The sequence below is a fragment of the Bordetella genomosp. 5 genome (genome assembly GCF_002261315.1).
GTDB lineage: Bacteria > Pseudomonadota > Gammaproteobacteria > Burkholderiales > Burkholderiaceae_B > Bordetella.
Genome location: NZ_NEVP01000001.1, coordinates 227,439 through 283,818 on the forward strand (window position 1 = coordinate 227,439; position 56,380 = coordinate 283,818).

General features: G+C 66.1%; 50 protein-coding genes, 1 pseudogene and 1 riboswitch (2 of these 52 only partly in view). Of the genes and pseudogenes, 22 read left to right on the plus strand and 29 right to left on the minus strand.

What is annotated here, in order from left to right:
* The 7 genes from CAL25_RS01040 to rpmH form a co-directional block, all read right to left on the minus strand.
* A protein-coding gene (locus tag CAL25_RS01040) for an acetate--CoA ligase family protein (RefSeq protein WP_094798089.1) crosses the window boundary here: on the minus strand, positions 1–409 show its start. Its footprint begins 1,679 nt before the window's first position; only the first 409 of its 2,088 coding nucleotides appear in the window; its start codon is at positions 407–409; the stop codon falls past the left edge of the window.
* An 11-nt stretch (positions 410–420) separates the two neighbouring features.
* Positions 421–1,776, minus strand: a complete 1,356-nt coding sequence (locus CAL25_RS01045; RefSeq protein ID WP_094798090.1) for an MmgE/PrpD family protein — start codon at positions 1,774–1,776, stop codon at positions 421–423.
* 127 nt (positions 1,777–1,903) lie between these two features.
* Positions 1,904–2,803, minus strand: coding sequence for a LysR family transcriptional regulator (locus CAL25_RS01050; RefSeq protein ID WP_094798091.1), 900 nt, complete (start codon positions 2,801–2,803; stop codon positions 1,904–1,906).
* Between the two features lie 25 nt (positions 2,804–2,828).
* Entirely contained in the window at positions 2,829–4,535 is a 1,707-nt protein-coding gene (gene yidC / locus CAL25_RS01055; RefSeq protein WP_094798092.1) for a membrane protein insertase YidC, read from the minus strand.
* Positions 4,536–4,581: 46 nt separating this feature from the next.
* Complete coding sequence (yidD, locus tag CAL25_RS01060) at positions 4,582–4,869, minus strand: membrane protein insertion efficiency factor YidD (RefSeq protein WP_094798093.1); 288 nt, start codon at positions 4,867–4,869, stop codon at positions 4,582–4,584.
* Entirely contained in the window at positions 4,866–5,252 is a 387-nt protein-coding gene (locus CAL25_RS01065) for a ribonuclease P protein component (protein WP_094798094.1), read from the minus strand. The genes yidD and CAL25_RS01065 overlap by 4 nt, the downstream gene beginning before the upstream one ends.
* Before the next feature lie 125 nt (positions 5,253–5,377).
* On the minus strand, positions 5,378–5,512 hold the full coding sequence (rpmH, locus tag CAL25_RS01070; RefSeq protein WP_005017166.1) for a 50S ribosomal protein L34: 135 nt from the start codon (positions 5,510–5,512) through the stop codon (positions 5,378–5,380).
* Positions 5,513–6,016: 504 nt separating this feature from the next.
* Between rpmH and dnaA the strand changes: the two genes are divergently transcribed.
* From dnaA to gyrB, 3 genes are all read left to right on the plus strand, one after another.
* Positions 6,017–7,540, plus strand: a complete 1,524-nt coding sequence (gene dnaA, locus CAL25_RS01075) for a chromosomal replication initiator protein DnaA (RefSeq protein WP_094798702.1) — start codon at positions 6,017–6,019, stop codon at positions 7,538–7,540.
* A gap of 2 nt (positions 7,541–7,542) precedes the next feature.
* The gene (gene dnaN / locus CAL25_RS01080) at positions 7,543–8,652 is read left to right on the plus strand and encodes a DNA polymerase III subunit beta (RefSeq protein WP_170948355.1); all 1,110 of its coding nucleotides are present in this window, start codon (positions 7,543–7,545) and stop codon (positions 8,650–8,652) included.
* Between the two features lie 97 nt (positions 8,653–8,749).
* On the plus strand, positions 8,750–11,197 hold the full coding sequence (gene gyrB / locus CAL25_RS01085) for a DNA topoisomerase (ATP-hydrolyzing) subunit B (RefSeq protein ID WP_094798096.1): 2,448 nt from the start codon (positions 8,750–8,752) through the stop codon (positions 11,195–11,197).
* Between the two features lie 59 nt (positions 11,198–11,256).
* On the opposite strand, the pseudogene CAL25_RS01090 reads toward gyrB, so the two are convergent.
* Together CAL25_RS01090 and CAL25_RS01095 are read right to left on the minus strand one after the other, a co-directional pair.
* Positions 11,257–12,477: pseudogene (locus CAL25_RS01090) on the minus strand (IS3 family transposase).
* Positions 12,478–12,534: 57 nt separating this feature from the next.
* Positions 12,535–12,822, minus strand: a complete 288-nt coding sequence (locus CAL25_RS01095) for a DUF4365 domain-containing protein (RefSeq protein WP_249278906.1) — start codon at positions 12,820–12,822, stop codon at positions 12,535–12,537.
* Positions 12,823–12,948: 126 nt separating this feature from the next.
* Here CAL25_RS01095 and CAL25_RS01100 point away from each other — a divergent pair, with 126 nt between their 5' ends.
* The 4 genes from CAL25_RS01100 (at position 12,949) to CAL25_RS23945 (ending at position 15,730) form a co-directional block, all read left to right on the plus strand.
* Positions 12,949–13,830: an SMODS domain-containing nucleotidyltransferase gene (locus CAL25_RS01100; protein WP_094798098.1), complete on the plus strand. Its 882-nt coding sequence runs from the start codon at positions 12,949–12,951 to the stop codon at positions 13,828–13,830.
* A 2-nt stretch (positions 13,831–13,832) separates the two neighbouring features.
* A complete protein-coding gene (locus tag CAL25_RS01105; protein WP_094798099.1) occupies positions 13,833–14,387 on the plus strand; it encodes an SLATT domain-containing protein in 555 nt (184 codons plus the stop codon).
* Between the two features lie 120 nt (positions 14,388–14,507).
* Complete coding sequence (locus CAL25_RS23940) at positions 14,508–14,753, plus strand: hypothetical protein (protein WP_141217868.1); 246 nt, start codon at positions 14,508–14,510, stop codon at positions 14,751–14,753.
* Positions 14,754–14,941: 188 nt separating this feature from the next.
* Complete coding sequence (locus CAL25_RS23945; RefSeq protein WP_141217869.1) at positions 14,942–15,730, plus strand: hypothetical protein; 789 nt, start codon at positions 14,942–14,944, stop codon at positions 15,728–15,730.
* A 638-nt stretch (positions 15,731–16,368) separates the two neighbouring features.
* On the opposite strand, the gene CAL25_RS01115 is transcribed toward CAL25_RS23945, so the two are convergent.
* From CAL25_RS01115 to CAL25_RS01130, 4 genes are all read right to left on the minus strand, one after another.
* A complete protein-coding gene (locus tag CAL25_RS01115) occupies positions 16,369–17,007 on the minus strand; it encodes a hypothetical protein (RefSeq protein ID WP_094798101.1) in 639 nt (212 codons plus the stop codon).
* On the minus strand, positions 17,004–17,309 hold the full coding sequence (locus CAL25_RS01120; RefSeq protein WP_212590862.1) for a hypothetical protein: 306 nt from the start codon (positions 17,307–17,309) through the stop codon (positions 17,004–17,006). The genes CAL25_RS01115 and CAL25_RS01120 overlap by 4 nt, the downstream gene beginning before the upstream one ends.
* 147 nt (positions 17,310–17,456) lie before the next feature.
* Positions 17,457–17,891 (minus strand): DUF3806 domain-containing protein, encoded by a 435-nt coding sequence (locus CAL25_RS01125; protein WP_170948356.1) that lies wholly within the window; start codon positions 17,889–17,891, stop codon positions 17,457–17,459.
* Between the two features lie 177 nt (positions 17,892–18,068).
* A complete protein-coding gene (locus CAL25_RS01130) occupies positions 18,069–18,854 on the minus strand; it encodes an IclR family transcriptional regulator (RefSeq protein ID WP_094798103.1) in 786 nt (261 codons plus the stop codon).
* A gap of 147 nt (positions 18,855–19,001) precedes the next feature.
* On the opposite strand from CAL25_RS01130, the gene CAL25_RS01135 reads away from it, so the two are divergent.
* Both CAL25_RS01135 and CAL25_RS01140 read left to right on the plus strand, forming a co-directional pair.
* Entirely contained in the window at positions 19,002–20,423 is a 1,422-nt protein-coding gene (locus CAL25_RS01135; RefSeq protein WP_094798104.1) for an amidase, read from the plus strand.
* Between the two features lie 60 nt (positions 20,424–20,483).
* Positions 20,484–21,473 carry a Bug family tripartite tricarboxylate transporter substrate binding protein gene (locus CAL25_RS01140; RefSeq protein WP_094798105.1) on the plus strand — a complete coding sequence of 330 codons (990 nt, stop codon included), beginning with the start codon at positions 20,484–20,486 and terminating at the stop codon, positions 21,471–21,473.
* 83 nt (positions 21,474–21,556) lie between these two features.
* On the opposite strand, the gene CAL25_RS01145 is transcribed toward CAL25_RS01140, so the two are convergent.
* Entirely contained in the window at positions 21,557–21,841 is a 285-nt protein-coding gene (locus tag CAL25_RS01145) for an acylphosphatase (protein WP_094798106.1), read from the minus strand.
* A 207-nt stretch (positions 21,842–22,048) separates the two neighbouring features.
* Between CAL25_RS01145 and CAL25_RS01150 the strand changes: the two genes are divergently transcribed.
* The 7 genes from CAL25_RS01150 (at position 22,049) to CAL25_RS01180 (ending at position 31,492) form a co-directional block, all read left to right on the plus strand.
* Entirely contained in the window at positions 22,049–23,212 is a 1,164-nt protein-coding gene (locus CAL25_RS01150) for an alpha-hydroxy acid oxidase (RefSeq protein WP_094798107.1), read from the plus strand.
* Positions 23,213–23,621: 409 nt separating this feature from the next.
* Positions 23,622–24,941, plus strand: coding sequence for an ArgE/DapE family deacylase (locus tag CAL25_RS01155; protein ID WP_094798108.1), 1,320 nt, complete (start codon positions 23,622–23,624; stop codon positions 24,939–24,941).
* Positions 24,942–25,005: 64 nt separating this feature from the next.
* Positions 25,006–26,604: an ABC transporter substrate-binding protein gene (locus CAL25_RS01160; protein WP_094798109.1), complete on the plus strand. Its 1,599-nt coding sequence runs from the start codon at positions 25,006–25,008 to the stop codon at positions 26,602–26,604.
* Entirely contained in the window at positions 26,601–27,578 is a 978-nt protein-coding gene (locus tag CAL25_RS01165) for an ABC transporter permease (RefSeq protein ID WP_094798110.1), read from the plus strand. The genes CAL25_RS01160 and CAL25_RS01165 overlap by 4 nt, the downstream gene beginning before the upstream one ends.
* Positions 27,575–28,414: an ABC transporter permease gene (locus CAL25_RS01170; RefSeq protein ID WP_094798111.1), complete on the plus strand. Its 840-nt coding sequence runs from the start codon at positions 27,575–27,577 to the stop codon at positions 28,412–28,414. The genes CAL25_RS01165 and CAL25_RS01170 overlap by 4 nt, the downstream gene beginning before the upstream one ends.
* Complete coding sequence (locus CAL25_RS01175) at positions 28,414–30,066, plus strand: ABC transporter ATP-binding protein (protein ID WP_094798112.1); 1,653 nt, start codon at positions 28,414–28,416, stop codon at positions 30,064–30,066. Before CAL25_RS01170 ends, CAL25_RS01175 begins: the two co-directional genes overlap by 1 nt.
* Entirely contained in the window at positions 30,059–31,492 is a 1,434-nt protein-coding gene (locus CAL25_RS01180; protein ID WP_094798113.1) for an amidase, read from the plus strand. The genes CAL25_RS01175 and CAL25_RS01180 overlap by 8 nt, the downstream gene beginning before the upstream one ends.
* 131 nt (positions 31,493–31,623) lie before the next feature.
* On the opposite strand, the gene CAL25_RS01185 is transcribed toward CAL25_RS01180, so the two are convergent.
* Genes CAL25_RS01185 through CAL25_RS01205 form a run of 5 tightly spaced genes read right to left on the minus strand, consistent with a single transcriptional unit; the run spans position 31,624 to position 37,503 of the window.
* Positions 31,624–32,901 (minus strand): amidohydrolase family protein, encoded by a 1,278-nt coding sequence (locus tag CAL25_RS01185; protein ID WP_094798114.1) that lies wholly within the window; start codon positions 32,899–32,901, stop codon positions 31,624–31,626.
* Positions 32,902–32,917: 16 nt separating this feature from the next.
* A complete protein-coding gene (locus tag CAL25_RS01190) occupies positions 32,918–33,868 on the minus strand; it encodes an ABC transporter permease (protein WP_094798115.1) in 951 nt (316 codons plus the stop codon).
* A 10-nt stretch (positions 33,869–33,878) separates the two neighbouring features.
* Positions 33,879–34,952, minus strand: a complete 1,074-nt coding sequence (locus CAL25_RS01195) for an ABC transporter permease (RefSeq protein ID WP_094798116.1) — start codon at positions 34,950–34,952, stop codon at positions 33,879–33,881.
* Positions 34,949–36,478 (minus strand): ABC transporter ATP-binding protein, encoded by a 1,530-nt coding sequence (locus tag CAL25_RS01200; RefSeq protein WP_094798117.1) that lies wholly within the window; start codon positions 36,476–36,478, stop codon positions 34,949–34,951. The genes CAL25_RS01195 and CAL25_RS01200 overlap by 4 nt, the downstream gene beginning before the upstream one ends.
* Positions 36,475–37,503: a BMP family protein gene (locus tag CAL25_RS01205; RefSeq protein WP_094798118.1), complete on the minus strand. Its 1,029-nt coding sequence runs from the start codon at positions 37,501–37,503 to the stop codon at positions 36,475–36,477. The genes CAL25_RS01200 and CAL25_RS01205 overlap by 4 nt, the downstream gene beginning before the upstream one ends.
* A gap of 299 nt (positions 37,504–37,802) precedes the next feature.
* Between CAL25_RS01205 and CAL25_RS01210 the strand changes: the two genes are divergently transcribed.
* The 5 genes from CAL25_RS01210 (at position 37,803) to CAL25_RS01230 (ending at position 41,682) form a co-directional block, all read left to right on the plus strand.
* Complete coding sequence (locus CAL25_RS01210) at positions 37,803–38,810, plus strand: DedA family protein/thiosulfate sulfurtransferase GlpE (RefSeq protein ID WP_094798119.1); 1,008 nt, start codon at positions 37,803–37,805, stop codon at positions 38,808–38,810.
* 66 nt (positions 38,811–38,876) lie between these two features.
* Complete coding sequence (gene panE / locus CAL25_RS01215; protein WP_094798120.1) at positions 38,877–39,803, plus strand: 2-dehydropantoate 2-reductase; 927 nt, start codon at positions 38,877–38,879, stop codon at positions 39,801–39,803.
* Between the two features lie 129 nt (positions 39,804–39,932).
* Positions 39,933–40,544, plus strand: coding sequence for an NAD(P)-dependent oxidoreductase (locus tag CAL25_RS01220; RefSeq protein ID WP_094798121.1), 612 nt, complete (start codon positions 39,933–39,935; stop codon positions 40,542–40,544).
* 95 nt (positions 40,545–40,639) lie between these two features.
* Positions 40,640–41,092, plus strand: coding sequence for a nuclear transport factor 2 family protein (locus tag CAL25_RS01225; RefSeq protein WP_094798122.1), 453 nt, complete (start codon positions 40,640–40,642; stop codon positions 41,090–41,092).
* Positions 41,093–41,190: 98 nt separating this feature from the next.
* Positions 41,191–41,682, plus strand: coding sequence for a nucleoside 2-deoxyribosyltransferase (locus CAL25_RS01230; RefSeq protein ID WP_094798705.1), 492 nt, complete (start codon positions 41,191–41,193; stop codon positions 41,680–41,682).
* Positions 41,683–41,730: 48 nt separating this feature from the next.
* Here the strand turns inward: CAL25_RS01230 and ribB are convergent, their stop codons facing one another.
* The 3 genes from ribB to CAL25_RS01245 form a co-directional block, all read right to left on the minus strand.
* Positions 41,731–42,423, minus strand: a complete 693-nt coding sequence (gene ribB, locus CAL25_RS01235) for a 3,4-dihydroxy-2-butanone-4-phosphate synthase (RefSeq protein WP_094798123.1) — start codon at positions 42,421–42,423, stop codon at positions 41,731–41,733.
* Positions 42,424–42,534: 111 nt separating this feature from the next.
* Positions 42,535–42,694, minus strand: a riboswitch (FMN riboswitch).
* A gap of 94 nt (positions 42,695–42,788) precedes the next feature.
* Positions 42,789–43,304: an SET domain-containing protein gene (locus CAL25_RS01240; RefSeq protein WP_094798124.1), complete on the minus strand. Its 516-nt coding sequence runs from the start codon at positions 43,302–43,304 to the stop codon at positions 42,789–42,791.
* A gap of 188 nt (positions 43,305–43,492) precedes the next feature.
* Complete coding sequence (locus CAL25_RS01245) at positions 43,493–43,975, minus strand: Lrp/AsnC family transcriptional regulator (RefSeq protein ID WP_094798125.1); 483 nt, start codon at positions 43,973–43,975, stop codon at positions 43,493–43,495.
* 94 nt (positions 43,976–44,069) lie between these two features.
* Between CAL25_RS01245 and ilvB the strand changes: the two genes are divergently transcribed.
* Positions 44,070–45,923: a biosynthetic-type acetolactate synthase large subunit gene (gene ilvB / locus CAL25_RS01250; RefSeq protein WP_094798126.1), complete on the plus strand. Its 1,854-nt coding sequence runs from the start codon at positions 44,070–44,072 to the stop codon at positions 45,921–45,923.
* Positions 45,924–46,070: 147 nt separating this feature from the next.
* On the opposite strand, the gene CAL25_RS01255 is transcribed toward ilvB, so the two are convergent.
* From CAL25_RS01255 to CAL25_RS01285, 7 genes are all read right to left on the minus strand, one after another.
* A complete protein-coding gene (locus tag CAL25_RS01255) occupies positions 46,071–48,623 on the minus strand; it encodes an ankyrin repeat domain-containing protein (protein WP_094798127.1) in 2,553 nt (850 codons plus the stop codon).
* Between the two features lie 79 nt (positions 48,624–48,702).
* Complete coding sequence (locus tag CAL25_RS01260) at positions 48,703–50,136, minus strand: aldehyde dehydrogenase family protein (protein ID WP_094798128.1); 1,434 nt, start codon at positions 50,134–50,136, stop codon at positions 48,703–48,705.
* A gap of 151 nt (positions 50,137–50,287) precedes the next feature.
* A complete protein-coding gene (locus CAL25_RS01265; RefSeq protein ID WP_094798129.1) occupies positions 50,288–51,079 on the minus strand; it encodes an SDR family oxidoreductase in 792 nt (263 codons plus the stop codon).
* A gap of 52 nt (positions 51,080–51,131) precedes the next feature.
* Positions 51,132–51,965 carry an ABC transporter permease gene (locus CAL25_RS01270; RefSeq protein WP_094798706.1) on the minus strand — a complete coding sequence of 278 codons (834 nt, stop codon included), beginning with the start codon at positions 51,963–51,965 and terminating at the stop codon, positions 51,132–51,134.
* Positions 51,966–52,003: 38 nt separating this feature from the next.
* A complete protein-coding gene (locus CAL25_RS01275; RefSeq protein ID WP_094798707.1) occupies positions 52,004–52,774 on the minus strand; it encodes an ABC transporter ATP-binding protein in 771 nt (256 codons plus the stop codon).
* A 13-nt stretch (positions 52,775–52,787) separates the two neighbouring features.
* Positions 52,788–53,846: an ABC transporter substrate-binding protein gene (locus CAL25_RS01280; RefSeq protein WP_094798130.1), complete on the minus strand. Its 1,059-nt coding sequence runs from the start codon at positions 53,844–53,846 to the stop codon at positions 52,788–52,790.
* Between the two features lie 379 nt (positions 53,847–54,225).
* Positions 54,226–56,380, minus strand: the 3' portion of a protein-coding gene (locus CAL25_RS01285; RefSeq protein ID WP_094798131.1) for a DNA topoisomerase III. 536 nt of this gene lie beyond the right edge of the window; only the last 2,155 of its 2,691 coding nucleotides appear in the window; the start codon falls outside the window, past its right edge; its stop codon occupies positions 54,226–54,228.

Sequence of the window (56,380 nt, forward strand, 5' to 3'; positions counted from 1 at the left end):
GGCCGAGCAGTCGCAGGCCGAGCGCCCTCGCCTGACGCACCAGCGCCTCCTGGCGCAGGCGCCCGGCTTCGTCGCTTTCGGCGAAGCCATCGGAATAGACGGTGACCACGCGTGCGCCGGCGCGCGCGCACGGCTCGAGCAGCGCTTCGACCTGCGCGCCGGGCACCATGATGAACACATGCTCCACCGCTTCGGGCAACGCGTCGAGCGTGGGCCAGGCGCGTTCACCCAGCACCGTGTCGCGTGCCGGGTTGATCGGATAGACGCGGCCGCCGTATCGGTGCTTGCGCATGAAGCGCAGCGGGCGGGCCGTGTTCTTGGCGGGATCGGCCGACGCGCCGACGAGCGCCACGCTCGCGGGCGCGAGCAGCGCCTGGGCACACAAGGTGCCCGGTTGTGAAGAAGTCATGGCGCGTGTCCTCAGACGGTGGCGGGGTCGGCGGCGAGCCGAAGGTCGGCCACGCTCAAGGTGTCGAGCCGCCAGATGGCGTCGCGCAGGGCCAGCATGCGGGCGCTGCCGAGCACGGGGCCGGCAAGCTCGGCGAACTTGTCGTCGAGTTCCGCATCCGACAGCGGCGACTCGGGATCGCCCTTGCGATACGGCGCCTCGTGGCGCAGCGTGCGGCCGTTCTTGAGCGTGATCTCGACGTGGGCGGCACGTTGCCGCGGAAACCCCGCCGTCAGCGCCGGATCCTCGCGTAGCGTGAGGCGGCGCATGAGCGCGCGCAACGCCGGGTCGTGCAGGCGCGCTTCATCGAACGCGGACAGGCGCACCGAGCCGTGCAGCAACGCGTGGCTGACCACATAAGCCAGGCTGAACTTGGCCTCGAATGCCGTCACCGGCTTGTCGTTGCCCGTTACGTCGATGGCCGTGCGATAGCTGCGCACGTCGATGTGCTCGATCTCGTCCGGCAGCACGCCCTGCGCGCGCAGCGCGAGCGCCGCGTCGATGGCGGCAAAGGTATGGCCGCAGCAACCATGGTTTTTCTGGGTGATGCGCGTGATGTTGTAGACCTGGCCCAGGCCTTCGGTGGCGCGCTGCCACTCGACCTGACCGGCCAGCGCCGCGCCGAATCCCACCTCGCCCTCGAGGATGTCGGGAACGCCGGTGATGCCGTTCGCGGCGCCCAGTGCGGCGCGCACGCCCACGTTGGCCGCATTGCCGGCGTGCAGCGCCTTGCTCATGGCGTCCGAGCGAAACGCCTGCTGCAGACCGGCCGCCAGCGTGGCGGCGGTGGCGATGGCATGACGCATCACATCGGCCGATCCGGGCGCGAGCATGGCGGCCCCCGCCGCGGCCGCGCCCAGGCTGCCCACCGTGCCGGTGGTGTGAAAGTAGCGGTAATGCGCCGGCTGCATCGCGGCGCCGATCCGTGTGGATATCTCGTAGCCGGCCACGACGGCGCGCAGCAGCGCGAGGCCGTCGGCCTGACGCGCTTCGGCCAGCGCCAACGCGGCGGAGATCGTCGGGCAGCCGGGGTGATAGACCGCATCGCGGAAGATGTCGTCGAACTCGACGGCGTGCGACACGCTGCCATTGATCCAGGCGGCCGTCGCCGGCAAGGCGGTGGTGCCGCAACCGGGCAGGCTGCTCGCGCCCAGGCCGAGTTCGTCGCGGTGGGCCGCCAGGAGCTGCGCGCAGGGTGCGGTGCGGGTACCCGGGTACAGCGCCGCCAGCCAATCGAGCACGGCCCGTTTGGCGTGGTGCATGACGTCCGGGGCCAGGGGGGCGCGCGCGTCATGCGCGCCGTAGTCGGCCAGCGTGTCCAACAGCATGGTGTCTCCCGTGGCGGTCGGAGTGCCGCCTCGAGATTCCAATCTACGCAAGCCGTGGGGGCCGAGGATTGAAAAAAAGGAAAGCCAGCGTTCGTGTCGTTCTGGCCGGGCCCTTGCCGCAACGGCGTCAGCCCGCGTCGGGCGGCGCCACCAGGGTATCGAGGAGGTCGGCGGCGGCGGCGTTGAGGCTGCCGATGTCGCGCACGCAGGTGTAGAACTGGCGTTCGGCCCAGGCGTCTTTCAGGCGCAGCAGCACGAGCCCCATGCTGCCGAGGTAGTTGGCGGCAATGCGCTCGGGCACGACGCCCACGCCCAGCCCCTCGCGGATCATGCGGCAGCGGGTCTCGAAATTGGCCACTTGCATGCGCACGGTGGGCGGACGCGAGAGCGACTGGCCGGCGTAAGCCAGGAACTGGTCGAGCGAATGGCGCGGAAAGTATCCCAGCAGGTCGTAATCGAGCGCTTCTTCGAGGTAGAGCTCGCCGCGCTGCGCGAGCGCATGGCCGACAGGCACCACGAGCCCGACGCGGTCGCGCCGGAACGGAAACGACGCCACGCCGGGCACGGGGTGCACCGCATGATAGATGCCGATATCCACCGTGCTCTCGGCCACCAGGCGGGCGATATCGAAGCTGTGCGCCTCGATCAGGTCCACGCTGACCTGCGGACGCGCGGCCAGAAACCGGCCCATGATGGACGGCAGGAACTGCAGACTGGTGGAGGGATTGGCGGCGAGCCGGATGCGCGCCTGACCTTCGGCCGAATACTGGTCGATGGCCTGTTCGGCGAGCTGCACGCTTTTGAGGATGGCCTTGGCACGCTGATAAAGCAGCATGCCCGCCGGGGTGGGCTCGACGCCGCGACCGTGGCGCACCAGCAGGGTGCGGTCGAGGTGGCGTTCGAGTTCGGCGACGCGTTTGCTGGCCGCCGAGGTGACGAGATTTTCGCGTTGTGCCGCGCGGGAGAGGCTTTTTTCCTCGATGGCAGCGACGAAAATCTCAAGCGCGGGCAGGTCCAGCTTTTTCATGAGCCAGCCCCGCCCGCGCCCGTCATCAGCTGTTGGCCGCCGACGCGGTCTGACGTTCCAGACGGCGCGTGATGGCCCACTGCTGAGCGATCGACAGCGCGTTGTTCACGCACCAGTACAGCACCAGACCGGCCGGGAAGAAGAACATCATCCCGCCGAAGACGAGCGGCATGACCATCATCACCTTGGCCTGGATGGGGTCCGGCGGCGTCGGGTTGAGTTTGATCTGCAGGAACATCGTGGCCATCATGATGGCGGGCAGGATGAAGTACGGATCACGCACGGACAGATCCTGCACCCACAGAATCCAGGGGGCGCCGCGCATCTCGACGCTGGCCAGCAGCACCCAGTACAGCGCGATGAACACCGGGATCTGCACCACCATGGGCAGGCAGCCGCCCAGCGGATTGATCTTTTCGGTGCGGTACATCTCCATCATGGCCTGGTTGAGCTTCTGGCGATCGTCGCCGTACTTCTCTTTCAGGGCCTGCAGACGGGGAGCGACCTGCTTCATGCGGGCCATCGAGGCGTAGCTCTTCGAGGCGAGCGGGAAGAACACGGCCTTGATGATCATCGTGAGGGCCACGATGGTCCAGCCCCAGTTGCCCAGCAGGCTGTGCAGCCAGGTCATCAGCGCGAACAAGGGCTTGGCGATGATGGTGAGCCAACCGTAGTCGACCACCAGCTCCAGGCCGGGGGCCACGGCTTCCATGGCCTTCTGGTCTTGCGGACCAACCCACAGTTGCGCATCGACGGCAGCCGTCGCGCCCGGGGCGATCTGGCCGACCGGCTCGATCGTGCGGGCGGCGTACAGGCCCGGCTGCAGTTGCAGCAGGTCGTTGGTGCGCTGCTTGCCTTGTTGCGGCACCCAGGCGGTCGCGAAGTAATGCTGCACCACGCCGATCCAGCCGTTGTCGGCCTGTTTGACGTAACGCGCCTTGCTCTTTTCGATGTCGCCGAAGGTGATCTTCTGGAACTTCTCCTGTTCGGAGTAGACCGCGACGCCGGTGAACGTGTGATAGAAGCTCGACGTGCCGGCGGGATCGTTGCCATCGCGCTCGAGCTGCAGATACACGGACGGCGTGATCGGCGCCTGACCGATGTTGGCGAGCTCGTGGCGCACCTTGACGTCGTAGCTGCCGCGGTTGAGCGTGTAGGTCTTGACGACGCGCACGCCACCCGATTCGCCTTCGAAGCGCACCACCAGGGTGTCCTGGCCATCCTTCAGCTCACGGTCCGTGGAGGTGAGGCGGAACGGCGTCAGGTGGGTCGGGAACGATTCGCCGGCCGGCGCGCCCACGACGCCCGTCTGGGCCACGTAGGTGAGCGCGGGCGAGCGATCGAGCAGCACCATCGGCTTGGGATCGTCGGTGCTGGTCGGGTACTTGAGCAGTTCGGCACGCACGAGCTGGGCGCCGACCGGATCGAAGGTCATGCGCAGCACGTCGGACGACACCACCACCTGCTCGGCGCGCACGGCGGCCGGGGTGTTGCTGCCGGGCACCGAGGTCGGCGCGGCGGCGCCGGTCGCGGCCGGCACCGAGGCGGCGGGGGCCGCGGCATTCGGAACCGAGCCGTTGGCCGCCGGGGTGTCGGCGGGCTTGGCCTGCTGTTCGCTCGCCGGGGCATTGCCAAACAGCGACGGCTTGCCGCTATGGACTTGCCAGTTGTTCCAGAGGAGCAACAGCGAGAAGGAGAAAATCATCCAGAGGACGGTTCGTCGGATATCCATGGTGCCTGGGGAGTGAATGCGGGCAGCAAAGCCCGGCAGTTTAGCGTCAATCGTGTCCGGTGCGGTGGTGATGCGTACAGCAGGGTTGGCCGGTCGGACCCGAGCTGGATGAATCCGAGCCAGGGGGAACCGGATCGTATCCGCCCGCCGTCCAGGGATGGCAGCGGCCGATACGACGCACGGCCAACCATAGACCACGGCCCGGGCCATGACGTTCAATGGCTTCGATGGCGTAGGCCGAGCAGGTCGGCGTAAAACGACACTGCCGGCCGATCCAGGGGCTCAGAAAAAACCGGTAAAACCGGATCGGCGCGATCAGCAGAGCCCGCATCATCGCCGTATCCGCCCGAAGTGAGCGTCTACTTCGGCGCGAGCGGCCAATTTCAGTTGGGTCAGCGTCGTGGGACTGACCTTGCTGTGGAGCCGGACCACGTAGTCTTGCGGCGGCAGCGCCAGGCGCTGATGCCGGAACGACTCGCGGATGACCCGCTTGAGCGCGTTGCGGGTGACGGCCAGCGCGGCGAAGCGCTTGGCGATCACCAGGCCCAGCCGGGCACAGGAAACCGGCGCACCGTCTTGGGGTGCGCTGGCCTGACCGGCGGGAGCGGCGCTCACAATGAACATCGCCCCTCGGGCCAACCGGCGGCCTTTGAGGGCTGCGGCAAACTCGGAGGGGCGATGCAAGCGCGCCTCCGCGGGAAGCGTGGCGCGCGACATGGCAGACAGCTTGGCCTGTTGCCGGGAATCAGCAGGTACTACGGGTGAAACAGTGGCGCTGGCTTGCGTGGGCCTGCCAGGCCGTGTGATTCCGGGCAACGTGGTGCAAGTCCGGGAAACCGGACTTAGACGGCCAGACGCTTGCGGCCCTTGGCGCGGCGAGCGTTCAGGATGGCGCGGCCGGCACGAGTCTTCATGCGCAGGCGAAAGCCGTGGGTACGCTTGCGACGGGTAACGGAAGGTTGGTAGGTGCGTTTCATGGACAGTCCACAAAAAGAACAAAAGTCAGAAGGGGAGACCCTGCCCGACGGGTTCAGCGAATCCGCTCCCGGGCGGGTATCCGGATATCCACATGCGAGAGCACGGGCCGGACGGGGCTCGGGGTGGACAACTCGACGACAAAACCCTAAAGCAACAATAGGCTTAATGCGGCTAGGGAGAGATCGTGCAGGTCATCCTGCGTGGCGTGGCGACATACTTGCCGTGGCAGTCCCAGGAGTATCCGACGTACCTTCCCGAGAAGCTCGGGGGCGGCACTTGGCTTACGCTGGCGTCACATTCGGCGTCGCACATGGATGTCGAGGACACCCATCGCCTGATTCCAAAGAACCTTCTGACAGACAGAATTCGGAAAAGCCCACCATTTCAGCAAGTTTTCCGTTCCTTGTCAAACAGTTAGGACGGCTGCGCGCAGGGCCGCGGACGGGGGCCTGTGGATAACCCATGCCCAGAAAGGGTAGAATCGAGGTTTGAACAAGAGCGACATGAAAGAATTCTGGCAGACCTGCGTCAGTCGTCTTGAGCAGGAACTCCCCCCCCAACAAATCAGCGCGTGGATCAGACCGCTGGTCCCGCTTGCCTTTGACGAAGCGCAGGCGGTGCTGCGCGTGGCTGCCCCCAATCGTTTCAAACTCGATTGGGTCCGCAAGAACTTTTCACATCAGATCGAGGCGCTTGCAACCGAATGGTTCAAGCGTCCGGTACAGGTGTTGTTCGAGTTGCCCAGCCACAGCGCCACTCCACGCATGCCCATCACGCCCCGCGCTCCGGTTGCGCCGCCGGCGCCTTCGGCCGCGCCCGCGCCGCAGTCGGCGGTCGCCGCCGTGACCGCGCTCGCGGCGGCAGCCACGGCCAATGCGGCGCACAACGAGGCGGCCCACATGGCCATCCCGTCGCCGCCGTTCTCGCCGGGTGCGCCTGCCGCGCCCGCGATGCACGCGCCTGGCGCGCCGGCGGCCGCCGATGCGGCCAACATCGTGTACGAGCGTTCGCGCCTGAACACCGACCTCACGTTCGAGAACTTCGTGACCGGTAAGGCCAACCAGCTCGCACGCGCCGCCGCGCTGCAGGTGGCCGAGAATCCCGGCATCTCGTACAACCCGCTGTTTCTGTACGGCGGCGTCGGCCTGGGCAAGACTCACCTCATCCACGCCATCGGCAATGCGATGGTGGCGGCCGGCACCGGCGTGCGTGTGCGCTACGTGCATGCCGACCAATACGTGTCCGATGTGGTCAAGGCGTACCAGCGCAAGGCGTTCGACGATTTCAAGCGCTACTACCACTCGCTCGATCTGTTGCTGATCGACGATATCCAGTTCTTCTCCGGCAAGAACCGCACGCAGGAAGAGTTCTTCTATGCGTTCGAAGCGATGGTGGCGCAGCGCAAGCAGATCATCATCACGAGCGACACCTACCCGAAGGAGCTCGCCGGGATCGACAGCCGTCTGATCTCGCGCTTCGATTCGGGCCTGACGGTCGCGATCGAGCCGCCCGAGCTCGAGATGCGGGTGGCGATCCTGTTGCGCAAGGCCGAGTCCGAGGGCGTGCCCATGCCCGAAGAAGTGGCGTTCTTCATTGCCAAGCATCTGCGCAGCAATGTGCGCGAGCTCGAAGGCGCCCTGCGCAAGGTCCTGGCCTATGCGCGTTTCCATGGCCGCGACGTGCTCAATGTCGATGTCTGCAAGGAAGCCCTGAAGGACCTGCTGTCGGTATCGAATGGCCAGATCACGGTCGAGAACATCCAGAAGACGGTAGCGGATTTCTACAAGATCAAGGTGGCCGACATGTATTCGAAACGCCGGCCCGCCAATATCGCCCTGCCGCGCCAGGTTGCCATGTACCTGGCCAAGGAGTTGACGCAAAAAAGCCTGCCCGAGATCGGGGACTTGTTCGGGGGTCGGGATCACACCACGGTGCTGCACGCCGTGCGCAAGATCTCCGACGCCCGCGCCAAGCAAGCCGAGCTTAACCATACCCTGCACGTGTTGGAACAAACTCTAAAAGGATGAACATGCAACTCGTACAAACCACACGCGATGCATTGCTGAAACCGCTGTCGACTGTGGCGGGCATCGTCGAACGACGCCATACCCTGCCCATCCTGGCGAACATCCTGATGCGCAAAGAGGGCAACAAGGTCGCGTTCATTGCCACCGACCTCGAAGTCCAGATCACGACGCATGCCGATTTTGGTGTGGGGCAGGACAACGAATCCACCACGGTTGCCGCGCGCAAGCTGCTCGACATCCTGAAGGCCCTGCCCGACACGGGCGAGGTCAAGCTCGCGCTCGCCAGCAACAAGCTGTCGGTGCAATCCGCCAAGAGCCGCTTCGCGCTGCAGACGCTGGCCGCCAGCGAGTTCCCCACCGTGGCTCAGCCCGAGCAATGGGACGTCTCGCTGACCATGCCGCAGCGCACGCTGCGCCACCTGTTCAACATGGTGCACTTCGCCATGGCCCAACAGGACATCCGCTACTACCTCAACGGCATGCTGCTGGTGTTCGAACCGGGCCGCGTGCGGGCCGTCGCCACCGATGGTCACCGCCTGGCGCATTGCGCCACCGAGGCTGACGGCATCGCCGAGCGCCACGAAGTGATCGTGCCGCGCAAGACCGTGCTCGAGATGCAGCGCCTGCTCGAAGACTCCGACGAGCCGGTTTCGCTCGACGTCGCGCCGGGCCAGATCCGTTTCCGCTTCGGCGATGTGGAGCTCGTCTCCAAGCTCGTCGAAGGCAAGTTCCCCGATTTCTCGCGTGTGATTCCCACGAACTACACGCGCCAGTTCAACGTCAGCCGCGAGGCCCTGCAGGGCAGCCTGCAACGTGCCGCCATTCTGACCACCGACAAGTTCAAGGGCGTGCGCCTGCAGCTCGGTCAGAACGTCATGAAGATCTCCTCGTCCAACGCCGAGCAGGAAGAGGCGCAGGAAGAGATCGACATCGACTACGGTTACGAGGCCCTGGACGTCGGCTTCAACGTCAGCTATCTGCTCGACGTGCTGGCCAACGTCAAGGTTGAGAACGTGCAGTGGTCGGTGATGCCCGATGCCAACGCATCGGCGCTCATCACCCTGCCCGACGACGACCAGTTCAAGTACGTCGTCATGCCCATGCGGATCTGATCCGCACACCGGATGGGTAAGTGCCGCCGGCGGGCTTCGTGCCCGCCCGTGGTTCTGGCCGCGAGGTCGTACTTTATAGCGTTATCGAACACAGACTATGTCAGATCAAAACACCACTCCCGGCAGCGGCTACGGCGCTGATTCGATCAAGATGCTCAAGGGGCTGGAGGCCGTGCGCAAACGGCCCGGCATGTACATCGGCGATACGTCCGATGGCACCGGCCTGCATCACATGGTGTTCGAGGTCGTCGACAACGCCATTGACGAAGCCCTCGCCGGCTACTGCGACGACATCGTCGTCACCATCCATACCGACAACTCGATCTCGGTTACGGACAACGGCCGCGGCATCCCGACCGACATCCACAAGGATGACGAGTTCGGCCGCAGCGCCGCCGAAATCGTCATGACCGAGCTGCACGCCGGCGGCAAGTTCGACCAGAACTCGTACAAGGTGTCGGGCGGTCTGCACGGCGTGGGCGTGTCCTGCGTCAACGCGCTGTCCGAATGGCTGCGCCTGACCATCCGCCGCAACGGCGAAGTGCATCAGATGGAGTTCCGTCAGGGCGAGCGCGTGGCGCCCCTGGCCGTGACCGGCACGACCGACAAGCGCGGCACCGAAGTGCGCTTCCTGGCCGACCCGATCATCTTCAACAACATCGAGTACCACTACGAGATCCTCTCGAAGCGTCTGCGCGAGCTGTCGTTCCTGAACAATGGCGTGAAGATCCGCCTGATCGACCAGCGCCAGGGCAAGGAAGAGAATTTCGCGTTCTCGGGTGGCGTGCGCGGCTTTGTCGAGTACATCAACCGCACCAAGACCACGCTGCACGGCAACGTGTTCGCCGTGGCCACCGAATCGTCGGCGGGCGGCGTGCCCGTGGGCGTCGAAGTGGCGATGCAATGGAACGATAGCTACAGCGAAAGCGTGCTGTGCTTCACCAACAACATCCCGCAACGCGACGGCGGTACCCACCTGACGGGTCTGCGCGCCGCCATGACGCGCGTGATCAACAAGTACATCGGCGACAACGAGCTGGCCAAAAAGGCCAAGGTCGAGACCACCGGCGACGACATGCGCGAAGGCCTGGCCTGCGTGCTGTCGGTCAAGGTGCCCGAGCCCAAGTTCAGCAGCCAGACCAAAGACAAGCTGGTGTCGTCCGAAGTGCGTCCGGCCGTCGAAGACGCCGTGGCGCGCTCGCTCGAGAGCTGGCTGCTCGAGAATCCCAACGACGCCAAGGCGCTGTGCGGCAAGATCGTCGAGGCCGCCCGTGCCCGCGAAGCCGCCCGCAAGGCGCGCGAAATGACCCGCCGCAAGAGCGTGCTCGAAGGCGCGGGCCTGCCGGGCAAGCTGGCCGACTGCCAGGAAAAAGATCCGGCGCTGTGCGAGCTGTACATCGTGGAGGGTGACTCGGCAGGCGGCTCGGCCAAGCAAGGCCGCGATCGCAAGTTCCAGGCCATCCTGCCGCTGCGCGGTAAGGTGCTGAACGTCGAGAAGGCGCGTTTCGACCGCCTGATCGCGAGCGAGCAGATCGCCACGCTGATCACCGCGCTGGGCACCAGCATCGGTCCGGATTTCAACATCGACAAGCTGCGCTATCACCGCCTCATCATCATGACCGACGCGGACGTCGACGGCGCGCACATCCGTACGCTGCTGCTCACGCTGCTGTATCGCCAGATGCCCGAGCTGGTCACGCGCGGCCACATCTACATCGCGCAGCCGCCGCTCTACAAGGTCAAGGTCGGCCGCGAAGAGCGCTACCTGAAGGATGACGCCGAAGAAGCGACCTTCATGTTGCAGCTCGCACTGAAAGACGCCGAGCTCACGCCCTCGCAAGGCGCCACGCCGATCAACGGCGAGGCCCTGGGCGAACTGGCTCGCCAGTACGTGCTGGCCGACGCGGTGATCTCGCGTCTGTCGCGCGTGTTCGACGTGGCCGCCCTGTCGGCGATGGCCGAAGGCGTGGAGATCAATCTCGACGACGCCGACAGCACCGCCCAATCGGCCGCACGCCTCGAAGAAGCGCTCAAGGACGCGGCCGTCGGCAACGGCGTGAAGGTCGTGCCCGAGTTCGACGAAGCCGCCGAGAAACACCGCCTGTCGATCCAGCGCATGCATCACGGCAACGTGCGCGTGAGCATCATCGACGCCGACTTCGTGGGCGGCGCCGATTACGCCGTGCTCGCACGTTCGGCCAAGACCTTCCTGGGCCTGATCGGCGCCGGCGCCATCATCGCCCGCGGTGAAGGCGACAAGCGCAAGGAACAGTTCGTGTCCGATTTCCGCGAAGCCATGCAGTGGCTGCGCACCGAAGCCGAACGCGGCCTGTCCAAGCAGCGCTACAAGGGTCTGGGCGAAATGAACCCCGAGCAGCTCTGGGAAACCACCATGGATCCCAAGGTGCGCCGCCTGCTGCGCGTGCAGATCGAAGACGCCATCGCGGCCGACGAGGTCTTCACCACGCTGATGGGCGACGACGTCGAACCGCGCCGCAACTTCATCGAGACGCATGCGCTGTCGGCGGGGAATATCGACGCGTGATGCCGCTGTAGGATCCCGTTGGAATTTAGATTTTTCCCGATAAATCTAGATTTCTGAAGTCAAAACCCAGCCGGCAGCGGCTGGGTTTTTTTATTAATGGCGAGGGGGCAATCTGATGACTTGATGGCCGGCTTTTGCCGGAATGACCTGCTCCCAGACTTAGTACGACATCGACATAGAGTCCAGGGTTAAAAACCGTTGTTGCTGATGAGCCTGAACAAACTGCTCCGGCGTCAAATATCCAAGCGCGCTATGCGGGCGTTCGGTGTTGTACTCGACGCGCCAGTCTTCGATCAAGGATTTGGCCTGGCGCAATGATAGGAACCAATGCTCATTTAGGCATTCATCGCGGAATTTTCCGTTGAAGCTCTCGATGTATGCATTCTCCACGGGCTTGCCTGGCCTGATGAACGACAGCTTGACGCCGACCTGATAGGCCCAAGCGTCCAAGGCCCTGCCGACAAACTCCGGGCCGTTGTCCACGGTGATGGATTTGGGCAGCCCACGCAGTTCCGCAAGCCGTTGCAGCACCAGGGCCACCCGCAATCCCGGCAGTGATGTATCGACCTCGATGGCAAGGCACTCGCGCGTGTAGTCATCGACGATGTTCAAGCATCTGAACCGGCGGCCATAGGCCAGGCCGTCGGACACGAAGTCCATCGACCAGCTCTGATTCGGCGCCGTCGCAACGGGGCGAATTACCCGTTCTGCGGGCGCGATGCGCTTGCGGCTACGCTTACGCACGCTCAAGCCTGCCTGGCTGTAAAGCCGCCAGACCCGCTTGTGATTCGTCTGCCAGCCTTCACGGCGCAGCAGAACATGGATGCGCCGATAGCCGTAGCGCCGTTTGAGCGCTGCTATTTCCTTCATGCGCTCGGTCAGCACTACATCGCCCGTACGCTTACTTTCATAAGTGAACAGCGATCGAGAGATGCCTACCAGCCCGCAGGCCCGGGTGATACCCATACCGCGCTCGGTCATCAACGTCCTGACCGCTTCGCGTTTGGCCTGCGGGCTTGCTACTTTCGGCTTAGGAGGTCCTGAAGCGCAGCCTTGTCCAACATCGATTCAGCCAACAGCTTCTTGAGCTTGTTGTTCTCTTGCTCCAGCTCCTTCAATCGCTGGGCGTCAGAGACGGTCATCCCGCCGAACTTTGCCTCCCAGTTGTAGTACGTCGCTTCCGAGATGCCGTGCTTGCGACACAGGTCCGCCACCCTGGCTCCTGCATCGGCCTCCTTCAGCACGCCGATGATCTGTTCTTCCGTGAATCGCTTCTTCATTGCCGTTCCTTGTTGAACGGACTCTACATCGATTTCGTACTAATCACGGGGAGCAGGTCAAGTTCCCTTAAGTTGTATGTGGAGCCGGACATTCGTGGCCTGTACGTTGGCCACAACCTCGATCTGGCAATCGGTGCCGTAATCCTTGCGGTCAGCCGCTTGCAGAATGAAGACTCCACTTTCGCTAAGGAGTCGCTGAAATGCCGCGATCGCTTTACCCTCGATCTCGTGATTCCGGTCGCGGCGCGGTAGATCGTCAAAGTGACTCATTAGCAGAGCTTTTGGACATAAATCAATTTTGAATCCCGCGAGCGAGTCCAAGAACATGCGGACAATAACGTGCATGCCAGACTTTCAATTTTACTTGACAGTCGTTGGGATAAAATTACGGCGCATCTGATGCAGCCGAGCGTTGCACGGGGCATCCCCGGGTTCACCGATTCCTAATCAAGACCTTAGAGGCCAACGAACATGTCAGTGGCGGACTGGTTCAGTACTTTTTGCAGCGCTTTGCCGCCCGGCATTTTGAAGCGCGCTTCAATCGCTGACCGAACTGGACGGCTTACAAGAAGGCTCAATTCAGACTTCCGGGAGTCCACATCTGACACAGCCAATCGTTTCTATGGGGGATCTTACGGACGGAATACAGCTGTGGCCAGCGTAAGTGACATTGACCTCATGTACGTATTGCCATACAGCATCTACAAGCAGTACGACGGCCATTCTTCGAACGGGCAGTCTGCCCTTTTGCAATCGGTGAAGCGCTCTATCGAAGTAACTTACCCTAACTCCGTCGTTATTGCTGATGGGCAGATCGTCCAAATTCCGTTCACTGACAACGTCACATTCGAGATCGTGCCGGTTTTTCTCAATACTGACGGCAGCTACACGTTCGCAGATGCCAACAACGGAGGTAGCTGGAAGGTATGTTGGCCCAAAGACGAGATCAGCGCATTTGCGACACGCAATCAAGCTTGCAACTACAACTTAGTCCCGCTTGGACGTATGGTTCGTGCCTGGCGCGATACTAACGACGTACCGATGAGCGGGATGCTTATTGACACCCTCGCGTACCAGTTCATTGAAACATGGGAGCACCGCCTCAAATCGTACCTCTACTACGATTTTATGACGCGTGACTTTTTTAACTTCCTCGCGAATCAGGACTTGAACCAAAACCACTGGCGAGCGCCAGGCAGTCAGTCCTGGGCTCGCAGAACGGGGGGATTCGAACGCAAAGCACGAATGGCCCATACGCTCGCCGTGGACGCAATCAAGAACGTTCTAGCCAACGAAAACTGGGCGGCTAAGAATAAGTTTCGGCAAATCTACGGGACTCAGTTTCCATCGTGACCATGATGAACGACACTTTGGAAGGGCAACTTCGCGAAATGTATGGGCGCGTTGCCTACACGCATAAGACGCACGAAAAAATGGCGGACGGGTATATCGCTCGCTATAAGCTCATCAAGCGGATTGAGATTGCTCTGTCCGCAATTTCGTCCGGGAGCCTTGTGATTGCAGCGCTCGGAGATAGCAAGGCCGGGACGATTGCGGGTGCGCTGCTTTCAACCGTGCTACTGGGGCTATTGCTGTATTTCAAGGAGGCCAGCTTGGGTGAGCAAGCGCAGAAGCACACTGTCACTGCTTCCAAATTATGGGGGGTTCGAGAGCGTCTACTCAGCGTTCTGGTCGATCTTGGCCGGGGCGGTTCGATCGACGCAGCGGCTGCGGCACGTGACTCGATAAACGAGGAGCTTGAGCAGGTTTACCGCGGTGCGCCCCGAACGGATGCGAAAGCCTACGTCGCGGCGCAGAACGCGCTCAAGCATCAGGAAGAGCTTTTCTTCAGCGACTCAGAACTTGACCACCTCTTACCTAAGCAGCTTCGAAAAACTTCTCGGTCGTGATGGTGAACCGAATAACTCTGCGTTTGCTAGTTGGAAAAGCTAGGGTTCTTTTCTCGCACAACAAGGCCGGGCGACTCTACTTGAGTGTCTACATAGAGCTCCCTACAGTCCACTTTCAACATGACCAAGCACCTGAACGTCAAGAAGAGCATTAGACAGCGCGTGCGAGAATGGTACCAAGGCACCTACGTGCCTCCACCTCCAAACGATCCGGACAGTCACGTAGTCTTTATTGGTCCAGGACATTACAAGCAGACCCCACTTGCAAAGGCAATTAAGTTGCTAGGTGCTTTCTGGCTGAAGCACTGGCAGTGGATCACGGGAACTGCCTTGGCTGTGATCGGCATCGTTGTTTCACTGAAGTGATGGGCAGTCCACGACTCTGACCCCCCATTTAAAAAAAGGTCACAAGGATGGGATGTGTGAATCGCCCCGGCTTTCGTAGACACGCGGAGGTCTCACAATTCAAGTGGCGCGCAAATGTGGGGAACATATAGAGCTAAGGCAGCAATTCTCAAAAGAGTTCAAAGTGCAGGTGTAGGGAACTGGAAGCGATGCCACTAACTGTTGTTGCACCCCATGCGGCCATCGTCACCGCCATCAATTCGTTCAATGCTGGATACCACCATGATTATCACTTGGTAAATGGATTGGCGAAGCCATACCTGGCAGCACCGACTGAAGCAAACGCTGCGCTACTGGCACGCGCGCTGAGGACCGTCCTCACTAACTGGGGTGCTGGCAGCAGAAAGGCCCCAGGTGTCCAGGAATTGCCAGCTTTGATAGCGACCTTGCTGAACCCTACGTTTCATGCGTCTCTTGTTGGATTCGCGGGTGGAGCACTTGCGACGCTAACAGTAGTCGACGGTCACGCCCGCATGATTGGTGGCTTGGTTGCCGAGGCACATTGCACAGAATTTGATACGCGTCTGCTTTCCGTCCTGTCCGACATGTCAGCCCTGCTTCTCCTCGGAAATACGAACGTTACATATCCAATGAAAGCACTCCTTCTGCTGACCGGCTTTATGCCGGCGTTGGACAGTCAAGTTCGCCGAGGGCTGTCGAGCGCCGGCTTCGTCGGCACCACCGCTACTCAGTTCTTGCTGCCTGCGGACATGGGCAGCCTCAGGGCGCGGAAGCTGACGCGGTTGCCCTTCTATCTCGGTGAATGTTTTGCCGCAAATAGGGCCTTGCTAACAGGCGCGGCCGCTGATAGCCATTATCCCTGGTTGGTCGACGAGCCTGGGCGTCTGTTCGACATTCTCTTGTTCATGCAAGGTTCTGGAGCTACACCGCTCTTCGGGTTCGCTCCAAGAGCTCCGAACTGGCACGCCTTATCTTAGTGTCGATCCATCATCAGTTGCTAGGGCCAAGAGGGCAGTGGCGTTTTCCGGTTCCCTAGACACGTAGCCTTGGACTAAAGAGACGGGTCTGGTGTTGAGCGATTTCGCAGAAGGTGCATCTTCGCCACGGAGATTGCGGACGCATTGAAAACTCGATCAGTCAAAGTCGTACGTACTCTGGCAGAAATTGGAGAACCCCCCAAATCCTCTAGCAGAGGTGAGAAGTGTGGGAAGGTTTTTTACGCGCGCACGCCTAATCTGCGTTTCTCGGGATGATGGGTCTTTCTCCCCCCTTCTTGAAGGGCATTGACGCGACGGTGACGCGCCCCCGTCGCATCAAGGCTAGGCAGAGTCCGTAGGGCAGTAGGGAAATCCAACAAGACGGGACGGTTCTGACCTGCATGTCCCATCTTGTGCTAGATGTCCCGGGGATGGGAAGCATCCACATCTAAGTGGCCGTGGGATCCTACAGATGTGAGGGCGGCTCGCCGCCCGCCCGGCGATCATTCGCCGGGCATCTCCCGAGCGCCTTCCTGCCTGTGGCGCATCATGGAAACGACAAGGGCGCGGTCTCGTACCGCGCCCTTGTCGTTTTTGCATTGCCTCTCTTTTTCAGGGGCCGACCGGCGCGGCCGTCGTCACGCGGAGATGGCGGAGAGTGTGCTCAATTCGCGCACGAGCCTGGGCTTCTTTCCCCCCAGCACATCGCTCTGAATTCGATAGATGACGGATTTGAGCAGTTCGGTTTGAGACAGCGCGGTCTCGTCGATCAAGGTCTGCACGTCGCTAGCAATGACCGGTGTGACCTTCATCGACAGCCTGCGCCGTGCGGCGCCGCGACGTTCCTCGTATTGCGTTTTAAGGACTTCGTGCGCGGCCACCAACGCCTCCTTGGGATATTCGCCGCAGGCGAAGCGATGCAGATAGAGCGTCAGGAGCGTTTTGCGAAAGTCAGTGGTGCTGTTTGCATCGACGGAGTAAGCGGCGAGATCCAGCATGTCGATGTAAACGGCAGGCAGGTTGGCCTCCAGCGGGCGCGTAGCCTTGCTGCGCGCCTCTCGGATTGCAGGCGTGGACTGGGCGGGAATGGCGACCACGCTGTCGCAGCGATCGCAAGTCGATACCAAAATATCGCGGGCGCAGCCATTGCCATCACTGAATGGGACGTCGCGGCGCCGGAATGTCGTGACCACGATCTCTTTGCAATGAGCGCATATCGCCTTGCTTTTATCGCCTTCGACGTAGAGTCGGCTGTTCTGAGTCGCTCGAGCTTTCATTGATGCACGCTGATGAATACGGTGTCGGGATCGGCGTCCAGGAAGTAGAACTTGATGTACCAGCCCTGCGTCTTGATCACGTGCACCTCCACTGAACTGATGACGTGGTGAGGGGATGTTTGGTGCTCACTGCCCTTGCATCTCATGAGCATTGCCGCCACGGTCGCGGAAGATACCGCGCCGGTTGCCAGCAGATTCTTGGTGTCGATGCTATTGCCTCGTTCTTCCCAGGTATAGCGGTTCTGCTGAAGCGCGGCGATAACGGCCTGCTTGACCGCCTTAAAGCCTCTCGGGATGTTCAAACGCGCCTCCGATCATACGAAACTCTTCGTATAAAATCAATTCGGCGCGCGAGTGTTTGCCCGGTGCCGAGGTGTTTGTAACCTGGGCAGCGCGGGCAAGGATCTAGGAATGGTCTGGTCTTGTGCGAGGGGTGGGCGCGATGCGGTTCACGCGTCCGCGTAATACTGCAGCCGCAGGTCTTCGAGTTGGGCGAGCATTTCTTCGTAGAGGCCCGGCACGGTGAATTCGGAGCGGGACTCGACGCGTTTGAGCAGCATGATGCTGGGGAAGACGAGGAGCGAGGTTTCCTTGTAGCGCACGACGGGATCGCGGCCGTATTCGTCTTCGGTGATCCACCACTGATAGTCGGGATGGTTGCGCGTAAGGACGCGGCCGAAGGCGACGCCCAGCGACGTGAGGGTGTACTCGGCTTCGGGCTCGATGGTCTTGGTGTCGAGCAGGCGTTGCAGGCGCACCAAGTCGCTGAGCGTGCCGTCCAGCGGCTTGCCGGTGAGCGACTGCACGAGTTCGTCGGCGTGGGCGAACTGCTCGTCGAGCACGCGTTGTTCGTCGGGCGTGAGGGCTTCGATATTGGGCTGCATGCCCCCCAGCATAAGCGATGCGGGATGGGGGGCCAAACGTGCGAGACGGATCCGGGTGGCGCCGGGCCCGCCCTCCGCGATGCGCCACACGGCCCTCATCGCGCGGATCAATGGGCGCTTCCGCTCGCCCTGGCCGTCTGGCAGGTGGTGGCAAGCCCCGCCTGACGGGGCGCCGCTTCAGGTGCCCGAAATTGCGTAGGCGGTCTTCAGCAACTGCGGCACGATCTCGCGGACCAGCCGCTCGGGCGGGAACTCGTCGGCCGCCGCGGTGATGTTGAGTGCGGCCACGGGCCTGCGCAGATCGTCGCGCAGCAACACCGCCGCACCCACCTGATTGAGCAGGACCTGATCGTGCGTGAGGGCATAACCCTGGCTGCGCGCCAGTCGCACCTCCGCCGCCAGCTTGCCGGGGTCGGTCTCGGTGCGGCTGGTGTAGGCGGTGATCTCGGCGCGGCTGAAGTAATGATCGAGCGCGATGTCGTCGAGCGGCGTCAGCAGCATGCGGCCGGCGCTGTTGCTCCAGGCCGGCATGCGGCGGCCCGGCAGCATTTCGGCCAGCGTGAGCTGGCGGCTCGGCAAGCGCAGCAGATAGATCATGTCCATGCCGTCGAGCACGCTCATGTTCACGGCCAGTCCGCAGCGCTCACGCAGCGCGACCAGATGCGGCGCGGCGCGCGAGACCAGGGGGTCGCTGCGCAAAAAGAAATAGCTCAGTTCCACGACCCGCGGGCCGAGCCCGTAGCGGCGCGTGCGCGGATCTTTTTCGAGATAGCCGAGGCGTTCCCACGAGTGGGTGAAGCGCTGCACCGCGCTTTTGCCGAGGCCGGTGATCTGCACGAGCTCGGTCAGGCTGAGTGACTCGCGCGCCTGGCGAAATGCCTCGAGCACGCGCATGGCCTTGCCCAGCGACGCCACATAGAGCGGATCGCTGGATTCGGGGGACGCGAGATCGGGCTGGGTCATGGTGGGCGAGGCGGCGAGTGACCCGCCGCCGTGTTTACCCGGATTGCGGGCGGGAGCGGCGCGGGCGTATAAAAGCCTTAAATTCAGTACGAAGTATTGTAATGCAATACTTCGCATAATGACTCCGTCTGATACCGAGGACAAACCATGAGTTGGGAAACCGTGTGTGGCCTGAGCGCCGTGCAGATGCGCGCCGAGATCGAAGCCGGGCACTTGAGTGCGCGCGAGCTGGTGGATGCGCACCTGGAGGCGATCGCCCACTGGAACCCCGTGGTGAACGCCATCATCACGCTGGACGCCGACAGCGCTCGCGCGCGCGCGCTGGCCTGCGACGAAGCCCAGGCGCGCGGCGAGACGCGTGGCCTGCTGCACGGCTTGCCCGTGGCTCACAAAGACTGCTTTCTCACCGCCGGCATGCGCACCACCTGGGGCTCGCCGGTGTACGAGACCTTCGTGCCGGCGCAGTCGAGCCTGGTGGTGAGCCGTCAGCAGCAGGCCGGCGCGATCACGCTCGGCAAGACCAACATGCCCGAGTTCGGCGCGGGCTCGCAAACCTTCAATCCGCTCTTCGGCGCGACCCGCAATCCCTACGATCCGCGCCTCACGGCCGGGGGCAGCAGCGGCGGCGCGGCCGCCGCGCTGGCCTGCCGCATGCTGCCGCTCGCCGACGGCACCGATATGGGCGGATCGCTGCGCAATCCCGCGAGCTTCTGCAATGTGGTGGGGTTGCGGCCCTCGCCCGGGCGCGTCCCGCAGGTGCCGGGCTCGGCGATCTACAACACGCTCACCGTCGCCGGTCCGATGGCCCGCACGGTGGCCGACGCCGCGTTGATGCTCGCCGCGCTGGCGGGCCCGGATGCGCGCGATCCGCTTTCCATCGAGCAGGACCCCGCCCGTTTCCTGGCCGCGCTGGATCACGATTTCACCGGCACGCGGATCGCCTACGCGCCGACTTGGGGCGGCCTGCCGACCGAGCCGCGCGTGGTGCAGGCGTTGCAGGCGCAACTATCTGTGTTCGACACGCTCGGCTGCCACGTCAGCGAGGCCTGCCCGGACTTCCGTGGCGCGGATGCGTCGTTCCACGCCTTGCGTGGTCTGGCGTTCGCGGTGACCCAGGGCGACACGCTCGTGCGCGCGCGCGCCCGCATGAAGGACACGGTGATCTGGAACACCGAGCTCGGTCTCAACCAGACGGGCGCCGCGCTGGCGCAGGCTGAACGCGACCGTGGCGCCCTCTTCGCGCGCATGCATGCGTTCATGCAGGATCACGATTTTCTGATCGGCCCGGTCAGCCAGGTCGCGCCCTTCCCTGCGGACGAAGAGTACGTACGCGAGATCGACGGCACGGCGATGAACAACTACATCGACTGGATGCGCTCGGGCTATTACCTCTCGCTCACCGGCCATCCGGCGATATCCGTGCCCTGCGGCTTCACGGCCGAGGGGCTGCCGGTCGGCATCCAGATCGTGGGCCGTTATCGCGACGAGCTTGGCGTGCTGCGTCTGGCGCATGCCTTCGAACAGGCCACGCAGTGCTGGCGGCAGGCGCCGCGGCATCCCGCCGCCTGAGGATCACTCCATTACGACACAGGATGCCGGATCGGCGTCCACACACAGGGGAAGCAGTTCATGTTGCGCAAGTCTCTACAACGTCTGGCCGGTCTCGGCCTCGCCGGCCTTCTGGCCCTGCCGGGCATCGCCGCGGCACAAGCCGCGCCCGCCCAGAGCTGGCCCACCAAGCCCGTCACGCTCGTCGTGCCGTTCCCGCCGGGCGGCTCGACCGACGTGCTGGCGCGCCTGTTCGCGGCCAAGCTGGGCGAGCGCCTGGGTCAGAGCGTGGTGGTGGAGAATCGCCCCGGGGCCAACACCGGCATCGGCGCCGCCGCGGTGGCCCGTGCCGCGCCCGATGGCTACACCTTGATGATCACCGGCGCGCCCACGTTCACGACCAACTCGCTGCTCTATCCCAACCTGGGCTATGACCCGATCAAGAGCTACGAATACGTCGCGATCGCCGGCAGCGCGCCGTTCGTGATTCTGACCAACACGCAGAGCGGTCTGGCCACCGTGAACGATCTGGTGACCAAGTCCAAGAACGACCCCCTGAGCTTCGGCTCGTTCGGTACGGCGTCCACGCCGCACCTGGCCGGCGAGTACCTGGCCCAGCGTAGCGGCGCCAAGTTGCTGCATGTGCCGTACCGCGGCAGCGCGCCGGCCATGACCGACCTGATCGGCAACCAGATCCCGCTGTCCATCGACACGCTGGTCGCGGCCCTGCCGCAGATGCGCGCGGGCAAGGTGCGCGCGGTCGCCCTGACCAGCGCGGCACGCTCGGCGCTGGTGCCCGATGTGCCCACCGTGAACGAGTCGGGCGTGGCGGGCTACGACTTCATCACCTGGTACGGCATCGCGGCGCCCAGCGGCACGCCGCAGCCGGTGGTCGACAAGCTCAGCGTGCAGGTGCGCGAGATGCTCGCCGATCCCCAGATGCTCGAAAAGATGCGCGAGCTCGGCTTCGATCCGTTCTATGCCGACAGCAAGGCCTTCCGGACGCGGGTCGAGCAGGAGCTCGAGCGCAACGCCGCCGTCATCAAGGCCGCCGGCGTCAAGGTGGATTGAGATGCACGGCTAGTGGCGCGCGGTTAGTGGCGCGCGGTTAGCGGCGCACGGATGGTGACGGGCGGCGCGCCGCCCGTCGCCCTTCAATGCTGCGCGAAATGGCGGAAGCGCTTTTCGGTGTCGTCGCGGCGCGTTTCGATGTCCGTCACGACGGCGGCGGGCGGGCCGCGGCGCAGCCATTCGAGCATCTGATCGACCTGATCGGGCGTGCCCTGAATCAGCGCTTCGACCGTGCCGTCTTCCATGTTCTGGACCCAGCCGGTGGCACCGACGAGATGGGCACGGCGCACCGTGGCGTGGCGATAACCCACGCCCTGCACCTTGCCCCGGACGATGACGTGGAGGGTCTCGATGTGGGCGTCTTGCATGTGATGGCTTCCTTCGTAATCCGGCGGCGCGCATGTTGCGCCGCATCCAAACATTATCGACGCATTATGGCCCGGCCCGGGCGCGGCGCGCCGGAGCCGGGCGTATACTGAGCCCCGCCCCGGCGCCTGCCGGCGCGCCACGCGGGGCGTCCCACGCGCGGCGTGCTACGCCGGTCGCATCCACCGCGACTCTTCCCGACCATTCCAATGAGCCAAGATCTCTCCAAGATCACTTGCATCGAAGACCTGCGGGTGATTGCGCAAAAGCGCGTGCCCCGCATGTTCTACGACTATGCCGATTCAGGCGCCTGGACCGAAGGCACGTACCGCGCCAACCAGGAAGACTTTCAAAAGATCAAACTGCGCCAGCGCGTGGCGGTCGATATGGAAGGCCGCTCGCTGCGCACCACCATGGCGGGCATCGACACCGTCATGCCGATGGCGATCGCGCCCACGGGCCTGACCGGCATGCAGCATGCCGACGGCGAGATCCTCGCCGCGCAGGCGGCCGCCGACTTCGGCGTGCCGTTCACGCTGTCCACCATGAGCATCTGCTCGATCGAAGACGTGGCGCAGGCGACCGGCAAGCCGTTCTGGTTCCAGCTCTACGTGATGCGCGACCGCGAGTTCTGCGGCAACCTGATCGACCGCGCTAAGGCGGCCGGCTGCTCGGCGCTGGTGCTCACGCTCGATCTCCAGATCCTGGGTCAGCGCCACAAAGACATCAAAAACGGCCTGTCGACGCCGCCCAAGCCGACGCTGCGCAACCTGATCAATCTGGCGACCAAGCCGCGCTGGTGCATGAGCATGCTGGGCACCAAGCGCCGCACGTTCGGCAACATCGTGGGCCACGCCAAGGGCGTGAGCGACCTCTCCTCGCTGTCTTCCTGGACCGCCGAGCAGTTCGATCCCCGCCTGAGCTGGGACGACGTGAAGTGGATCAAGGACCGCTGGGGCGGCAAGATCATCCTCAAGGGCATCCTCGATCCCGAAGACGCCGAGCTGGCGGCTCAGAGCGGCGCCGATGCGCTCATCGTCAGCAACCACGGCGGGCGTCAGCTCGACGGCGCCTTGTCGTCGATCGCGGTGCTGCCCTCCATCGTGCAGGCCGCGGGGTCGCGCATCGAGGTCTGGCTCGACGGCGGTATCCGGGGCGGACAGGACATTCTCAAGTCGGTGGCGCTGGGCGCCCGCGGCACGATGATCGGCCGCGCCTTCCTGTATGGCCTGGGCGCCTACGGCCAGGCCGGCGTCACGCGCGCGCTCGAGATTCTGTACAAGGAAATGGACGTGACGATGGCGCTGTGCGGGCGCAAGAACATCTCGCAGGTCGACCAGAGCATCCTGGTGCCCGGCACCTATCCCACCTGAGCCAGGTCTCCGGACGTTCGTCTGGGATTCATCGCACGGCTATCACGGCCCCGACCTTGTCGGGGCCGTGTTCGTTTCCGCGGGCGCAGCTGCACTGGCGTTGCATATAGTTGCACGCACAATCATCTCCTGTTTGCGTGCTACCGCCGGCCTGCAAATCAAGTACGCGCGCGTACGCGTATATATGCGTGCGCGCGCAACTACCTGCGCGCGCACGCGCTCGCGCACACGCCCGCGCGCGAGACGCGGCGCAACATGCGCACGTCCAGGGTAATCCCTGGCTGGGGATAACCCTTGAAATAAGGGGTTTTGGCGAGTGGCACCTTCCGTTGCGAAAAAACTGGAACTATCAGCGGGTCCAGTTTGGATGCAGACTCCGGACTACTTTGTCATCGCCCCGGAGATTGTCATGAGTGGCCGCATCGAGACGCTGGAAATCGAACAGATCGAGGAGGCCGTTTCCGGTCTGCGCGATTACATGATCACCACGCTGCAGGGCATGGTGCAATGCGACAGTCTGCTGGGCCAGGAGATCTCGGCCGCCGAGTTCATGGAGCGCGAACTGGCCGAACTGGGCTTGCCGTCCGAACGCATCTACCTGCGCGACGAACAACTCAAGAGCCTGCCGCTGTACTCGCCGGCATGCTGCCCGGATGGTGGCCGCTACAACGTGCTCGCGCGTCACGAGCCGCGCAGCGCGGGTGGCCGTTCGGTGCTGTTCAATGGCCACCTCGATGTCGTGCCCACCGGACCCCATGAAATGTGGACCCTGCCGCCCTTCTCGGGCGAGGTGCGCGACGGATGGCTCTACGGCCGCGGCGCGGGCGACATGAAGGCAGGCATCGTGTGCGCGCTCGCGGCGTTCAAGGCCTTGCAGACGCTGGGCCTGCAACCCGCCGGCGCGGTCGGCTTCAACGGCGTGCTCGAAGAAGAAAACACCGGCAACGGTACGCTCGCCTCCGTCAGCGCGCTGCAGAGCGCGATCGGCGCGGCCAAGCTGACGGCCTTCGACGCCGTGATCATCCCCGAGCCGCTGCAGGAAAAAATGATGGCCGCGCAGCTGGGCGTGTTCTGGATGTACGTCGACGTAAAGGGCAAGCCGGCCCATGCGGCCTACATGAACACCGGCGTCAACCCGGTGGACGCCGCGTTGCGCATCGTCGATGCCGTCAAGGCACTCGAAGCCGAATGGAACGAGCCCCGGAATCGCCATCCTGCCTATCGCGAGCACGCCCATCCGATCAACTTCAATCTCGGCCAGATTCACGCGGGCGACTGGAACTCATCGGTGCCCAGCGTGTGCACGCTCGGCCTGCGCCTTGCGTGCTATCCCGACATGACGATCGAAGAGGCCAAGCGCATCGCCACGGAACGCATCGATGCGACCGTCGCGGCGTTCAACGAGCCGGACATCAAGGTCTCGATCCGCTTCGAGGGCTTTCATGCGCCCGGCTGCGAGTACGACCTCGACGTGGCGCCGATGCAGCTGCTGGCCGATGCGCACAGGCGCGTGACCGGCGAAGCGCCCAAGCGCCAGGCCATCACGGGCACCACGGATGGTCGTCACTTCCGCATGTTGATGGACGTGCCCGTGACCTGCTACGGCCCGATCGCCGAGAGTGTGCACGGCTTCGATGAGCGTGTGTCGATCGACAGCATGATTCGCGTTGCCAGTGCGCTCGCGCTGTTCCTGCACGACTGGTGCGGCGTCGAGCCCGCCCAGGTCTGATACGCGTCCGCCTTCCCCTGCCGGGCGCCGTGCACGCCCGGCACGACCCACCGAGAGATCCGACATGACCTTCGATTCCGTTCGCCGTGCCCTGTTGCAGGGCGCCGTCGCCGCTGCCGTCCTGACGCTCGTGCCCGCCGCCATGGCTGCCGACGAGCAGCCGCAGTACGGCGGCGTGCTCACCGCCATCCTCAGCCCCGAGCCGCCCAACCTCAACGTGGCGATCCAGCAGGTCGCCGTCACGCAGCTGGTGGCGGGCAAGATCTACGAAAGCCTGCTCACCTATTCGAGCAAGCTCGAGCCGATGCCGAGCCTGGCGAAGTCGTGGGATGTGTCGGCCGACAAGCTGACCTACACCTTCCATCTGCAGCCGAACGTGACCTGGCATGACGGCAAGCCTTTCAGTTCGGAAGACGTGGTGTTCTCGTACAAAGAGATCCTGTCGAAGACGCCGCGTACGCGCACGCTCATGAGCTTCATCGAAGACATCACGGCGCCCGACAAGGACACCGTGGTGTTCAAGCTCAAATCGCCCTATTCGGCGTTCCTGTATTCGTTCGACATTGGTGGCGGCGCCATTCTGCCCAAGCATCTGTACTCGACCGGAGAGCTCACGCAGAACCCGCACAACAACGCGCCCATCGGCACCGGCCCGTTCAAGTTCAAGCAATGGCAGCGCGGCTCGTACATCGAGCTCGTGAAGAACGAGAAGTACTGGAAGGAAGGCCGGCCCTACCTGGACGGCATCACGTATCGCGTGATTCCCGACGCCGCGTCGCGCCGCCTGGCAATCGAGCAAGGCACCGTGATGCAGGCCTGGCTCAACGACATCGAGCCATTCGATCTGCAGCGCCTCGCCAAGCTGCCGCACGTCAATGCCGTGCGCGCCGGCTATGAATACTGGTCGACGTTGAACTGGATCGAACTCAATCAGGGCCGCAAGCCGTTCGACGACAAGCGGTTCCGCCAGGCCCTGATGTACGGCATCGATCGCCAGTTCATCGTGGACAAGATCATGTTCGGATCGTCCACGCTTGCGACGGGTCCGATTCACCACAAGACACGCTTCTACGACCCCAACGTCAAGAAGTATCCCTACGATCCCAAGAAGGCGGCCGCGCTGCTCGACGAGATGGGCCTCAAGCCCGACGGCAAGGGGGTGCGCGCAACCATCGGGCTGATCCCGCTGCCCTACGGCGAAATGCATCGCCGGCTGGCCGAGTACATCAAGCAGAATCTGTCCAAGATCGGCATCGCGGTGAATATCGAGAATACGGACGTCGGGGGCTGGACCACCCGAGTGGGTAACTGGGATTACGACATGGGCCTCAATGGCGTGTTCCAGTACGGCGACCCCGCGATCGGCGTGGCGCGCACCTATCTGGCGTCGAACATCAAGAAAGGTCTGATGTTCACCAACACCTCGCAATATAACAATCCCAAGGTCGACGAGCTGTTCAACAAGGCCGCGGTCGCGCCTACGGACGAAGAGCGTCAGAAGCTCTACACCGAGGTGCAGCAGATCCTGGTGGAGGACGTGCCGGTGGTGTGGATCGCCGACACCAACTACACGACCTTCCTGAACAAGCGTGTGCATAACGCCATCACGACCGGCCTGGGCGCGGTGGACACGTATGCGGATGCCTGGCTGTCCAAGCAATGAAGAAGATCGGCGCGTTCCTCGGCCGGCGGGTGGTCAAGAGCATCCTCGTGCTGCTGGCCATCGCCCTGTTCAACTTCTTCCTCGTGCGCGCGGCACCGGGCGATCCGGCCGAGATCCTGGCCGGCCAGTCCGGCGCGGCCGACGCGCAGTTCATCGAGCAGCTGCGCAAGGACTTCGGCCTGGACAAACCCATGGTGGTGCAGCTGGGCGAGTATCTGAAGAACGTCGCGACGTTCGATCTCGGCTACTCGTACCGCCAGCAGACCTCGGTGTCCGCATTGATCATGGAGCACTTGCCCGCCACGCTGGCGCTCACGCTCACGGCGTTTGCGTTCGCGGTGCTGGCCGGGGTGAGCCTGGGTACTCAGGCGGCGCTGCGGGTGGGCAAGTGGGGCGACACGGCGATCACCGTGCTGTCGATGCTGGCCTACGCCACACCGCTGTTCTGGGTCGGGCTGATGCTGGTGCTGATCTTCTCGGTGCATCTCGAATGGCTGCCCGCCTTCGGCTTCGAGACGGTCGGCGCCAACCTCACCGGGCTGGCGCGATTCTTCGACATTGCGAAGCATCTGCTGTTGCCCGCGCTCACGCTGGGCATGTTCTACATGGCGGTGTACACGCGCCTGACGCGTGCTTCGATCCTGGAGGTCAGCCAGCTCGATTTCGTAAAGACGGCGCGCGCCAAAGGCCTCTCGGAACGCACGGTGATCACGCGGCATGTGCTGCGCAATGCGCTCTTGCCAGTCATCACCTATGCCGGGATCCAGGCAGGCGGGCTGATCGGCGGTGCGCTGCTGGTCGAAACGGTGTTCGCCTGGCCCGGCATTGGCCGCCTGGCCTTCGATGCCCTGCTGCAACGCGACTACAGCATCCTGCTCGGCGTCTTCTTCGTGGCCTCGCTGATCGTGGTGATCGTCAACCTGGTGACCGATATCCTGTACACGGTGGCCGATCCTCGGATTGAGTTGAAATGACCTCCTTCTTCGCCTCCTTCTGCCGCAACAAGGGCGGCCTCATCGGCCTGGTGGTGCTGGCCGCGGTCTGCCTGATGGCGCTCGTGGCCGGCATGGTGTTCCCGGGCAGCCCCTGGGACATCGCCAACGGTCCCTTCATGCCGCCCCTCTCCGAAGACGCGCCGCTCGGCACCGACATGCTGGGCCGCGACATCGCGAGCGGCATCGCCTATGGCGCCCGCGTGACCCTGTTGCTCGCGGGCGTGTCGACCGCCGTGTCGATCCTCTTCGGCATCAGCATGGGCGCGGCGGCCGGCTTTTACGGCGGCAAGGTCGACCAGGCCGTGGTGGGCTTCATCGAGTTGTTCCAGACGATCCCGAGCTTCTTCCTGGCCGTGGTGCTGGTCGCCATCCTGACGCCCAGCATGGGCACGGTGATCTTCGCCATCGCGGTGGTGTCGTGGCCGCCATTGGCGCGGCTGGTGCGGGCGGAGTTCATGAGCCTGAAGAACCGCGAATTCGTGCAGGCCGCGGTCCTGAGCGGTCAGTCGAACCTGCGCATCATCCTCACGCAGATCCTGCCCAACAGCCTGTCGCCCGTGATCGTGTCGGGATCGCTGATGATCGCGAGCGCCATCCTGCTGGAATCGGCGCTGAGCTTTCTCGGCCTGGGCGACCCCAACTCCATGACATGGGGCTACATCATCGGCGCCTCGCGCACGGTCTTGCGCGATGCCTGGTGGATGAGCGTCTTTCCGGGGGTGGCGATCCTCGTTACCGTGCTGGCGCTCAACCTCATCGGCGAGGCGCTCAACGACGCGCTCAATCCGAAGCTTGCCCGTAAAAGGAGCACCTGATGGCGGCCATCCTTGAAATCAGCGGCTTGTGCGTGTCGGTCGCGCACGCCGGGCCCGACGCGCAAGTCGTGCGCGGCGTCAGCTATACGCTGGATAGCAACGAAGTGCTGTGCGTGGTGGGCGAGTCGGGTTCGGGCAAGTCGGTCACGGCGCATGCGGTCATGGGCCTGCTGCCGCCGGATCAGCTGTCGGTCACGGGCGGCCACATCCGCTATCGCGACCGCGACCTGGTCGGCCTGGCGCCGCACGAGTGGTACAAGCTGCGCGGAAAGTCCTTCGGCATGGTGTTTCAGGAGCCCATGACGGCGCTCAATCCCATCATGCGCGTCGGCCGCCAGGTCGACGAAGTGCTGGAGCGTCACACCGACATGAAGCCCGCGCAGCGTCGCGCCCGCGTGCTGGAGCTGTTTCGCGATGTCCTGCTGCCCGACCCGGAGATGATCTACGAGGCCTATCCGTTTCAGTTGTCGGGCGGGCAGCGTCAACGCGTGGTGATCGCCATGGCGCTGGCGCTCGAACCCGACGTGCTGATCGCCGACGAGCCCACCACCGCGCTGGACGTGACCACGCAGGCGCAGATCCTCACGCTGATCAAGGACATCCAGCGTCGCATGGGCATTGGCGTGATCTTCATCACGCACGACTTCGGTGTGGTGGCCGAGATCGCCGATCGCATCGTGGTGATGCGCAAGGGTGAAGTGGTGGAGTCCGGCACGGCCGAGGAAATTCTGAACCGGCCGCAGCATCCCTACACGCGGCAGCTCATCGAGGCGGTGCCACACAAGCCCGACGGCAAGGCGGAGGTGCCGGCGGCCGCACCCCTGATGGTGGTGGAGCGCCTGCGCAAAACCTTCGGCGACGGTCAGCGCAAGGTCGCCGCGCTCAAGGACATCAGCCTCACGATCCATCAGGGCGAGACACTCGGGCTGGTCGGAGAGTCGGGGTCGGGCAAGTCCACCCTGGGCCGCACTCTGATCGGTCTGATCCACCCGGACGGCGGCAGCGTGAAGATGGACGGCACCGAACTCGTCGGTCTCTCGGCCAAGGGGTTCCGGCCGTTTCGTCGCCAGATTCAGATGGTGTTCCAGGATCCGTACGCGTCGCTCAACCCACGGCACCGTATCGCGGACGCGATCTCGCAGGGGCCGATCGCCTACGGCGAGGATCGCCGCAGCGCAATGAAGCAGGCGCGCGAACTGCTCGAGCTGGTGGGGCTCGGCGGAGACGCCGGCGATCGCTTCCCGCATCAGTTCTCGGGCGGTCAGCGTCAGCGTATCGGCATCGCACGCGCGCTCGCTCTCAAGCCGCGCCTGCTGGTGGCCGACGAGGCGGTATCGGCCCTGGACGTGTCGATCCAGGCGCAGGTGCTGGCCCTGCTGGCCCGCATCAGCGACCAGCTCGATCTGTCGGTGCTGTTCATCACCCATGACCTGCGCGTGGCCGCGCAGATCTGCGACCGCATCGCGGTGATGCGGCAGGGCGAGCTCGTCGAGCTCAACCGCGCGCAGGACATCTTCTATCAACCGCAGCACGATTACACGCGTCGTCTGATCGCGTCGATTCCCGGCCAGGATTGGTCCAAACCGGTGTTCGACGCGTCGGGCGCGCCTGTCACGCAGGCCGCGATGGCCGGGAGTCCAGAGTATGCATAGCAATGAGTACGAATCACACGATGGCCTGGCGCTGGCGCGTCTGCTCGACCAGGGCGAGGTGACGCCGGCCGAATTGCTGGAGTGCGCCATCACGCTGGCGCAGACACGCGGCGCGGAGCTCAACGCCATCTGCTACGAGCGCTACGACGAATCACGTGCGCTGGCACGCGACTGGCAGCCGCGCGGTGTGTTTCGCGGCCTGCCCTTCCTGCTGAAGGACTCGGGTCTGGCGTCGCGCCGGTTTCCGTCGTCGATCGGGTCGCGCCTCTTCAATGACACGCAGTACTCGGTCGATGCCACCCTGACCGAGCGCTTCGATGCCGCGGGCTTTCTTCCCTTTGCGCGGTCGACCGTGCCCGAGCTGTGCATGGCGCCCACGACCGAGGCGCTGCGCAATGGCGGGCCGACGCTGAATCCGCGCAATCGCGAGCGCTCGGCGGGCGGCAGCAGCGGCGGCGCCGCAGCCGCCGTGGCGGCGGGCATCGTGCCGATCGCGCATGGCAGTGACGGTGGCGGTTCGATCCGCATTCCGGCTGCCTGCTGCGGCGTATATGGGCTCAAGCCGACGCGCGGCCGGGTGCCCATGGGCCCGCTGCGCGGCGAGGGTTGGGGCGGGTTGGCCGCTGACGGGGTGATCAGCCGCAGCGTGCGCGACACGGCGGCCGCCATGGACGCCATCAGCGGTTACCAGGCGGGCAATCCGTATGCGGCGCCGCCCAAGGACGGCTCGTATCTGGATGCGCTGGCACAGCCCTTCGACCGGCCGCTGCGCATCGCGGTGTGGCGTTCCGCCTTCGACGATATCGAGATCGATCCGATCAGTCTGGCGGCCGTCGAGCACGCGGCCGGCCTGTGCCGCGATCTGGGTCACGAGATCATCGACGCGGCGCCGCCGCAGGTCGACTACGCGGGCTTCGTGGGCGCGCACGCGACCATCCTGGCCGCCAACATCGTGCTGGCCACCGACACGAAGCTGGGCGCCTTGGGCCGCGCGCTGCGCGATGACGATCTGGAGCCCGCGCTGCGCGATGGTTATGAGTTGGGCAAGACGCTGAGCGCGGCGCGTTACGTCGACTCGATCAATCGCTTTCATGCGATGGGCCGCGCGCTGGAATCCGCGTTCGACGGCGTGGACCTGATCCTGACGCCGGCGCTCACCCGTCTGCCCGAGCGTCTGGGCGAGCTGATGCTGGTGGGCACGCTGATGGACTACCGGCGCAAGATTTCGCGCTACGCGACGTTCCTGGCGGCCATCAACGCGTCCGGCCAGCCCGCCGCCACGCTGCCGCTGTCATGGACCGACGACAACGTGCCGGTCGCGACGCAGATCATCGGCCGCTTCGGCCGCGAAGACCTGGTCCTGCGCCTGTCGGCCCAGCTCGAAGCGGCAGCCCCCTGGGCCGCCCGCAAGACGATCTTCGGGTAGCGTGGGGCAGCAAGCCGAAGGCGCAGCGTGGGGGTCCGCCCGCCGCCGAGCCGCCTCAAGGCGGGCGCGCCCCCTCGGGGGGCAGCAAGCCGAAGGCGCAGCGTGGGGGCACTAGCCCTAGTGCCCCTCTCTTAGCGGCGCAGACGGAAGTCGACCGAGGCCGGGCGGCCGGGCAGCGCCAGCTCGGCTTGCACCGGCGCCGTGCGCGCGATGATGCGGCCGGCGCGGATGACGGCCAGGCGCGCGGCGCGCAGCCGGATGGCCTCCACCGGGTCGCCCGCCTGAAGCAGCACGAGATCCGCGCGCTTGCCCACTTCGAGGCCCACGTCGTCCAGACCCAGAATCGCGGCCGGCGTGCGGGTCACGGCGTCGAACGCGGCCAGCATGCCTTCGCGGCCCGTCATCTGTGCCACGTGCAGGCCCATGTGCGCGACCTCCAGCATGTCGCCACCGCCGAGGCTGTACCAGGGGTCCATCACGCAGTCATGGCCGAATGCCACCGGCACGCCGGCCGCCAGCAGCTCGGGCACGCGCGTCATGCCGCGGCGCTTGGGATAGCTGTCGTGACGGCCTTGCAGCGTGATGTTGATGAGCGGATTGGCAATGGCCGCCACGCCGGCTTCGCGGATCAGCGGGATCAGCTTGGAGACGTAGTAGTTGTCCATCGAATGCATCGAGGTCAGGTGCGAGCCCGTGACGCGGCCCTGCAGACCCAGGCGCTGGGACTGATACGCCAGCGATTCGATGTGGCGCGAGAGCGGATCGTCGCTTTCGTCGCAATGCATGTCCACGCGCAGCCCCCGCTCGGCGGCGAGCTCGCACAGGATGCGCACCGACTCGGCGCCGTCCTGCATGGTGCGCTCGAAGTGCGGAATGCCGCCCACCACGTCCACGCCCATGTCGAGCGCGCGCTTGAGGTTGTCGAGTGCGCCGGGCGCGCGCAGCACGCCGTCCTGCGGGAAGGCCACCAATTGCAGGTCGAGGTAGGGCTTGACCTGTTCGCGCACGTGCAGCAGCGCCTCGACCGCGAGCAGGCGCGGATCACAGACGTCGACATGGCTGCGGATCGCCAGCAGGCCGCGGCCGACGGCCCAGTCGCAATAGGCGAGCGCGCGCTCCACCAGCGCTTCCTGGGTCAGCATGGGCTTGAGCTCGCCCCACAGTGCGATGCCTTCGAGCAGCGTGCCCGACTGGTTCACGCGCGGCAGGCCGTACGACAGCGTCGAGTCCATGTGGAAGTGCGCGTCGACGAACGGCGTGGACACCAGCTGGCCGCGCGCGTCGAGCACTTCGGCGGCGTCGGCGGTGAGCTGCGGTTCGATGGCGGCGATGCGGCCGGCGCGCACGCCGATGTCCAGCGGGCCACGGCCGTCGGGAAGCATGGCCTGTTTGATGATGAGATCGAACATGAGAAATTCCGGTGAGTCAGCGTTCGCCCTTGCGATAGGGCTTCATCAGCGCCTGGGGATAGGCAGCGCGGCGCGCCACGATCACCAGGGCGAGGATCGACAGAATGTAGGGCAGCATCAGGTAGACCTGATACGGCAGCTCGGGTAGGCCGGGCAGGGCCGCGCCGGCTTGTTGCAGGCGCAACTGAATGGCGTCGAAGAAGGCGAACACGAGTGCGCCGATGAGCGCCTTGCCCGGCCGCCACGAGGCGAACACCACGAGGGCCACGCAGATCCAGCCGCGGCCGTTGACCATGTTGAAGAAGAAAGCGTTGAACGCGGAGAGCGTCAGGAAGCTGCCCGCCACGCCCATCAGCGCCGAGCCGGCCACGATCGCGCTCATGCGCAGCCGCGTGACCGACAGGCCCTGCCCTTCGGCAGCCGCCGGGTTCTCGCCCACCATGCGCAGCGCCAGACCGGCCGGCGTGCGATTGAGCAGCCACGCGACGAGTGGCACCGCGATCAGCGCGAGCAGCGTCATCGGCGTGAGCCCCGCCAGCACGGGCCCGATCAACGGGATCCCGGCGAGCGCCTTCATCTCCGCGAACGGCACGATGGTGGGCGGCGTGGTCACGCTGGGGAACGTGACGCGATAGGCGAAGTAGCTCAGGCTGGTGGCCAGCATGGTCACGCCCAGGCCCGAGACGTGTTGCGACAGGCCGAGCGGCACGGTGAGCACCGCATGCAGCAGCCCGAACACCGCGCCGGCCAGCGCGGCCGCCAGCACGCCTACATAGAGGGGCGCGCCCAGGTAGACGGCGAGCCAGCCGGTGAAGGCGCCGGCCACCATGATGCCTTCGATGCCGAGGTTCAGCACCCCGGCGCGCTCGCACAGCAGCACGCCCAGCGTGCCCAGAATCAGCGGCGTGGCCAGGCGCAGCGCCGCGATCCAGAACGCCGCCGAGCCGAGTAGATCCATCCATTCCATGACTCGGTCCTCAAGCGGGGTTGCGGCGCACGCGATACTGCGCAAACAGCGTTGCCACCAACATGGACAACAGCGAAGTCGCCACGATGACGTCGGCGATGTAATTGGGCACGGCGATGGCGCGGCTCATGCTGTCGGCGCCCACCAGCATGCCGGCGACGAACACGCTGGCCGCGATCACGCCCAACGGGTGCAGGCCGGCCAGCATGGCGACCACGACGCCGGTGTAGCCATAGCCCGGCGACATATCCAGCGTGACGTAGCTGGTGCGGCCGGCCACTTCGATGGCACCGGCGAGGCCCGCGAGCGCGCCGGACAGCATCGCGGTGCAGAGCATCACACGGCTCACCGGCAGGCCCAGAAAACGGGCGGCATGGGCGTTGGAGCCCACGGCGCGCATCTGAAATCCGAACACGGTGTAGCGATTGATCAGCCACAGCGCGATCGCGAGACCCGCGGCCCACAGCAGGCCGGTATGCGCGCGGGTGCGCTCGATCAGCTTGCCGAGTTCGAGATCGCTGTTGAGCGCCACCGACTGCGGCCAGCCCATCGCCATCGGATCCTTCATGGGCCCGTCGAGCATCATCGACACGAACAGCAGCACGATGAAGTTGCCCAGCAGCGTGGTGACCACTTCGTCGACGCCCAGGCGCGACTTGAGGATGGCGGGGATCAGCAGGAGCACGGCGCCGGCCAGCGCGGCCGCGAGCAGCATGCCCGCGAACAGCACGGGCACCGGCAGGTCGAGGCCGACGCCGCCATGCAGGCCGCCGACGGCGACCGCGGCGAGCGCGCCCATGTAGAGCTGGCCCTCGGCGCCGATATTGAACAGCCGCGCACGGAACGCCACCGCACAGGCCAGGCCCGTGAGCATCAGCGGCGTGGCGCGCGTGAGCGTCTCGGAGAAGGCGAAGCGCGAGCCGAACGCGCCGTCGAACAGCAGCGCATAGGTGCGTCCGACCGGCGCGCCGGCCCAGGCCACCAGCAGCGTGCAGACGAGCAGCGTGAAGGCGATCGCGGCCAGGGGCGCGACCGCGAGCGCGAAGCGGCTGGGTTCGCTACGCCGCTCCAGGATAAAACTCATGTTGAAGCTCCAGTCATGGCCAGCCCGACGGTGGCGGGCGTCCATTGATCCACCGGTTTGTCGGCCACCAGCCGCCCGCCGCACAGGACCGCGATGCGGTCGGCGAGCGCGAAGATCTCTTCGAGGTCTTCGGAGACCAGCAGGATGCCGGCGCCGCGTGCGCGTGCGGCCAGCAGCTGCTCGCGCACATAGGCGACCGCGCCGATGTCCAGACCCCAGGTGGGCTGGTCCGCGACGATCAGGCGGGGCTCGCGCGTGAGCGCGCGCCCGAGGATCAGTTTTTGCATGTTGCCGCCCGACAGGCTGCGCGTGCGCACCCACAACGAGGCCGCGCGCACGTCGTAGCGCTGCGCCAGATCGCGGGCATAGGCCTGCGCGGCGCCGGCGCGGATGACGCCGAAGCGGGCGAAGCGCGGGTCGTCGAGATCTTCGACGATGGCGTTCTCCCAGAGCGGGCTGTCGCCGAGCACGCCTTCGTGGTGGCGGTCTTCGGAAATGCGGCCGACACCGGCTGCGGTCCAGCCGCCCGGCGTGGCGGGCGCGGGCGCGCTTTCGGGGCCGAGGCGGATCGTGCCGTCGGCCGGCTGGCGCAGGCCGGTGAGCACCGACACCAGGGCCTGCTGGCCGTTGCCGGCCACGCCCGCGATGGCGACGATCTCGTGCTGGTGCACGGTGAGGTCGAGGGCATCGAGCTGCGGCACGGCGGCGGCGTTGTCGCGGACCGTGACCTGGGCCAGGCGCAGGACCGGCGTCGCCTGCTCGGTGGCAGGCACGGCCTGCGCGTGCGGCATGACGACCTTGCGGCCGACCATCAGTTCGGCCAGCTCGGCGGCCGAGGTGGACGCGGTGTCGCGTTCCGCCACGAGCTTGCCCTGGCGCAGCACGGCCACGCGCTGCGACACGGCCATGACTTCGTCGAGCTTGTGCGAAATGAAGATCACGGCCAGGCCGTCGGCGACGAAACCGCGCAGCGTGTCGAACAGCGCCTGCGATTCCTGCGGCGTGAGCACGGCGGTCGGCTCGTCGAGGATCAGCACGCGCGCGCCGCGATAGAGCGCCTTGAGAATCTCGACGCGCTGCTTTTCGCCGACCGACAGCGCGCCGACGCGGGCGTCGGGATCGACGGCCAGCCCGAAACGCTGACCCAGCGCGACGAGCTTGGCGCGCGCGGTCTTGCGGGCCGAGGCCAATTTCCAGAGCGATTCGGTGCCGACCATGACGTTGTCGAGCACCGTCATGTTGTCGGCCAGCGTGAAGTGCTGATGCACCATGCCGATGCCGGCCGCCAGCGCCGCGTCGGGGCGGCCCGGCGGCAACGGCTGGCCGAAGACATCGATGCGTCCGGCGTCGGCCACGTAATGACCGAACAGGATCGAGACCAACGTGGACTTGCCGGCGCCGTTCTCGCCCAGCAGGGCCAGCACCTCGCCCGCGCGCAGCGAGAGCGAGATGTCGTCGTTGGCCGTCAGGCTGCCGAAGCGCTTGGTCACCCCCGTAAGGCGGAGGGCGAATGCAGCGTCATTCATTTGGCGGTCGACTTGGGTTCGCTGTCGACGACCTTCACGGTGAAGCTGCCGTCGAGAATGGCCTTCTGCTTGGCTTCGACCTTGGCCATCAGCTCGGCGGGCACCTTGCCGGCGAACGTGCCGAGCGGGGCGAGTTCCGAACCCTTGTACTTCATCATCGAATACTGGCCGTAGTCTTCAGCCTTGAAATCACCGGCCTTGACCTTGGCGAGCGCCTTCTCGATGGTGGGCTCCATGTTCCAGAGCGCCGAGGCGACCACGGTTTCGGGGTACTGCGCCTGCGTGTTGACCACGTTGCCGATGGCGAGCTTGCCGCGTTCCTTGGCGGCATCGGACACGCCGAAGCGCTCGGCGTAGAGCACGTCGGCGCCCTTGTCGATCATGGCGAAGGCGGCTTCCTTGGCCTTCGGAGGATCGAACCACGAGCCGATGAAGGTCACGGTGAAGGTGACGTTGGGGTTGGTCTCCTTGGCGCCTTCCATGAAGGCCTGCATCAGGCGGTTCACTTCCGGAATGGGATAGCCACCGACCAGGCCGATCTGGTTCGACTTGCTCAGGCCGCCGGCGATCATGCCGGTCAGGTAGGCGGGTTCCTGGATGTAGTTGTCGAACACCGAAAAATTCGGCTGCGCGGGCTTGCCCGACGAGCCCATCAGGAAGGCGGTCTTGGGGTAGTCCTTGGCGACCTTGCGCGCGGCGGCCTCGACGGCGAAGGCTTCACCGACGATCAGGTTGTTGCCTTGCTCGGCGTACTGGCGCAGCACGCGCTCGTAGTCGGCGTTGGTGACGTTTTCGGAGAAGACGTAATCGATCTCGCCCTTGTCCTTCGCGGCCGTCAGGGCCTTGTGAATGCGCGACACCCACTGTTGCTCGACCGGCACCGTATAGATCGCCGCGACCTTGGTCTTGGCGGGGGCCTGGGCCTGCGCGGTGGCGCCCAGCAGCACGAGGCCGACGGCCATGCCCAGCTTGAGCAGGCCACGGCGCGCCATGCCCGGCGCGCGGGAAAGAGACGAGAGAGTCATCGAAGGATTTCCTATGGGAGAGAGAGAAGCAGGTGGGCCGGATCCGGGCCGGAAAATGGCCGGCGGCTGCCTGCGTTCTTAAAAGCAATATGTATGCCATCGCCACGCCCGGCGGTGGGGCGCGAGCCGTGCTGCATCGGGGGGCGCGGGCACCCGTCCGGGCACCACAAGGGGGAATTGTACGCACCGGCACGGTGCCTTGACCACTGGCGCGGGCCCGACACGCGATCAGGGCTGTTACCGCTCCCGGGCCCAGCGCGGCCTAGAATGCCTCTTGCCCAGAACCCCGGTGTTTTCCCATGCAAGACATCCTGACGCTGCTGCAGGAGTACGGCAGCTGGCTCGTATTCTTCAATGTGCTGGTCGAGCAGGCCGGCCTGCCCGTGCCCGCCTATCCCATGCTGATCGCGGCCGGCGCGGTCGCCGGGGGCCCGGGCGGCTGGATCACGGCCTGGCTGGCCGCCGCCCTGGCCTGTCTGCTCGCGGATTCGGCCTGGTACTTCGCCGGCCGCCGTTATGGCGGCCGTCTGCTGGGCCTGGTCTGCAAGCTCTCGCTGTCGCAGGACTCCTGCATCCGCCAGACACAGGGCCTGTATGTGCGCGTGGGGCCGCGGGTGCTGCTGGTGTCGAAGTTTCTGCCCGGCGCCGGCGCGCTGGCCACCGTGATGGCCGGCCTGACGGGCACGCCCTATCGCCGATTCCTGATGTTCGATCTGGCCGGTTCGCTGATCTGGTCGGGATCGGCGCTGCTCGTGGGCGCACTGTTTTCGAGCATCGTGAGCGATATCCTCGACGGCCTGGATCGTTACGGTGCATGGGGCCTGGGCGTGCTGGCCGCCCTGCTGGCGCTCTACCTGATCTGGAAAACGCTGCGCCGCTGGGTGCTGCTGCGCGCGCTGCGCGTGATTCCGCGCCTGTCGGTCGAAGACCTGCTGCAGTGGCGTGCCGACGGGCGTACGCCGATCATCATCGATGTGCGCCCCGAGGCCAGCGGCGACGCCGTGCCGCGCATCCCGGGCGCGATCTCGCTCGACCTGCGGGCCCCGCTCGACGGCCTGACGCTGGCCGCGGATTCCGCGCCCGCCGACACGCCCGTCGTCGTGTACTGCGCCTGCCCCAACGAGATCTCGGCGGCCCGGCTGGCCGCGCGGCTGCGTGCGGCGGGCTATACGCGCATCTGGGCGCTGCGCGGTGGCTACGATGCCTGGAGCACCCTCACCACTGCTGCGGGCGCCGACGCGGCGGTCGTGGTCAATGTGGCTGACCTGCCCGGCGATGACGACACGACCCGCCCTCAAGCGCGTTGACAGCTTGTGGCGGCATAATCCGCGTTTCATCCGCGCATACGTCGCGGACTTCATAAGGTGGTAGACATGCGTATTCTGGTTCTGGGCGCCGGCGGCACCGGCGGTTACTTCGGCGGTCGTGCGGCTCAAGCGGGCGCCGACGTCACGTTTCTGGTGCGCGACGCGCGCGCGGCGCGCCTGCGCGCCGAAGGCCTGCGCATCCAGAGCCCGCGCGGCGATGCCGTGGTGCCGGTCCAGACCGTGACCGCGAGCGAGCTGCAGCCCGGCTACGACGCGATCATCCTCAGCTGCAAGGCCTACGACCTCCAGAGCGCGGTCGACGCGATCCGCCCCGCCGTGGGCGAGCACACGGCCATCCTGCCCATCATGAACGGCGTACTGCAATACGACGTGCTCGACGGCGAGTTCGGCGCGCATCGCGTGTATGGCGGCCTGTGCCAGATCAACGCCACGCTGGGCAAAGACGGCGAAGTGATCCACATGGGTCAGCACGCCAACCTCGTGTTCGGCGAGCGGGCCGGCGAGCCGCGCAGCGAGCGCGCGCTGGCGCTCGACGCCGTGCTGTCGAAGGCGGATTTCAACTGCCGCCTGAGCAGCGAGATCTACCAGGACATCTGGGAAAAATACGTGTTCCTCACGACGCTGGCCGCCTCCACCTGCCTGATGCGCGGCAGCGTGGGCCAGATCTGCTCGCAGGCTGATGGCGCGGTGTTCCTGCGCGAACTGCTGCGCGAATCGCAGCAGGTGGCGGCGGCGTCCGGCCACCCGGTGCGACCGGCGGCCGACGAGCAGGCGCTGTCGGTCCTGACCGACACCAAGCAGCCCATGACCGCGTCGATGTTCCGCGATCTGCGCCAGGGCCTGCGGGTCGAGGCCGACCACATCGTGGGCGACATGATCCATCGCGCCGGCCTGCTCGGCGTGGCGACGCCGCTGCTGCGCGTGGCCTACGCGCATCTGCAGGTCTACCAGGCACAACGCGCTGCCGCCTGAGCGTCGATTCGGCCATTTCATGCAACAGTTTGTCTGTCGCGCGGGGCTAGGCCGGCTCCGCGGCCGGGCATAGCATGGAACTCCTCGGCGCCCTCTTCCCTGCGGCGCCAGCACGAACGGAGTTCCTTCATGAAAGTTGCGGTCATCGGTATCAGCGGACGCGTCGGCAGCCGCCTGGCAGACGAATTGTTGCGTCGTAATCATCAAGTCGTGGGTATTTCGCGCAAGCCGGCCGACCTGCCCGCGCGCCCCGGTCTCGAGCTCGCGACCGGCGACGCCAGCGATCCGGCCGCCCTGGCGGCCCTCATCCGCGGCGCCGACGCCGTCATCAGCAGCGGCCGTTTCCTTACGCTGGGCGCGGAGCCGGTGCTGGCCGCCGTGCGCCAGGCCGGCGTGCCGCGCCTGCTGGTCGTGGGCGGCGCGGGCAGCCTCGAGATCGCCCCGGGCAAGCGGTTGATCGATTCGCCGGATTTCCCGGCCGAGTACAAGGCCGAGGCCGGCGCCGGCGCCGATTTCCTGCAGGTGCTGCGCGGCGAGTCGGACATCGACTGGACGTTCCTGTCGCCGGGCGCGCACTTCGAACCGGGCACGCGCACGGGCACGTTCCGCGTGGGCGGCGATGAGCTCCTGGTCGACGCCGAGGGCCACAGCGCGATCTCGATGGAAGACTACGCCATCGCGCTGGTCGACGAGCTCGAACAGCCGCGCCACTCGCGCCAGCGCTTCACCGTGGCGTACTGATCGCCGGCGCGGCAATACCGCATACGGCCGGTGCGTGGCGCCGGCCGATTCTCGGTACACTGGGCTGCCATCCGTCTTGGTGGCGCTCTGTCCGAATGAAGTTCAAATCGCTGATCCTTTCCGTGCTCGCCGCTGCCAGCCTGGTGGCCGCGGCCCCGGGCTTTGCGCAAAGCCCGCAGCAGAACAAGGAAACCGTGCTCGCGTACTTCCGCCTGTTGTTCCAGGAGCACAAGGTGGAAGAGGCGATGGCGCGTTATGTCGACCCCCGCTACGTCCATCACAATCCCTATCTCGCCGCAGGCGTCGGGCCGCTGACCGAGTTTCTGGTGCCGTTTTTCGAGCAGCATCCGGAGGCGACCGCCGATATCAAGCGCGTGATCGCCGAGGGTGACCTCGTGGTGGTGCACAACCACTGGAAGCCCACGCCCGAAGAGCGCGGCACCGCGGTCATCGATATCTTCCGCGTGGCAAACGGCAAGATCGTCGAACACTGGGACGTGAGTCAGGACATCCCCGACGTGGCTGCGAATCGCAACGGCGTGTTCTGAGGGGACGCGATGGATACGACGTTTCCCGACCACATGCGCCCCGTGACGCTCACTTCTCAGGATTCCGACCCGCCTCCGACCGACACCGAGTGATGTATATGCGCCGTATCTATCTTGCTGGATTCGATGTGTTCCGGCCCGACGCCCAATCGTATGGCGAACGCCTGAAGGCCCTGTGTCGGGAGTATGGCTTCGAAGGGCTGTACCCCCTCGACAACACGCTGCCGCAAGGGCTGGAAGGCGCCGCCGCGGCGGCGTGGATCTATCGTCAGAACGTCACGCTCATCCGGCGCGCCGACCTCGTGATGGCCAACCTCAATCCGTTCCGGGGTCACGAGCCGGACTCGGGCACGGTATTCGAAGTGGGGTACGCGGTTGCGCTGGGCAAGCCCGTCTGGGCCTATACATCGCGCGAGGCCACGCTGATCGAACAGGTGAGCGTGCGCCGCGTGGGCGACCAGCATATCGATACCGAGGGCTATACGGTCGAGGACTTCGGCCACTCGCTCAATCTCATGCTGGCGCAGAGCGCACGCGTGGTGGTGGGCGACGCGCGGGCCTGCCTGCGCCGCATCGCGGCCGCCGCCTGAGGCTCCTGCCGGCGCGCCGCGCCGGCAGGTTCACACGAATCGCTCGGATCAGACCGCCAGGGCCTGCCGGGCGTCGGCGCCCTGCTCGGCCCGTGCGCCCAGGTACTCGACGAGCTCGGCGATGGTCAGCGCCACCAGGCCCTGTGCGGCCGCGTAGCGTTCGAGCGCGGCGCCACGCATCATCGTGCCGTCCGGATTCATCAGTTCGCACAGTACGCCGGCCGGCCGCAGACCCGCCAGCACCGCGAGGTCCACCGAGCCTTCGGTATGGCCACGGCGCGTCAGCACGCCGCCCGGTTGCGCGCGCAACGGAAACACATGGCCAGGGCTCACGATATCCGTCGGCTGCGCGTCGGGCGCGATGGCGGCGCGAATCGTGGTGACGCGGTCGAGCGCAGAGACGCCGGTGCTCACGCCTTCGCGTGCCTCGATCGACACCGTGAATGCCGTGCTGTAGCGGCTCTGGTTGCGCGTGACCATGGCGGGCAGCTCGAGGGCATCGAGCGTTTCGCCGGGCAGGCAGAGGCAGACGATGCCGCTGCCGTCGCGGATGAGCTGCGCCATCACCGGCACGGTGAGCTTGTCGGCGGCGACGATCAGATCGGCTTCGTTTTCGCGGTCGAAGTCGTCCATGAGAATCACGGGACGCCCGATGCGCAGATGCTGCAGCGCGCGTTCGAGCCGGATGGAAAACGGCTGCGCGTACAGGGGGCTGGGGGTATTACCTTGGGGGTGGGACATTGAAACGCTCTCGCTAAAAGGAAAAGGGCGAAAAACGTTTCAGGGCTACATGACAGCCGACGCAATGGCTCGCGCACGGCAAGCCGCCGTCCGCAAGGGATTCTTGTGCCGGCACATCTTCTCTCATCCGGACTGTGACCGTCGGCTCTGGCATCTGACCAGATCTGCTGACCCCGGCGCGATCCGTGAGGATCGTGCCGGGCGCTCGCGGGCTCGCCGCATTGCGCGGCCTACCGCCGGTGGGGAGTTTCGCCCCGCCCTGAAGACGTACTGCATGACCGCGATGTGTCGCGGCTGGGGCCATTGTACGCCGCTGCCGCGCCGCGGCTGCAATAACCGCGTCGGCGCGAGGGGCGGGGGCGTGCTTACTCGGCGGCGTCCGCCGCGGCCTCGGCCTGCTTTTTCTTTTTCTTCTTCTTGGGCAGGGCCAGCATGGTGTGACGGCACGACGGCGCGCCGCACAGGCACTTGTAGCCTTCCTTGAGGGACTTGGTGATCTTGCCGTCGAGCACCAGCCCGTAGTCGTAGAAGAGCTCCTGGCCGCGCGGGATGTCACGCGTCGCGACGATATAGACGCGCTTGCCGTGCGTGCCCTCCTGCGACTCGCAGTTGGGCTCGCAGGAGTGATTGATCCAGCGGGCATCGTTGCCTTCGTCGCCGCCATCGATCACCTTGCCGGAGCTCAACGAGAAGAAGAACGTGTGGAAAGGATCATCGGGATTGGTGGGGTGGCGCCGATCGGCCTCCGCCGCGCTGATGCGCTTGCCACCGTACTCGATGATGCGGGTGCCGGCGGGGATCTTGCGGGCGGCGAACACGCCGTTGCCGTGCAGTTTCGAGCGGCGCACGACGTGCCAGGGTTTGATGCTCTCGGTGGTCATGGGCGATGGACTCGAGGGGCGCGCCGCGCATGGGGCGCGTGTGTGGCGCAGGTCGCGATCGCTCGTGGCGACCGCACAAGCGCGCCATTATATCGGCGCGTCCGCGTCACGCGTTGTCATAATCGGCGCGGCAGATAAGCGCCCCTCGATCGCTGCCGCCGCGCTGTCGTTTGCCGCAGCCGGCGCGTTCAGGCCGCCGGTGCGGTGGGCGGCTCGAGCAGCGGCAGGCGGGTTTCCTTCAGGCTGCGCAGCACGAAGCAGGATTTGCTGTGGCGGATGCCGGGAATGCGGTAGAGCCGCTGGCGCAACAGGCGTTCGTAGTCGCGCGTGTCGCGCACCGCGATGCGGATGTAGTAGTCGTAGTCGCCCGACACCAGGAAGGCTTCGAGTACCTCGGGAATGTCGGCGAGCGCGCGGCCGAATTCGTACAGCGTTTCTTCGCTGTGGCTCTCCAGCGTGACATGCACGATGACCGTATCCGTGTAACCGAGCTTGGCCGGATCGAGGTCTACCGTGTAGCCGCGGATCACGCCCGCGCTTTCCATGCGCTTGATGCGGTTCCAGCACGGCGTGGACGACAGGCCCACGGCCGCGCCGATCTCGTTCAGGCTGGCCCGCGCGTTGTCCTGCAGGGCACGCAAAATGGCGAGGTCGAACTTGTCGAGGTGCATTTTTCTTTGAATCCGCGAATCAAAAGGTCAATTTACTGCGGATCGGGGGATTTCATGGAAAAGAAGATAAAAATTCTTCTAATATCCCCCTAAGATGGTCAACATGAATGATCGTCTGCACAGCCACGCCCTTGCCGCCCTCGACCCCGCCGAGGCCTCTGACTCCCCCGCCACGGCGGTCGAGCGCCCGCTCAATGGCGCCCGCATTCTGCTCGATACCCTGATCGAGCTGGGTGTCGATACCGTATTCGGCTATCCCGGCGGCGCAGTGCTGCCGCTCTACGACGCACTGTATGCCGAGCCGCGGCTGCGGCACGTGCTGGTGCGCCACGAGCAGGCCGCCGTGCACGCCGCCGAGGGCTATGCGCGCACCACCGGCCGGCCCGGCGTGGTGTTCGTCACCTCGGGCCCGGGCATGGCCAACACCACCTCGGGCCTGCTCGACGCCATGTGCGATTCGATCCCGGTGTTGTGCGTGAGCGGTCAGGTGGCCACCGCCGCCATCGGCACCGACGCCTTCCAGGAGTGCGACGCCATCGGGATCTCGCGCTCGGTCACCAAGTGGAATACGCAGATCCGCAGCGTCGATGACGTGGCGACCGTGGTGGGCCGCGCCTTCGGGCTGACGCGCCAGGGCCGTCCGGGGCCCGTGCTGATCGACTTCCCCAAGGATGTGCAGCTCGCCTCCCCTGCCGTGGATCCGCAGGACGAAGCCGGCGCGCTCGCCCGTGGCCAACTGGCGGCGCTGCGGGCGCGGCGTCAGAGCGGCAAGGCCGCCGCCCGCGTGCCGGCCGGCGCCGTGCGCCGCGCGGCCGCGCTGATCGCGCAGGCCCGCCGGCCCGTGTTTTATGGCGGGGGCGGCCTGATCAACTCCGGCCCGGCCGCATGTGCCGCGTTTACCGAACTCGTGCGCGCCACGGGCGCGCCGTGCACGCTCACGCTGATGGGCCTGGGCGCGTTCCCCGCCTCCGACCCGCAGTTCGTCGGCATGCTGGGCATGCACGGCACGCTCGAAGCCAACCTGGCCATGCACAACGCCGATCTGGTGGTCTGCGTGGGCGCGCGCTTCGACGACCGCATCACCGGCAAATTGGCCGAGTTCTGCCCGCATGCGCGCAAGGTGCATCTCGACATCGATCCGGCGTCCATCAACAAGGTGGTGCGCGTGGACGCCGCGCTGGTGGGCGACTGCCTCACGCTGGTGCAGGCGCTGCAGGATGAGCTGCGCGACGTGCCGCTGCCTGCCGAGCGTCTCGCCGACTGGTGGCGCCGCGTCGATGCCTGGCGCGCCCGCGATTGCCTGGCCTACGAGCCCGCTGCCGATGCCATCCTGCCTCAACACCTGATGTCGCGCCTGAACGCCGCGCTGGCCGATCGCGATGCGATCGTGTCCACCGACGTGGGCCAGCATCAGATGTGGGCCGCGCAATACCTGCGTTTCGATGCGCCGGGCCGGTGGCTCACCTCGGGTGGCGCGGGCACGATGGGGTATGGCGTGCCGGCCGCGATCGGCGCGCAGGTCGCGCATCCGGATCGCACCGTGGTGTGCGTGAGCGGCGATGCGTCGGTGCTGATGAACATCCAGGAGCTCTCCACCGCCATGCAGCACGACGTGCCGGTCAAGGTGGTGTTGTGCAACAACGGCTACATGGGCATGGTGCGCCAGTGGCAGGAACTCATCCATGGCGGGCGCTACAGCCATAGCTACAACGCCTCGCTGCCGGATTTCGTTGCGCTCGCCAAGGCCTTCGGCTGGGGCGCGGCGCGCGTCGAGCATCCCGACGAACTCGATGCGGCGCTCGAGGCTTGCCTGGCCTACGACGGCCCGTACTTCCTCGACGTGACCGTCACGGCCCAGGAAAACTGCTTCCCGATGATGCCGGCGGGCGTGGGCCATCACCGCATGATGTTGTCGGCCGATAACTGGTACGAAGACGACACCGCGTGAAACGCGCGCGGCCAGCAGCGTGCGGACGCCGCGTAACTAACGGTGCGTAACTAACGGCGCGTAACTAACGGCGCGCGGCCAGCGGCGCGCGGCCAGCGGTGCGCCACGCACCGGCCACGAGGCGCTGGCGCCCGTGACAGGCTTCGCTCAACGCCACGTCACACCCGCCCGCGCCAGCAGCGTGCGGGCGGTTTCCTTTTCGTAGCCGCGCAGCGCGGCGCGTTGCTCCAGATCGCACGAGGGCGCGGCACGCGCCGCGTCCAGCACGCGCGTCTGCGCACGCGCCTGCGCGGGGCCGAGCGGTCCGTCCTGCGCCACCTGCCACGCCATCATGTCGGCCACCGTCGCGCCGCAGCGCACCGGATCACGCACCATCCGCGCCGCCTGCGCCAGGAGCAGATCCACTTTGGCATCCTGGCCGAGCTGCATCATGTTGAGCAGCGGCAGTGCCGCCGGCCAGGGGAGGCCCAGGTTCGAGACTTCCACTCCCGCGCGTTCGGCCGGGTCCGCGCCTTCGTTCAGCCACTGGGCATAGAGCTCGTCGGGCAGCCACGGCACGGCCAGCGGCGGCAGGCGGTAGCGCATGGCCTCGACGGACGTGCGCGTGTCCTGCAGCGGCACGCCGGCCTCGCGCAGCGCCAGCGCCGTGGCGCGCCACTGTGCGTAGACGGCATCCCACTCGGGGGCGTTGCCGTCCCGTGCCGCCTCGCGGCGCGCATCGTTCCAGTTGCGCAGCACGCGTTGCAGCGGCTGCGAATCCAGCGCTTCGAAGGGTGCCTGCGCACGCTCGCGCAGTTGGGCGATCAATGCCGGCGAGGCATGCATCGCGGCGGACTCGAGCGCGGCCTGCAGGCCGTTGCGGGGCACCTGTTTGTCCGCCGCGCCCAGCCCGCCCAGCGAGACGTCGGCGCCGTGGTCCAGCAGCAGCGTCACGGCCGGCGGCACGCGCGGCGTCTTGCCGGGTGCGAGCGGGCCCGGGTATTCGCGCAGATGGGCCTGGAGCGGCGTGAGCCACACGGGCCGGGCTCCGTAATACAGCTGGATGTAGGCGGTGTCGGGGCTGACGCCGCGCGCGAACATCAGGTCGACCAGCCAGCGGGTCTCGGCCGAGAGCAGCGCGGCCTGCAGCGCGCTTTCGCCGCGCTTGTTGCGTGCGCCGAGGTCGGCGCCCTGCTCCACCAGGAATTCGATCGTGCCGCGATTGCGCGCGCTGTAGCGCACGCGTTGCATGAACAACGTGTTGCCGTCGTTGTCACGGCTGTCGATCTCGGCGCCGGCCGCGAGCAGCTGCCGGGCGATGTCGTAGTGCGCGTCGGAGAGTCCCGCGGGGCCGGCGGGCGGCAGCGCGGAGGGCAGCAGCGACGTGCCTTGGAGGGACACCGGCTTCGCCCCGGCCGCGAGCAGGTCGCGCACGATGTCGGGGTGGTTCTGACGCACGGCGAGCAGCAGCGGGACACGGCCGTGAGAATCGGGTTCGGCGGGATCCTGACCCCGTTGCAGCTGTCGCTGCACTTCGGCACGGTCGCCCGCCGCGATGGCGGCGTGCAGCACGTGGCGCGGCCGGCAGGCAGCGGCGTCCACGGCTTTCACGTCGAGCGCGCGGGTGATGCGCTCGGCGATATTGGAGGGCACGGTCTGGCCCGCGGCCAGGCGCCGGCTGCAATAGCGGCGGTAGTCTTCGCGCGCCTCGCTGGCGTAGTAGTCGCGCAGCGCCGCGTCGCGCATGCCGCGCGAACGCTGCATGCGGGCATCGGCCCGGTTCAGGTAGGCGGGTTCCCGCGCGGGGTCGCGCCGCAGGACTTCGCTCAGCACCGCATCGGCGGCCGCCGCGTCGGCGGCCGCCGCATCGGCCGACGCCTGCGCGCTGGGTGCCGACGACAGCTGGCTCGCTTCGCCCAGCCAGAAGCCCAGATCGTTGATGCGCGTCAGGGTGGCGGGATCGCGCTGCTGCGGGTCGAGATCGCGTAGGTCGATGGTGGCGGCGAACGCCGAGAGTTCGGCCAGGCGCGGAGCGAAGGCCGCGCGGTCGCGCCGCGGCGTGTTGGCCGCGGCCTCGTGCAGGCGCGCGAAGGTCGCTTCGGCATCGACGGCGGGCACCGCCACGACACGCGTTGCCAGGGAGCCTGCCCCGTACAGACGGGTGCGCGCCGCGGCGAGTGCCTGGCCGCGCGCGGCGTCGTCCCAGGCCGCGGGCACGTACAGCGTCAGGTCGGCCGGCCGCCGTTCCACGCGCGCGGCCGTGCCGTCGGGCGCCACATAGAACGCATATCCCAGGTCCTGGCTCGAGCCCCGCGGACGGTAGCCGAGCCAGTGGCTGCGATCGGGAAACGGGCCGAGCAGGCCGACATCGAGCGACTCGCCGGCGGCGCCGTGCAGTTGTTCGGGAGGAATGACCAGGGCCTGCGAGCGCGACTGCAGCGTGGCGCTGGCGCCCGGCCCGCGGTAGTTGTAGACATACAGCAGATTGCCGAACCGCGTGACCAGCTCGGCGCCGTCGCGCCCCGCGCTGCCGCTCACGAGCACCTCGGGCGCGCGCATCGGATACGACGAGAGGCGGGCGTGGTTGACCACCTCGCCGATGTCGAAGGCCCGCGCCTGGGGTCCGAGCAGGCCGAGACCGGTGGCGAGCAACATGGCGGCCAGCGCGGTGCGCCAGGCGGCGAGGCGGGTGCGGACGGACGAGGGGCGTGGCAAGGTCATGGGGACGCATTATGCCCTTGAGACCGCCCGCCCGAATGAAACAGCCCCGCGGGGGGCGGGGCTGTGTGGCTGGCGTCGCTCAGTCGTGTTTGATCGCGACCGTCTTGAGCACCGTGAACGCGTACAGCGCCTCGAAGCCCTTCTCGCGCCCGTGGCCGCTGGCCTTCACGCCGCCGAAGGGCAGCTCGACACCGCCGCCCGCGCCGTAGTTGTTGATGAACACCTGGCCGCTGCGCACCTTGCGCGCGACCCGCAGCTGGCGCGCGCCGTCGCGCGTCCAGACGCTGGCCGCGAGGCCGTATTCGGTGGCATTGGCGATGCGCACGGCATCGGCCTCGTCGTCGAACGGGATCGTCACGAGCACCGGCCCGAAGATTTCTTCCTGTGCCAGACGATGATCGACCGGCACGTTGCCCAGCAGCGTGGGCGGCTGATAGAAGCCACCCTTGGGCGCGTCGTCGGCGACCTGACCCTGCGCGACCTTGGCGATACCTTCGGCCTCGGCGTCGCGCAGGAAGCGCTGCACGCGTTCGAGCTGCGTATGGCGGATCAGCGGACCGCAATCCAGGTCGGCCGAGCCGGCACCCGTGCGCAGGGCGGAGAATGCCGTGGCGAGGCGATCCATGAGCTTGTCGTAGATGCTGCGTTCGATGAGCAGGCGGCTGCCCGCCGAGCAGGTCTGGCCGGCGTTCTGCACGATCGCGTTCACCGCCACCGGCACCAGCGCATCGAGATCCGCGTCGGCAAAGACGATCTGCGGCGATTTGCCGCCGAGCTCGAGCGTGACGGGCACGTGCCGTTCGGCGGCGGTCTGGGTGACCAGCACCCCGATGCGCGGCGAGCCCGTGAATGAGATGTGATCGATGCCCGGGTGGCGCGTGAGCGCGTCGCCCGCCTCATGGCCATAGCCGGTCACGATGTTGAGCGCGCCGGCCGGGAAGCCGACCTCGGCGGCCAGCTCGGCCACGCGCAGGATCGAAAGGCAGGCGTCTTCGGCGGGCTTGACCACGCAGGCATTGCCGGCGGCCAGCGCGCCGCCGATGCTGCGGCCGAAGATTTGCAGCGGGTAGTTCCAGGGCACGATGTGGCCGGTCACGCCGTGCGGCTCGCGCAGCGTCAGCACGGTATAGCCCGCCTGATACGGGATGGTCTCGCCCATCAGCTTGTCGGCCGCGCCGCCGTAGAACTCGAAATAGCGCGCCACGGCGGTGACGTCGGCGCGGGCCTGCTTCACCGGTTTGCCGCAATCGCGCGACTCGATCTGCGTGAGCTCGTCGTGGTGGTCGAGGATCTTGAGCGACAGCTTGAGCATCAGGCGGCCGCGCTCGGCCGCGCTCAGCTTGCCCCAGGCGCCGTCGTAGGCGCGGCGCGCAGCCTGCACCGCGACGTCGATGTCGGCGGCCGTGCCACGCGCCAGTTGATCGAAGGTCTCGCCGGTGGACGGATCGATCACCGGGATCGATTCACCGGAGGATCCCGCCACGGACCGGTTGTCGATAAAGTGCTGCTTCATGCTGGACCACCTCTATGAGAATAATTGGACAAAGCGACAGCGAAACAAACGCGGCCATGCATGCATGGCCCGGTCTTGGCGCGGCAACGGGCTTTGTCTCCTCGGGCCGGCATGCAGACCGTGATGCCGGCGAGGCCGGCGCGGTACGGGCTCAGAACTGAACGGATAGACCTCCGTCGACGACGAGCACGTGACCATTGACATACGAGGCCGCGGGCGACGCCAGGAAGACCGCCGCGCCGGCGATCTCTTCCGGGCGGCCCCAGCGGCCCGTGGGATTGCGTGCCGCCACGACCGGCCCGATGTTCGGGTCGGCCACCATGGCGGCGTTGGTTTCGGTGGCGAAGGTGCCGGGGGCGATCGCGTTGCTGGTGATGCCCTGCGCGCCGTGCTCGAGGGCCAGCGCGCGCATGATGCCGGTCAGGCCCTGCTTGGCCGCGGGGTAGATCGCATCGCCGCGGCGGGCCAGCTCGCCCACCACCGACGTAATGGCGATCAGGCGGCCGTAGCCGTGACGCGTCATGCGGGCGGCGGCCTGGCGTGCGATCAGAATGCCCGCCACCAGATCGGTCTCGATCAGCTCGCGCACTTCCGCGGGGCTGGCGTCCGCCAGGCTCTTGCGGTTGCGCGCGCCGACGTTGTTGACGAGGATGTCGAGCCGGCCATGGTCGCGGTCGATCGCGGCGAAGGCAGCCTCGACGGCGTCGTCGTTGGCCACATCGAACACGGCCGGGCCCGCGGCCAGACCCCGCTCACGCAACGCTGCGACAGCCGCCTCGACGGCCGCGCCGTTGCGGCCGTTGATCAGCACGTGCGCGCCCGACTCGGCCAGCGCCTGCGCGATGCACCAGCCCAATCCGCGCGCCGAGCCGGTGACGAGCGCCACCCTCCCCGCGAGCGAAAACTGTTGCAGGAAGGACGAGTCGGTGGCGGCTGCGGGCATGACGGATCGAGACGAAGAAAGGCGGGGACGGACGGGTGCGGGCCGAGGCAGACTATTGGCGGAACTCGGGAGCCCAATGCAAGAGTCTACGCTCTAACCAGGTGACACCATAAACCAGCACGATGCCCACGATGGACAGCAGCGTGACGGCCGCGAACATGTCGGTGGCATTGAGGGTGGCCAGGGCCGTGATCATCAGGTAGCCCATGCCGGTGGTGGACCCCACGAACTCGGCGAGCACCACCCCGATGAGCGCGAAGCTGATCGCGTTGGGCAGCGCCGCGAAGGTCCAGGCGGCCGCGGTCGGAATGCGCACACGCCACAGAATCTGGCGCGGCGAGCCGCCGAGCGTGCGGCAGAAGTCCACCAGCTCGCGCTCCACGCTGCGCCCGCCCTTGTAGGTGTTGAAGAACACCAGGAAAAACACGACGAACCACGAGGTCACGACCTTGGACGCCAGGCCCAGGCCGAAGAACATCGTGATGAGCGGCACGAAGGCGATGCGCGGCATCGAGTTGAAGGCCACGATGTAGGGATTGAAGACGTCGGCCAGAAACTGATTGCGCGACAGGGCCAGGCCCACCGCGAAACCGCTGCCCACGCCCACGACCAGGCCCACCATGGTGGCCTGCAGGGTGAGCCACAGGTGCGGCCAGACCGACTGCGGTCCGGGCTGAACCCACTGCCAGAGCCGCACGGCCACGCGCGAGGGCTGGCTGATGAAGAAGGGATCGAACAGCGTGTTCTGTACGAACCACGGAATGCGCGTGAGGCCTTCCCAGGCGCCGAGCAGACAGGCGAGGATGGCGAGCTGCCAGAAGGTCACGCGCAGGCGGCGCCGGGCCGCCTGCTGGCGGTCGGCACGCAGTTGCGCCTGCAACGACATCGTGGCGGAATGCGAGAGATCGGGATTGGACATAAGGCTCAGGCCGCCGCGCGGAACTGCTGGCCCAGCACGGCCCAGAGACTCTGCACGTGGGCAGTGAACTGCGCCGTCTCGCGCAGCGTGAACACATCGCGGGGATGCGGGATCGTGATGCGCTCGTCGAGCAGCACCTGGCTGGGCGTGCCCGACAGCACGATCACGCGATCCGACAGCGTGATGGCCTCGTCCAGATCATGGGTCACCATGACCACGGTCTGGCCAAGCTTGCGCCAGATCTCGGAGAGCTCGCGGTGCAGGTGGGTCTTGGTGTGAGTGTCGAGCGCACCGAAGGGCTCGTCGAGCAGCAGGATGCGCGGTTCCACGGCCAGGCTCATGAGCAGCGCCACGCGCCGGCGCATGCCGCCCGACAATTGATGCGGATACGCCTGCGCGAAGTCGCTCAGATGGCCGAGTTCGAGGAGCTCGCGCACGCGCGGGGCGATGCGCGCTTCCGGCACGCCCTGGAAGCGCAGGCCCAGCGCGACGTTCTTCGCGACGGTGTACCAGGGCAGCAGCGTGTCTTTCTGGAAGATGTATCCCAGCGCGGGCGGCACCTGGCCGCTGACGGGCTTGCCGTCGACGCGGATGCTGCCGGCGCTGGGCGCGAAGAAGCCCGCGATCATATTGAGCAGCGTGCTCTTGCCGCAGCCCGAGGGGCCGACGATGGACACGAATTCGCCCTGGGCGATGTCGAGGCTGACATCGCCCACGGCATGCGTCGTGCCCTGCCGGCTGTGATAGACCTTGCCGACGTGTTCCAGCGTGATCATGGCCGGCACGGGGTCAGCCGCCACGGGCCTGGCGCACGAAGCGCATGTCGACGCAGGTCTCGTACGGCGCCTTTTTCAGCTCTTCGTTGGAGAACTGGCGGCCATCGCCCATGATGCCGGTCATGCGGCCGTAGGCCTCGGGCGTGATGATGTTGTCTTTGAGGAACACCGACTGCTGATACACGCCGATCGTCTTCTCGACGGCGGGACGCGCGAAGGCAGAGAGGTAGTCGGCGTAGATCAGCTCGGTGACCTCGGCCGCGCTATGGGCATTGATGAACGCCTGGGCCGTGACCAGCCCGCTCACGAAGCCTTGCACGACTTCGGGCCGCTTCTCGATGGTCTCGCGCAGCGCCAGCGCGGCGATGCCGGGCACATCGCCACCCATGAACGACTGCCACGTGGCGTCGGCGGTGGCGTCGAAGATCGGCACGCCCCAGCCCTCGGCCTGGGCTTGTTCCATCATGGACATTGTGGCCATGCTGGCGGACACCGAGCCGGTCTTGAGCGCGCCCAGCATGGTGGCCAGGTCGCCGAGCGGCCGGATGTCGACGCGGTCGCCCACGCCGGCCTTTTCGGTGAGGTATTTGGCCATCAGCCAGGTGCTGGACTGCGGTTGCGTCGCGCCCATGCGTTTGCCCGCGAGATCCTTGATCTCGCGCACCTTGCCGCTCTCGTAGTCTTCGCGCCGCACGATCACGTTGGCATACGTGAGCTTGCGATCGAAGCCGAACACCAGCGCGGCCGGCTTGCCCGCGAGCGTGAGCGCGGGCGCGGCGGTGGCGGCGGTCGCGCCGAACACGATCTGGCCGGCGGCCAGCAGCTGATTGGTGCGGGGGCCGCTTTGCGAGTTGAGGTATTCGACGTCGAGGCCACCGGCTTCGAAGAAGCCCTTCTTCAGCGCGACATAGCCGGCGGCGAAGAAGGGGTCAATGCTGCCCTGGCCATAGGCTACGCGGGTGAGACGGGGTTGGGCGCGGAGCGCGGGGGCGAGGATGAGGCCGGCGGCACCGGCGCCCATGGCCAGCAGGCGGCGCCGCTGGGCGCCATGCGGGGGCAAGCGAAAAGTCATGTCATCCTCGACGAGTGTCGTTGTAGAGAAGCCGTTTGACGGCAACGATACCGCAGGCCGGGCGCGAGGGCCAAAATCTTCGCCACGCTGTCCACGGGCCGGCGCACGCGCCGCGCGTCGGGGCGCACGGATCCCTTGCCAAAAATCGGACAGCGACCGCCTCGCATGACGGTGGCCGCGGCATCGGCCGCGACCTCACACGCAGCCGCGTTCGGCGTCGCGGCGGCCGATGCCAATGGGTCGATGTCGCGGCGGCCGGAGCCGCGGCGGCCGGTGCCGCGGCGGCCGATGCCGCGGCGGCATCGGTCGTGCGCGCGGCGCAAAAAAAATCGGCGCGCCCGGCCCGAAGGCCCGGCGCGCCGATGCGCGTGCACAGCAATCAGACGGTTTTCTTGGCTGCTGCCTTCTTGACCGCGGTTTTGGCCGCGGTCTTGGTGGCTGCCTTGGTGGCCGTCTTAGTGGCCGCCTTGGTCGCGGTTTTCTTGGCCGCCGTCTTGGTCGTTTTCTTGGCGGCCGCCTTCTTGGCCGGCGCCTTCTTCGCGGCGGTCTTGGTGGCGGTTTTAGTCGCGGTCTTGGTCGCGGTCTTGCCGGCCGTCTTGCCCGGACGCGCCGGCTTGTCGCCGCGCGGCTCGAACTCGAAGCCCACCTTGCCATCCGGCTGGCGCACCAGGAACGCCTTGAACTTGCGGTTGGTGCGGCTCGACACGAAGCCGTCGAGCAGGTCGGTGCGACCGGCCTCGAGCAGCTTGCTCATCTGTTCGCGCGAGATCTCCTGTTGCAGGATGACCTTGCCCGAGCGGAAGTCGCAGGTCTTTTCGGGACCGACCGATTTCTCGCAGACGTAGCTCATGCCGTGTTCGAACACGCGCGCCTGGCACTTGGGGCACGGGCCGACGGTGGTGTGGCCGCTGAAGTCGACGGGCTCGTTGTCTTCTTCGTCGTTCTGGCCGAAGTCGAACTCGAGCTTGTCTTCACCGCTGATGCGCAGAATGGCCGCGAACGGACGGCCCATCTTGCTGATGAAGCCTTGCAGCGGACCGATCTCGCGCTTGGCCAGCAGCTCTTCGACCTCGGGGATCTCGAAGGTGCGGCCGCCAGGATGCTTGCCGATCGAAAAATCGCAGTTGGTGCAGGCGTAACGGCGGTAGTTTTCCTTCACGACGCCGCCGCACTTCGGGCACGGCGTCTTGAGGGTGGCGTAGTCGCCGGGCACCGTGTCGCGCTCGTATTCCTTCGCGCGCTTGACGATCACCTGCGTCATTTGCGCGATCTCGCGCATGAAGGCCTCGCGGTCGAGCGCGCCCTGCTCGATCTGCTTGAGCTTGTGTTCCCACTCGCCGGTGAGTTCGGGCGAGGTGAGTTCGGTCACGTCCAGGCCCGACAGCAGCGTCATGAGCTGGCGCGCCTTGGCGGTGGGCACCAGGTCGCGGCCTTCGCGGCGCAGATAGCTTTCGTTGAGCAGGCCTTCGATGATCGCCGCGCGCGTGGCAGGCGTGCCCAGGCCGCGCTCGGACATCGCCTCGCGCAATTCTTCGTCGTCGACCAGCTTGCCGGCGCCTTCCATGGCGGACAGCAGCGTGGCTTCGTTGTAGCGCGCCGGCGGCTTGGTGCTCAGGCCGACGGCCTCGACATCTTCGGTGCGCACGCGCTCGTCTTGCGCCACCGGCACCAGATTGGCGTCTTCGCCCTGGGCTTCTTTGCCGTAGACCGACAGCCAGCCCGGCGATACCAGCACCTTGCCTTCGGTCTTGAAGCGATGGCCCTGAACTTCGGTGATGCGGGTGGTGACGCGGAACTCGGCCGGCGGGAAGAACACCGCCAGGAAACGCTTGAGGACCAGGTCGTAGAGCTTGCCTTCGGCTTCGCTCAGGTCGTGCGGCACCTGCAGCGTGGGAATGATGGCAAAGTGATCCGAGACCTTCTTGTTGTCGAAGATGCGGCGGTTCGGCTTGACCCACTGCTGCTCCACCACGGTGGAGGCGTGACGCGCCAGCCCGCCCACGGCATTGGAGCCGCCCTTGGCCAGCACCTGCATGGTTTCGCGCACCGTGGCGATGTAGTCCTCGGGCAGGTAGCGCGAATCGGTACGCGGGTAGGTCAGGGCCTTGTGGCGCTCGTACAGCGTTTGCGCCAGCGCGAGGGTCGTCTTGGCAGAGAAGCCGAAGCGGCCGTTGGCCTCGCGCTGCAACGACGTCAGGTCGTACAGCGCCGGCGACATCTGCGTGGACGGCTTGGATTCTTCGGAGACGGCGCCCGGCTGATCGCGGCAGGCCGCGACCACGCTCTGCGCGGCCGCGAGCGACCACAGGCGCGATTCGCGCTTCTCGGGGTCGCGCTCGTCTTTCTTGAAGTCGGGGTCGATCCAGCGGCCCTGGTACAGGCCCGCGGCGGCCACGAAGGTGCCATGCACTTCCCAGTAGTCGCGCGGCACGAAGGCACGGATGCGGCTTTCGCGTTCGGCCACGATCGCCAGCGTCGGGGTCTGCACCCGGCCCACCGGCGTCTTGAAGAAGCCGCCGTCCTTGCTGTTGAAG

Excerpts from the sequence above, each read along its gene's own strand:
- CAL25_RS01045 (WP_094798090.1), bottom strand. The coding sequence starts at position 1,776 with ATGCTGTTGGACACGCTGGCCGACTACGGCGCGCATGACGCGCGCGCC.
- CAL25_RS01050 (WP_094798091.1), bottom strand. The coding sequence starts at position 2,803 with ATGAAAAAGCTGGACCTGCCCGCGCTTGAGATTTTCGTCGCTGCCATC.
- yidC (WP_094798092.1), bottom strand. The coding sequence starts at position 4,535 with ATGGATATCCGACGAACCGTCCTCTGGATGATTTTCTCCTTCTCGCTG.
- yidD (WP_094798093.1), bottom strand. The coding sequence starts at position 4,869 with ATGATGCGGGCTCTGCTGATCGCGCCGATCCGGTTTTACCGGTTTTTT.
- CAL25_RS01065 (WP_094798094.1), bottom strand. The coding sequence starts at position 5,252 with ATGTCGCGCGCCACGCTTCCCGCGGAGGCGCGCTTGCATCGCCCCTCC.
- rpmH (WP_005017166.1), bottom strand. The coding sequence starts at position 5,512 with ATGAAACGCACCTACCAACCTTCCGTTACCCGTCGCAAGCGTACCCAC.
- dnaA (WP_094798702.1), top strand. The coding sequence starts at position 6,017 with ATGAAAGAATTCTGGCAGACCTGCGTCAGTCGTCTTGAGCAGGAACTC.
- dnaN (WP_170948355.1), top strand. The coding sequence starts at position 7,543 with ATGCAACTCGTACAAACCACACGCGATGCATTGCTGAAACCGCTGTCG.
- gyrB (WP_094798096.1), top strand. The coding sequence starts at position 8,750 with ATGTCAGATCAAAACACCACTCCCGGCAGCGGCTACGGCGCTGATTCG.
- CAL25_RS01095 (WP_249278906.1), bottom strand. The coding sequence starts at position 12,822 with ATGCACGTTATTGTCCGCATGTTCTTGGACTCGCTCGCGGGATTCAAA.
- CAL25_RS01100 (WP_094798098.1), top strand. The coding sequence starts at position 12,949 with ATGTCAGTGGCGGACTGGTTCAGTACTTTTTGCAGCGCTTTGCCGCCC.
- CAL25_RS01105 (WP_094798099.1), top strand. The coding sequence starts at position 13,833 with ATGATGAACGACACTTTGGAAGGGCAACTTCGCGAAATGTATGGGCGC.
- CAL25_RS23940 (WP_141217868.1), top strand. The coding sequence starts at position 14,508 with ATGACCAAGCACCTGAACGTCAAGAAGAGCATTAGACAGCGCGTGCGA.
- CAL25_RS23945 (WP_141217869.1), top strand. The coding sequence starts at position 14,942 with ATGCCACTAACTGTTGTTGCACCCCATGCGGCCATCGTCACCGCCATC.
- CAL25_RS01115 (WP_094798101.1), bottom strand. The coding sequence starts at position 17,007 with ATGAAAGCTCGAGCGACTCAGAACAGCCGACTCTACGTCGAAGGCGAT.
- CAL25_RS01125 (WP_170948356.1), bottom strand. The coding sequence starts at position 17,891 with ATGCAGCCCAATATCGAAGCCCTCACGCCCGACGAACAACGCGTGCTC.
- CAL25_RS01130 (WP_094798103.1), bottom strand. The coding sequence starts at position 18,854 with ATGACCCAGCCCGATCTCGCGTCCCCCGAATCCAGCGATCCGCTCTAT.
- CAL25_RS01135 (WP_094798104.1), top strand. The coding sequence starts at position 19,002 with ATGAGTTGGGAAACCGTGTGTGGCCTGAGCGCCGTGCAGATGCGCGCC.
- CAL25_RS01140 (WP_094798105.1), top strand. The coding sequence starts at position 20,484 with ATGTTGCGCAAGTCTCTACAACGTCTGGCCGGTCTCGGCCTCGCCGGC.
- CAL25_RS01145 (WP_094798106.1), bottom strand. The coding sequence starts at position 21,841 with ATGCAAGACGCCCACATCGAGACCCTCCACGTCATCGTCCGGGGCAAG.
- CAL25_RS01150 (WP_094798107.1), top strand. The coding sequence starts at position 22,049 with ATGAGCCAAGATCTCTCCAAGATCACTTGCATCGAAGACCTGCGGGTG.
- CAL25_RS01155 (WP_094798108.1), top strand. The coding sequence starts at position 23,622 with ATGAGTGGCCGCATCGAGACGCTGGAAATCGAACAGATCGAGGAGGCC.
- CAL25_RS01160 (WP_094798109.1), top strand. The coding sequence starts at position 25,006 with ATGACCTTCGATTCCGTTCGCCGTGCCCTGTTGCAGGGCGCCGTCGCC.
- CAL25_RS01165 (WP_094798110.1), top strand. The coding sequence starts at position 26,601 with ATGAAGAAGATCGGCGCGTTCCTCGGCCGGCGGGTGGTCAAGAGCATC.
- CAL25_RS01170 (WP_094798111.1), top strand. The coding sequence starts at position 27,575 with ATGACCTCCTTCTTCGCCTCCTTCTGCCGCAACAAGGGCGGCCTCATC.
- CAL25_RS01175 (WP_094798112.1), top strand. The coding sequence starts at position 28,414 with ATGGCGGCCATCCTTGAAATCAGCGGCTTGTGCGTGTCGGTCGCGCAC.
- CAL25_RS01180 (WP_094798113.1), top strand. The coding sequence starts at position 30,059 with ATGCATAGCAATGAGTACGAATCACACGATGGCCTGGCGCTGGCGCGT.
- CAL25_RS01185 (WP_094798114.1), bottom strand. The coding sequence starts at position 32,901 with ATGTTCGATCTCATCATCAAACAGGCCATGCTTCCCGACGGCCGTGGC.
- CAL25_RS01190 (WP_094798115.1), bottom strand. The coding sequence starts at position 33,868 with ATGGAATGGATGGATCTACTCGGCTCGGCGGCGTTCTGGATCGCGGCG.
- CAL25_RS01195 (WP_094798116.1), bottom strand. The coding sequence starts at position 34,952 with ATGAGTTTTATCCTGGAGCGGCGTAGCGAACCCAGCCGCTTCGCGCTC.
- CAL25_RS01200 (WP_094798117.1), bottom strand. The coding sequence starts at position 36,478 with ATGAATGACGCTGCATTCGCCCTCCGCCTTACGGGGGTGACCAAGCGC.
- CAL25_RS01205 (WP_094798118.1), bottom strand. The coding sequence starts at position 37,503 with ATGACTCTCTCGTCTCTTTCCCGCGCGCCGGGCATGGCGCGCCGTGGC.
- CAL25_RS01210 (WP_094798119.1), top strand. The coding sequence starts at position 37,803 with ATGCAAGACATCCTGACGCTGCTGCAGGAGTACGGCAGCTGGCTCGTA.
- panE (WP_094798120.1), top strand. The coding sequence starts at position 38,877 with ATGCGTATTCTGGTTCTGGGCGCCGGCGGCACCGGCGGTTACTTCGGC.
- CAL25_RS01220 (WP_094798121.1), top strand. The coding sequence starts at position 39,933 with ATGAAAGTTGCGGTCATCGGTATCAGCGGACGCGTCGGCAGCCGCCTG.
- CAL25_RS01225 (WP_094798122.1), top strand. The coding sequence starts at position 40,640 with ATGAAGTTCAAATCGCTGATCCTTTCCGTGCTCGCCGCTGCCAGCCTG.
- CAL25_RS01230 (WP_094798705.1), top strand. The coding sequence starts at position 41,191 with ATGCGCCGTATCTATCTTGCTGGATTCGATGTGTTCCGGCCCGACGCC.
- ribB (WP_094798123.1), bottom strand. The coding sequence starts at position 42,423 with ATGTCCCACCCCCAAGGTAATACCCCCAGCCCCCTGTACGCGCAGCCG.
- CAL25_RS01240 (WP_094798124.1), bottom strand. The coding sequence starts at position 43,304 with ATGACCACCGAGAGCATCAAACCCTGGCACGTCGTGCGCCGCTCGAAA.
- CAL25_RS01245 (WP_094798125.1), bottom strand. The coding sequence starts at position 43,975 with ATGCACCTCGACAAGTTCGACCTCGCCATTTTGCGTGCCCTGCAGGAC.
- ilvB (WP_094798126.1), top strand. The coding sequence starts at position 44,070 with ATGGTCAACATGAATGATCGTCTGCACAGCCACGCCCTTGCCGCCCTC.
- CAL25_RS01255 (WP_094798127.1), bottom strand. The coding sequence starts at position 48,623 with ATGACCTTGCCACGCCCCTCGTCCGTCCGCACCCGCCTCGCCGCCTGG.
- CAL25_RS01260 (WP_094798128.1), bottom strand. The coding sequence starts at position 50,136 with ATGAAGCAGCACTTTATCGACAACCGGTCCGTGGCGGGATCCTCCGGT.
- CAL25_RS01265 (WP_094798129.1), bottom strand. The coding sequence starts at position 51,079 with ATGCCCGCAGCCGCCACCGACTCGTCCTTCCTGCAACAGTTTTCGCTC.
- CAL25_RS01270 (WP_094798706.1), bottom strand. The coding sequence starts at position 51,965 with ATGTCGTTGCAGGCGCAACTGCGTGCCGACCGCCAGCAGGCGGCCCGG.
- CAL25_RS01275 (WP_094798707.1), bottom strand. The coding sequence starts at position 52,774 with ATGATCACGCTGGAACACGTCGGCAAGGTCTATCACAGCCGGCAGGGC.
- CAL25_RS01280 (WP_094798130.1), bottom strand. The coding sequence starts at position 53,846 with ATGACTTTTCGCTTGCCCCCGCATGGCGCCCAGCGGCGCCGCCTGCTG.